This window comes from Pseudonocardia sp. MH-G8 (genome assembly GCF_002262885.1).
GTDB lineage: Bacteria > Actinomycetota > Actinomycetes > Mycobacteriales > Pseudonocardiaceae > Pseudonocardia.
Window position 1 is genome coordinate 168209 of record NZ_NKYF01000007.1, and the last position, 55467, is coordinate 223675.

60 protein-coding genes (2 of these 60 only partly in view) are annotated in these 55467 nt (G+C 70.9%); 43 read left to right on the forward strand and 17 right to left on the reverse strand.

The window, feature by feature from the left end; all coding sequences use genetic code 11:
• Positions 1–338, forward strand: partial view of a TetR/AcrR family transcriptional regulator gene (locus CFP66_RS18770; RefSeq protein ID WP_158228146.1) — the 3' portion only. 253 nt of this gene lie to the left of the window's left edge; 338 of the gene's 591 nt are visible here — the last part of the coding sequence; its start codon lies beyond the left edge, outside the window; its stop codon occupies positions 336–338.
• A 39-nt stretch (positions 339–377) separates the two neighbouring features.
• Here CFP66_RS18770 and CFP66_RS18775 read toward each other — a convergent pair whose 3' ends face one another.
• Positions 378–1292 (reverse strand): AraC family transcriptional regulator, encoded by a 915-nt coding sequence (locus tag CFP66_RS18775; RefSeq protein ID WP_094925948.1) that lies wholly within the window; start codon positions 1290–1292, stop codon positions 378–380.
• A 101-nt stretch (positions 1293–1393) separates the two neighbouring features.
• Here CFP66_RS18775 and CFP66_RS18780 point away from each other — a divergent pair, with 101 nt between their 5' ends.
• The 9 genes from CFP66_RS18780 to CFP66_RS18815 all read left to right on the forward strand — a co-directional run bounded on the left by CFP66_RS18780 (position 1394) and on the right by CFP66_RS18815 (position 7636).
• Positions 1394–2317, forward strand: a complete 924-nt coding sequence (locus tag CFP66_RS18780) for an MBL fold metallo-hydrolase (RefSeq protein WP_094925950.1) — start codon at positions 1394–1396, stop codon at positions 2315–2317.
• Positions 2310–2837 (forward strand): hypothetical protein, encoded by a 528-nt coding sequence (locus tag CFP66_RS48575; RefSeq protein ID WP_198961539.1) that lies wholly within the window; start codon positions 2310–2312, stop codon positions 2835–2837. Before CFP66_RS18780 ends, CFP66_RS48575 begins: the two co-directional genes overlap by 8 nt.
• The gene (locus tag CFP66_RS18790; RefSeq protein WP_094925952.1) at positions 2782–3183 is read left to right on the forward strand and encodes a hypothetical protein; all 402 of its coding nucleotides are present in this window, start codon (positions 2782–2784) and stop codon (positions 3181–3183) included. Before CFP66_RS48575 ends, CFP66_RS18790 begins: the two co-directional genes overlap by 56 nt.
• A gap of 79 nt (positions 3184–3262) precedes the next feature.
• Positions 3263–4192, forward strand: a complete 930-nt coding sequence (locus CFP66_RS18795; RefSeq protein ID WP_094925954.1) for a zinc-binding dehydrogenase — start codon at positions 3263–3265, stop codon at positions 4190–4192.
• 43 nt (positions 4193–4235) lie between these two features.
• Positions 4236–4367: a hypothetical protein gene (locus tag CFP66_RS49965; RefSeq protein ID WP_255413878.1), complete on the forward strand. Its 132-nt coding sequence runs from the start codon at positions 4236–4238 to the stop codon at positions 4365–4367.
• A 176-nt stretch (positions 4368–4543) separates the two neighbouring features.
• On the forward strand, positions 4544–5593 hold the full coding sequence (locus CFP66_RS18800; RefSeq protein ID WP_233159534.1) for an ABC transporter substrate-binding protein: 1050 nt from the start codon (positions 4544–4546) through the stop codon (positions 5591–5593).
• A complete protein-coding gene (locus CFP66_RS18805) occupies positions 5590–6627 on the forward strand; it encodes an iron ABC transporter permease (protein ID WP_233159535.1) in 1038 nt (345 codons plus the stop codon). Before CFP66_RS18800 ends, CFP66_RS18805 begins: the two co-directional genes overlap by 4 nt.
• Positions 6624–7409 carry an ABC transporter ATP-binding protein gene (locus CFP66_RS18810; RefSeq protein WP_094925956.1) on the forward strand — a complete coding sequence of 262 codons (786 nt, stop codon included), beginning with the start codon at positions 6624–6626 and terminating at the stop codon, positions 7407–7409. Before CFP66_RS18805 ends, CFP66_RS18810 begins: the two co-directional genes overlap by 4 nt.
• 35 nt (positions 7410–7444) lie before the next feature.
• A complete protein-coding gene (locus CFP66_RS18815) occupies positions 7445–7636 on the forward strand; it encodes a hypothetical protein (RefSeq protein ID WP_094925958.1) in 192 nt (63 codons plus the stop codon).
• Here the strand turns inward: CFP66_RS18815 and CFP66_RS50350 are convergent.
• Both CFP66_RS50350 and CFP66_RS18825 read right to left on the reverse strand, forming a co-directional pair.
• A complete protein-coding gene (locus tag CFP66_RS50350; protein ID WP_198961553.1) occupies positions 7621–7920 on the reverse strand; it encodes a LysR family transcriptional regulator in 300 nt (99 codons plus the stop codon). The two genes, CFP66_RS18815 and CFP66_RS50350, sit on opposite strands and share 16 nt — an antisense overlap.
• A 13-nt stretch (positions 7921–7933) precedes the next feature.
• A complete protein-coding gene (locus CFP66_RS18825; RefSeq protein WP_094925960.1) occupies positions 7934–9151 on the reverse strand; it encodes a MalY/PatB family protein in 1218 nt (405 codons plus the stop codon).
• 413 nt (positions 9152–9564) lie between these two features.
• On the opposite strand from CFP66_RS18825, the gene CFP66_RS18830 reads away from it, so the two are divergent.
• Positions 9565–9909 (forward strand): MmcQ/YjbR family DNA-binding protein, encoded by a 345-nt coding sequence (locus CFP66_RS18830; protein WP_198961540.1) that lies wholly within the window; start codon positions 9565–9567, stop codon positions 9907–9909.
• 14 nt (positions 9910–9923) lie between these two features.
• Entirely contained in the window at positions 9924–11252 is a 1329-nt protein-coding gene (locus CFP66_RS18835) for a replication-associated recombination protein A (protein ID WP_094925962.1), read from the forward strand.
• 48 nt (positions 11253–11300) lie between these two features.
• Here the strand turns inward: CFP66_RS18835 and CFP66_RS18840 are convergent, their stop codons facing one another.
• On the reverse strand, positions 11301–12245 hold the full coding sequence (locus CFP66_RS18840) for a fumarylacetoacetate hydrolase family protein (RefSeq protein ID WP_094925965.1): 945 nt from the start codon (positions 12243–12245) through the stop codon (positions 11301–11303).
• 133 nt (positions 12246–12378) lie between these two features.
• On the opposite strand from CFP66_RS18840, the gene CFP66_RS18845 reads away from it, so the two are divergent.
• The 6 genes from CFP66_RS18845 to CFP66_RS18870 all read left to right on the forward strand — a co-directional run bounded on the left by CFP66_RS18845 (position 12379) and on the right by CFP66_RS18870 (position 18461).
• Positions 12379–13284 (forward strand): LysR family transcriptional regulator, encoded by a 906-nt coding sequence (locus CFP66_RS18845; RefSeq protein ID WP_094925967.1) that lies wholly within the window; start codon positions 12379–12381, stop codon positions 13282–13284.
• Positions 13285–13357: 73 nt separating this feature from the next.
• Entirely contained in the window at positions 13358–14332 is a 975-nt protein-coding gene (locus tag CFP66_RS18850) for a fumarylacetoacetate hydrolase family protein (RefSeq protein ID WP_094925970.1), read from the forward strand.
• On the forward strand, positions 14329–15237 hold the full coding sequence (locus CFP66_RS18855; protein ID WP_094925973.1) for an MBL fold metallo-hydrolase: 909 nt from the start codon (positions 14329–14331) through the stop codon (positions 15235–15237). The genes CFP66_RS18850 and CFP66_RS18855 overlap by 4 nt, the downstream gene beginning before the upstream one ends.
• Before the next feature lie 31 nt (positions 15238–15268).
• Positions 15269–16306: a VOC family protein gene (locus tag CFP66_RS18860; protein WP_094925975.1), complete on the forward strand. Its 1038-nt coding sequence runs from the start codon at positions 15269–15271 to the stop codon at positions 16304–16306.
• Entirely contained in the window at positions 16303–17433 is a 1131-nt protein-coding gene (locus tag CFP66_RS18865) for an FAD-dependent monooxygenase (RefSeq protein ID WP_094925978.1), read from the forward strand. The genes CFP66_RS18860 and CFP66_RS18865 overlap by 4 nt, the downstream gene beginning before the upstream one ends.
• Positions 17430–18461, forward strand: a complete 1032-nt coding sequence (locus CFP66_RS18870; protein WP_233159536.1) for an amidohydrolase family protein — start codon at positions 17430–17432, stop codon at positions 18459–18461. The genes CFP66_RS18865 and CFP66_RS18870 overlap by 4 nt, the downstream gene beginning before the upstream one ends.
• 28 nt (positions 18462–18489) lie before the next feature.
• Here the strand turns inward: CFP66_RS18870 and CFP66_RS18875 are convergent, their stop codons facing one another.
• Positions 18490–19488 carry an iron-siderophore ABC transporter substrate-binding protein gene (locus tag CFP66_RS18875; protein WP_233159537.1) on the reverse strand — a complete coding sequence of 333 codons (999 nt, stop codon included), beginning with the start codon at positions 19486–19488 and terminating at the stop codon, positions 18490–18492.
• A 283-nt stretch (positions 19489–19771) separates the two neighbouring features.
• On the opposite strand from CFP66_RS18875, the gene CFP66_RS18880 reads away from it, so the two are divergent.
• The 3 genes from CFP66_RS18880 to CFP66_RS18890 all read left to right on the forward strand — a co-directional run bounded on the left by CFP66_RS18880 (position 19772) and on the right by CFP66_RS18890 (position 22223).
• A complete protein-coding gene (locus CFP66_RS18880; RefSeq protein ID WP_158228147.1) occupies positions 19772–20962 on the forward strand; it encodes a DUF1565 domain-containing protein in 1191 nt (396 codons plus the stop codon).
• A gap of 102 nt (positions 20963–21064) precedes the next feature.
• A complete protein-coding gene (locus CFP66_RS18885; RefSeq protein WP_094925984.1) occupies positions 21065–21655 on the forward strand; it encodes a hypothetical protein in 591 nt (196 codons plus the stop codon).
• Positions 21639–22223: an OmpA family protein gene (locus CFP66_RS18890; RefSeq protein WP_094925986.1), complete on the forward strand. Its 585-nt coding sequence runs from the start codon at positions 21639–21641 to the stop codon at positions 22221–22223. The genes CFP66_RS18885 and CFP66_RS18890 overlap by 17 nt, the downstream gene beginning before the upstream one ends.
• Positions 22224–22228: 5 nt before the next feature.
• Here the strand turns inward: CFP66_RS18890 and CFP66_RS18895 are convergent, their stop codons facing one another.
• Both CFP66_RS18895 and CFP66_RS18900 read right to left on the reverse strand, forming a co-directional pair.
• Positions 22229–23959 carry a hydantoinase B/oxoprolinase family protein gene (locus CFP66_RS18895; protein WP_094925989.1) on the reverse strand — a complete coding sequence of 577 codons (1731 nt, stop codon included), beginning with the start codon at positions 23957–23959 and terminating at the stop codon, positions 22229–22231.
• The gene (locus CFP66_RS18900; RefSeq protein WP_233159538.1) at positions 23956–26079 is read right to left on the reverse strand and encodes a hydantoinase/oxoprolinase family protein; all 2124 of its coding nucleotides are present in this window, start codon (positions 26077–26079) and stop codon (positions 23956–23958) included. Before CFP66_RS18900 ends, CFP66_RS18895 begins: the two co-directional genes overlap by 4 nt.
• 107 nt (positions 26080–26186) lie before the next feature.
• On the opposite strand from CFP66_RS18900, the gene CFP66_RS18905 reads away from it, so the two are divergent.
• The 7 genes from CFP66_RS18905 (at position 26187) to CFP66_RS18930 (ending at position 32161) form a co-directional block, all read left to right on the forward strand.
• Entirely contained in the window at positions 26187–26870 is a 684-nt protein-coding gene (locus tag CFP66_RS18905) for a GntR family transcriptional regulator (RefSeq protein ID WP_233159539.1), read from the forward strand.
• Positions 26871–26931: 61 nt separating this feature from the next.
• On the forward strand, positions 26932–28257 hold the full coding sequence (locus tag CFP66_RS18910; protein ID WP_094925994.1) for an MFS transporter: 1326 nt from the start codon (positions 26932–26934) through the stop codon (positions 28255–28257).
• Between the two features lie 26 nt (positions 28258–28283).
• On the forward strand, positions 28284–28952 hold the full coding sequence (locus CFP66_RS18915; RefSeq protein WP_233159554.1) for a DUF2848 domain-containing protein: 669 nt from the start codon (positions 28284–28286) through the stop codon (positions 28950–28952).
• 7 nt (positions 28953–28959) lie between these two features.
• Positions 28960–29085 carry a hypothetical protein gene (locus CFP66_RS49970; RefSeq protein WP_255413879.1) on the forward strand — a complete coding sequence of 42 codons (126 nt, stop codon included), beginning with the start codon at positions 28960–28962 and terminating at the stop codon, positions 29083–29085.
• Complete coding sequence (locus CFP66_RS18920; protein WP_094925998.1) at positions 29082–30536, forward strand: sodium:solute symporter; 1455 nt, start codon at positions 29082–29084, stop codon at positions 30534–30536. The genes CFP66_RS49970 and CFP66_RS18920 overlap by 4 nt, the downstream gene beginning before the upstream one ends.
• A gap of 11 nt (positions 30537–30547) precedes the next feature.
• Entirely contained in the window at positions 30548–31309 is a 762-nt protein-coding gene (locus CFP66_RS18925; protein ID WP_369805103.1) for a putative hydro-lyase, read from the forward strand.
• Positions 31310–31333: 24 nt separating this feature from the next.
• Entirely contained in the window at positions 31334–32161 is an 828-nt protein-coding gene (locus CFP66_RS18930) for a sugar nucleotide-binding protein (RefSeq protein ID WP_094926002.1), read from the forward strand.
• 55 nt (positions 32162–32216) lie between these two features.
• Here the strand turns inward: CFP66_RS18930 and CFP66_RS18935 are convergent, their stop codons facing one another.
• Positions 32217–33611: an MFS transporter gene (locus CFP66_RS18935; protein WP_094926004.1), complete on the reverse strand. Its 1395-nt coding sequence runs from the start codon at positions 33609–33611 to the stop codon at positions 32217–32219.
• 394 nt (positions 33612–34005) lie between these two features.
• Here CFP66_RS18935 and CFP66_RS18940 point away from each other — a divergent pair, with 394 nt between their 5' ends.
• On the forward strand, positions 34006–34638 hold the full coding sequence (locus CFP66_RS18940) for a helix-turn-helix domain-containing protein (RefSeq protein ID WP_158228148.1): 633 nt from the start codon (positions 34006–34008) through the stop codon (positions 34636–34638).
• 84 nt (positions 34639–34722) lie between these two features.
• On the forward strand, positions 34723–35274 hold the full coding sequence (locus CFP66_RS18945) for a dihydrofolate reductase family protein (protein ID WP_094926008.1): 552 nt from the start codon (positions 34723–34725) through the stop codon (positions 35272–35274).
• On the opposite strand, the gene CFP66_RS18950 is transcribed toward CFP66_RS18945, so the two are convergent.
• Positions 35194–36690 carry an MFS transporter gene (locus CFP66_RS18950; RefSeq protein ID WP_094926010.1) on the reverse strand — a complete coding sequence of 499 codons (1497 nt, stop codon included), beginning with the start codon at positions 36688–36690 and terminating at the stop codon, positions 35194–35196. The two genes, CFP66_RS18945 and CFP66_RS18950, sit on opposite strands and share 81 nt — an antisense overlap.
• On the opposite strand from CFP66_RS18950, the gene CFP66_RS18955 reads away from it, so the two are divergent.
• Positions 36678–37691 (forward strand): LysR family transcriptional regulator, encoded by a 1014-nt coding sequence (locus tag CFP66_RS18955; protein ID WP_143517300.1) that lies wholly within the window; start codon positions 36678–36680, stop codon positions 37689–37691. The two genes, CFP66_RS18950 and CFP66_RS18955, sit on opposite strands and share 13 nt — an antisense overlap.
• Positions 37692–37856: 165 nt before the next feature.
• On the opposite strand, the gene CFP66_RS18960 is transcribed toward CFP66_RS18955, so the two are convergent.
• A complete protein-coding gene (locus tag CFP66_RS18960) occupies positions 37857–38489 on the reverse strand; it encodes a hypothetical protein (protein WP_143517301.1) in 633 nt (210 codons plus the stop codon).
• A 112-nt stretch (positions 38490–38601) separates the two neighbouring features.
• On the reverse strand, positions 38602–39129 hold the full coding sequence (locus tag CFP66_RS18965; RefSeq protein ID WP_094926273.1) for a TetR/AcrR family transcriptional regulator: 528 nt from the start codon (positions 39127–39129) through the stop codon (positions 38602–38604).
• Between CFP66_RS18965 and CFP66_RS18970 the strand changes: the two genes are divergently transcribed.
• A complete protein-coding gene (locus CFP66_RS18970; protein WP_094926018.1) occupies positions 39108–40427 on the forward strand; it encodes an HNH endonuclease signature motif containing protein in 1320 nt (439 codons plus the stop codon). The two genes, CFP66_RS18965 and CFP66_RS18970, sit on opposite strands and share 22 nt — an antisense overlap.
• A gap of 218 nt (positions 40428–40645) precedes the next feature.
• Positions 40646–41338 (forward strand): pentapeptide repeat-containing protein, encoded by a 693-nt coding sequence (locus tag CFP66_RS18975; RefSeq protein WP_094926020.1) that lies wholly within the window; start codon positions 40646–40648, stop codon positions 41336–41338.
• 33 nt (positions 41339–41371) lie between these two features.
• Here the strand turns inward: CFP66_RS18975 and CFP66_RS18980 are convergent, their stop codons facing one another.
• The 4 genes from CFP66_RS18980 to CFP66_RS18995 all read right to left on the reverse strand — a co-directional run bounded on the left by CFP66_RS18980 (position 41372) and on the right by CFP66_RS18995 (position 44762).
• Positions 41372–41956, reverse strand: coding sequence for a helix-turn-helix transcriptional regulator (locus CFP66_RS18980; RefSeq protein WP_198961541.1), 585 nt, complete (start codon positions 41954–41956; stop codon positions 41372–41374).
• Between the two features lie 186 nt (positions 41957–42142).
• Positions 42143–42751 carry a TetR/AcrR family transcriptional regulator gene (locus tag CFP66_RS18985; RefSeq protein WP_094926274.1) on the reverse strand — a complete coding sequence of 203 codons (609 nt, stop codon included), beginning with the start codon at positions 42749–42751 and terminating at the stop codon, positions 42143–42145.
• A 208-nt stretch (positions 42752–42959) separates the two neighbouring features.
• On the reverse strand, positions 42960–43478 hold the full coding sequence (locus CFP66_RS18990) for a nuclear transport factor 2 family protein (protein ID WP_198961542.1): 519 nt from the start codon (positions 43476–43478) through the stop codon (positions 42960–42962).
• 87 nt (positions 43479–43565) lie between these two features.
• On the reverse strand, positions 43566–44762 hold the full coding sequence (locus CFP66_RS18995) for an acyl-CoA dehydrogenase family protein (protein WP_094926024.1): 1197 nt from the start codon (positions 44760–44762) through the stop codon (positions 43566–43568).
• A 141-nt stretch (positions 44763–44903) separates the two neighbouring features.
• On the opposite strand from CFP66_RS18995, the gene CFP66_RS19000 reads away from it, so the two are divergent.
• Both CFP66_RS19000 and CFP66_RS19005 read left to right on the forward strand, forming a co-directional pair.
• Positions 44904–45824 carry an AraC family transcriptional regulator gene (locus tag CFP66_RS19000; RefSeq protein ID WP_094926278.1) on the forward strand — a complete coding sequence of 307 codons (921 nt, stop codon included), beginning with the start codon at positions 44904–44906 and terminating at the stop codon, positions 45822–45824.
• A gap of 74 nt (positions 45825–45898) precedes the next feature.
• Positions 45899–47071 carry a hypothetical protein gene (locus tag CFP66_RS19005; protein WP_198961543.1) on the forward strand — a complete coding sequence of 391 codons (1173 nt, stop codon included), beginning with the start codon at positions 45899–45901 and terminating at the stop codon, positions 47069–47071.
• A gap of 108 nt (positions 47072–47179) precedes the next feature.
• Here the strand turns inward: CFP66_RS19005 and CFP66_RS19010 are convergent, their stop codons facing one another.
• On the reverse strand, positions 47180–48199 hold the full coding sequence (locus CFP66_RS19010; RefSeq protein ID WP_094926027.1) for an alpha/beta fold hydrolase: 1020 nt from the start codon (positions 48197–48199) through the stop codon (positions 47180–47182).
• 58 nt (positions 48200–48257) lie between these two features.
• On the opposite strand from CFP66_RS19010, the gene CFP66_RS19015 reads away from it, so the two are divergent.
• Complete coding sequence (locus tag CFP66_RS19015; RefSeq protein WP_094926030.1) at positions 48258–48848, forward strand: helix-turn-helix domain-containing protein; 591 nt, start codon at positions 48258–48260, stop codon at positions 48846–48848.
• Positions 48849–48857: 9 nt separating this feature from the next.
• Here CFP66_RS19015 and CFP66_RS19020 read toward each other — a convergent pair whose 3' ends face one another.
• Positions 48858–49583 carry an SDR family oxidoreductase gene (locus tag CFP66_RS19020; RefSeq protein WP_094926033.1) on the reverse strand — a complete coding sequence of 242 codons (726 nt, stop codon included), beginning with the start codon at positions 49581–49583 and terminating at the stop codon, positions 48858–48860.
• Positions 49584–49666: 83 nt separating this feature from the next.
• Here CFP66_RS19020 and CFP66_RS19025 point away from each other — a divergent pair, with 83 nt between their 5' ends.
• The 7 genes from CFP66_RS19025 to CFP66_RS19055 form a co-directional block, all read left to right on the forward strand.
• Entirely contained in the window at positions 49667–50542 is an 876-nt protein-coding gene (locus tag CFP66_RS19025; RefSeq protein WP_094926036.1) for a LysR family transcriptional regulator, read from the forward strand.
• 78 nt (positions 50543–50620) lie between these two features.
• Entirely contained in the window at positions 50621–51436 is an 816-nt protein-coding gene (locus CFP66_RS19030) for an SAM-dependent methyltransferase (RefSeq protein WP_198961544.1), read from the forward strand.
• Positions 51437–51541: 105 nt separating this feature from the next.
• Entirely contained in the window at positions 51542–52240 is a 699-nt protein-coding gene (locus CFP66_RS19035) for a GntR family transcriptional regulator (protein WP_094926039.1), read from the forward strand.
• Between the two features lie 90 nt (positions 52241–52330).
• Positions 52331–52897 carry an isochorismatase family protein gene (locus CFP66_RS19040; RefSeq protein WP_094926042.1) on the forward strand — a complete coding sequence of 189 codons (567 nt, stop codon included), beginning with the start codon at positions 52331–52333 and terminating at the stop codon, positions 52895–52897.
• Between the two features lie 5 nt (positions 52898–52902).
• The gene (locus CFP66_RS19045; RefSeq protein ID WP_094926284.1) at positions 52903–54141 is read left to right on the forward strand and encodes an aconitase/3-isopropylmalate dehydratase large subunit family protein; all 1239 of its coding nucleotides are present in this window, start codon (positions 52903–52905) and stop codon (positions 54139–54141) included.
• Between the two features lie 45 nt (positions 54142–54186).
• Complete coding sequence (locus CFP66_RS19050; protein WP_094926045.1) at positions 54187–54696, forward strand: hypothetical protein; 510 nt, start codon at positions 54187–54189, stop codon at positions 54694–54696.
• Positions 54689–55467, forward strand: the 5' portion of a protein-coding gene (locus CFP66_RS19055) for an oxaloacetate decarboxylase (RefSeq protein ID WP_094926048.1). The gene runs 94 nt beyond the window's last position; the window shows 779 of its 873 coding nt (coding positions 1–779); its start codon is at positions 54689–54691; its stop codon lies beyond the right edge, outside the window. Before CFP66_RS19050 ends, CFP66_RS19055 begins: the two co-directional genes overlap by 8 nt.

Below are 55467 nucleotides of genomic sequence, written 5' to 3' on the forward strand. Positions count from 1 at the left end.
GGTCCGCCCTGGAGGGCGTACGGCTGTTCCTGCTCGCCACCTTGCGCGATCGTGAGCGCTTCGTGCTGCCGTTGCACGGCGGTCCGGTGATCTTCACCCCGGCCACCCGCCAGCGCCAGGCGGACGTCCGCACCGTCTTGCGCACCCTCCTCGAACGCGGACAGGCTGCCGGAGAACTGCGAACGGACCTGACCCCCGAAGACCTGATCGTGGCGGCCTCTCTGCTCTCCCGGGCATTGCCGGGTGCCGGCAACTGGGACACCTTGGCTTGCCGGCAGATCGACCTGATGATCAATGGTCTCCGCCCCCAGCGGCTTCCGCCGGCCAACTGCTCCTGAGCCCGGATCGAGCCACAGCGCTCAGCACCCGCGAACCCTTTACGAGGGGAAGCCGGACCGACCCGCGGCCTCCACCCGGTACCGCCCGGGAGTGGTGCCGAACTCCCTCTCGAAGGCGTGCGAGAGCGCGTACGGGCTGCCGTAGCCGACCCGGCCGGCGATGCCGGCCAGGGTGTTCGGGGTGTCCCGGAGGAGGCCGGCGGCGAGGATCAGGCGCCACCACGTCAGGTAGGCCATCGGCGGACGGCCGACCAACGTGGTGAACCGGCGCGACAGCGTGGGGCGCGAGACGCCCGCCTCGGCAGCCAGGCGGTCGATGGTCCACGCGGCCGCCGGGTCCGAGTGGAGGGCCCGGAGTGCGGCGGCCGTGACGGGGTCGCCCAGTGCGCCCGGCCAGGATCCGCTGGTGGCCTCGGCCATCCAGGAACGGACCATGTAGACGAGCAGGAGGTCGAGCAGGTTCGGGAGCGCGACGCAGGAGCCGGGGCGCGCCTGGTCCAGCTCGCCGGACAGCAGGTCGATCGCCGCACGGAGTTCGAGGTGGCCGCCGACGCGGTGGGGCAGGTGGACGACGTCGGGGAGCTCCGCCATGAGCGGGTGCAGGCGACTGCAGTCGAGCCGGTACTTGCCGCAGAGCAGCTCCGTCTCGTCGCGCGGCCCCGTGTCGGCGAGCCACCGCTCGAACGGCACGGCCTTCTCCGCCGCCGACGCGTCGACCGGGGCGTCGGCGATCACGTGGCCGGTGCCGTGCGGCAGCAGTAGTGCGTCCCCGACACCGAGGGGCACCAGGGTGTCGCCGTCGGTCCGCAGCCAGCAGCTGCCCTTCAGGACGACGTAGAAGCCCGCGCCGGCGTACGGGTCCAGCCGCGCACACCAGCTCCCACCCGTGCGCACGCGCTGGGACGACGGGTGCCCGAGGTGCACGGCCGAGATCGCGTCGCTGACCACATCCACACCGTCAGAATATCCGCAGGGCTCGGCCATGAGCGGAACACGTATTTTTGCGAGCGGATCACGCATCGAGATGCTCGCCCCGGCGTCCTAGCGTCGAGGGCATGCTGAGTGAGCCCGAAAACCTGGTGCTGGGGGACGTCGAGGTCATCCGGATCGTCGAGTGGCACCAGCCGTTCCTGCCGGCATCCGACATGTTCCCGGGAGCGCCGGCCGCGGCGTGGGAGGAGAACGCGGGTTGGATGGCGCCGGACCACTGGGAGCCCGACACCGGCCGGACGGTCATCGCGTTGCAGTCCTGGGTGCTGCGCAGCGACGGGCGGACCGTCCTGGTCGACACAGGGGCGGGCGACGGGCGCGAGCGGCCGGGCATGGCGCCGTACTTCCACCAGCGCCAGGACGATCTCGTCGGTCGTCTGAGGGGGGCCGGTGTCCGCCCGGAGGACGTCGACGTCGTCGTCAACACCCATCTCCACGTCGACCACGTCGGGTGGAACACCTTCGACGCCGACGGCACGTGGGCGCCGACGTTCCCGAATGCCCAGTACCTCATCCCGGCAGCCGATGACGTCCACTTCGGCCCGCAGAACTCCTACGGAGGAGGCACGCAGGACGTCGAGCGCCTGATCTACGAGGACAGCCTCGCGCCCATCCACCAGGCCGGCCTTGCCGTGCTGTGGGACGGCGAGCACCGCATCGACGAGTACCTGACGCTGGAGTCGGCGCCGGGCCATACCCCCGGCTCCTCGGTCCTGCGGCTGGCGTCCGGCAGCGACCGGGCGGTCTTCGTCGGCGACCTGCTGCACAGCCCGCTGCAGATCGTCGAGCCCTGCTGCAACAGCAGCTCCTGTCTGGCGCCGGAGCAGGCCGTCGCGAGTCGTCGCCGCGTCCTGCAGCGGGCGGTCGACGAACGGGAGCTGCTGGTTCCCGGGCACTTCGGCGGTGCGGGCGCCTTGGAGATCCGGCAGGAGAACGGTCGGTTCGCGCTGGGTCCGTGGGCAACCGCCGGTCCGTCGCCCCGTGGCTGACGCGTTGGTCCGGAGTGCCGCGTCCGGTCGCCGACGCGGCAGGCTCTCGGCCCTCGTCCCGGCGCTCGCCTTCGTGGGCATCGTCGTCGCGGTGATGCAGACCCTGATCGTCCCGGTGATCAAGGACCTGCCCGGGCTGCTGGACACCGAGGCGAGCAACGCGACCTGGGTCGTCACGGCGACCCTGCTCTCCGGCGCGGTCGCCACACCCGATCCGATATCTCTGGTCGGTCCGTTCCTGGCCGAGGCCGAACGGTCCGGTGTGCGCAGAGTGGTCCTGCTCGGGTCGGCCATCGCGTTCCCGAACGCGCCGGGCAGGATCGAGCTGGAAGACCGCGTGCGACGGCAGCCGGGGTGGGTGGCGCTGCGCCCGTCCGGGTTCATGGAGAACTTCCTGCGCCCGCATCCCACGGCTCAGGGCATCCGTGAGCGGGGAGATTCGGACCTCGGCAGCGTCGGGCCGTGTGGGGTGGATCGACGCCCGCGACATCGCCGAGTCGGCCGCCGCGGTGCTGGTTGATCCCGAACGCGACTTCGACGACGAATACGTGTTGACCGGCCCTCAGGCGCTCAGTTACTCCGACGCTGCCGGCATCATCGCCGCAGAGACCGGTCGACCGGTGCGAGTGATCGATGTGGACGTGGACGAGGTGGCCGCCCACTTGCGGGAAGCGGGAATTCCGGCTTCGTTCGCGGGCAGTCTGGCCGGCGTCGAGATCAGCGTGAGAAAGAGTCACGCCGAGGGCGCCACCACCTCCGTGCAGGACCTCACCGGTCGCGGACCCCGAACGTTCACGGCCTTCGTCCACGAGCACGCCGACGAGTGGGCCGCTCCGAGCCGGAACGGTGATCCGCTGGGCTCGTAGACGACCCGGGATGGCCGCTGCCGGATGTGCCACCGATGCGCGTACGCTACTCAGTGGCACATCGGTGGAGGAGGATCTCATGCAGGCACTGGTCGTGGATCGCTCGGCGGCGGGCGGTCTCCGCCTCGGTGAGGCTCCCGACCCCTCGCCGGGGCCGGGCCAGGCGCTGGTCGCGGTCTCGGGGGTATCGATCAACTACGGCGACGTCCAGCACGACGTGAGCGGGGCACCGGACGGAAGCGTCCCCGGCTGGGAGGCGGCCGGCGTCGTCGCACAGGCTGCGGCCGACGGCAGCGGCCCGCCTGTCGGGACACCCGTCGTCTCGTTCGCCGCGGACGGCGGATGGGCACGGCTGCGCGCCGTCGACACGGCCTACCTCGGCGTGGTCCCTGCCGGGGCGGACCTGGCGGCCGTGGCGACCGTCCCGGTCGCGGGTGTCAGCGCGTTGGCGGCTCTCGACCGGATCGGGCCGCTGCTCGGGCGTCGGGTCCTGGTGACGGGGTCGACGGGCGGGGTCGGCCGCTACGCGGTGCAGTTGGGGCGGCTCGGTGGTGCCGAGGTGGTCGCGATGACCGGCGACCCGGCCCGGCACGGCGAGAGTCTGCGGGCGCTGGGCGCCGACGTGGTCGTCTCCTCGCCGGTCGAGGTCGAGGGGCTCTTCGACGGCGTGGTGGATGCGGTGGGTGGTCCGGTGCTGGTGGAGGCGTTCGGTCGGCTGGCGCGCAACGGGACACTCGTGTCGGTCGGACACGTCACCGACCAGCCGGAGGTGTTCCCGTTCGGCGCGCTGCTCAGCGGGCCGGGGCAGGACAACCGATCGATCGCCAGCTTCTTCATGCCCGACTCGACCGACTTCGCCCGCGGGCTGACGTGGCTCGCGGGCCGGGTCGCCGCGGGTGTCCTCGATCCGGGGATCGCATGGCGTGGCAGCTGGACGGCTGTCGCCGAGGCAGTCGAGTTGCTGCGGAGCCGACGCCTGGGCGGCAAGGCGGTATTGGACCTGACGTAGCCCGGATGGATACATCTCACGGCTGGGAAACCGCTCCTTCGCCGTGGACTACCCGTACGAGGACAGCTACGTCGCCGCCGAGTTCCTGGCCGGGGCCGACCTCGACGACGCGCAGCGCGCCCTGATCAGCCACCGCAACGCGGAGCGGCTCTTCCGCGTGCCTCCCGCGGTCTGACGCCCGTTCGGGCGGACGTGCCGGCTGTCGACGAAGAGTCGGGATCATGCGCCTCGCGTCAGGTGCGCGGGCGGCTGGATCCGCGACGAAGGACACAGGCCGACTCCTACGGATGTCAGGTTAGCCTCACCACAGCTTGCCGTCCTGGAACGCGTCCTCCCGAAGGAATCTGCACCTTGACCTTCCACGCCCCCCGTCGTCTCGGCCACGTCGCGGCCGCGACGCTCGCCGCCTGCATGCTGGTCGGCTGCGGTGCATCCGAGCCCGTCACGACCTCCGGTCCGGCAGCAGGCGGGGAGGGGGGCACGACCTACCCGCTCACGATCGACAACTGCGGCCGGGGCCAGACGTTCGACGTGGCCCCTGGTCGCGTGGTCTCCCTCGATCAGGGATCCACCGAGATCCTGCTCTCGCTCGGTCTGGCCGACCGGGTGGTCGGGACGGCGTCCTGGACCGATCCGGTGCGGGAGAACCTGGCCGAGGCCAATGCGCGTGTGCCCCGGTTGGCGGACAACGCCCCGTCGTACGAGGCGGTACTCGGTACGGACCCCGACTTCGTGACGGCGTCGTTCGGGCGCCACTTCAAGGACGAAGGTGGCGTCGCGCCGCGCGACCGGTTCGCCGAGACCGGCATTGCGACCTACCTCTCGCCCACGGACTGCGAGGACGGCCGCAGCATCAACGGCGGCGGCAAGCGGACCAGGCCACTGACCATCGACTCGCTGTACCAGGAGATCACCGAGCTCGCGATGGTCTTCGATGTGCCGTCGCGGGGCGCCGCCCTCGTCGAGGAGCTGAAGTCGCGGACGGCGGCGGCCACCGCGCAGGCGGACGCCTCCGGGACGACGCTGGCGTTCTGGTTCGCCGACACCAGGAGCCCCTACGTCGCCGGCGGTTCCGGTTCTGCCGAGCTCCTCGCGCGGACCGTCGGTGCTCGCAACGTCTTCGCCGACGTCGCGGACGAATGGCCGGCCACCACCTGGGAGGCGGTGGTCGACCGCAACCCCTCAGTGCTGGTTCTGGGCGACCTCGCCCGCGACCGGTTCCCCGGTGACCGGCTCGGGGACAAGGAGTCGTTCCTGAGCTCCGACCCGGTCGCCGGTTCGATGGCTGCAGCCCGGGACAAGAGGTATGTGCCTCTGCGGGGCGCGGAGATGAACCCGTCCATCCGGCTCGTCGACGGTGTCGAGAAGCTCGCCGCCGGTCTGTCCGCCCTGCCGCGGTGACCGTTGCCCGCACGGGCCACGCCCGTGGCGTCGCCGTCTCGACCGTCGTCGCAGGCGGTGCGGTCCTCGTCCTGTCGGTGATGATCGCCATCACCCTCGGCACGGCCGACATCTCGCTGGTCAACGTCCGGGACATCGTGGGGAACCACCTCGGTGTGGTCACGATCCCGGTGCGCGAGGTGGAGGACGCCATCGTGTGGGAGGACCGGCTACCGCGATCGCTGGTGGCCGCCGCCTGCGGTGCGGGCCTGGCCGTGTGCGGCGTGATCCTGCAGTCGCTGCTTCGCAACCCGCTCGCCGATCCGTTCCTGCTCGGCGTCTCCTCCGGCGCCTCGACCGGCGCGGTGGTCATCGGGATCCTGGGTGTGGGCGGCGGGGCATTGGGCTTGTCCGGCGGCGCCTTCGTCGGCGCCCTGCTCGCGTTCGGCATGGTGCTGCTCCTCGCGCGGCTGTCGGGAGGGAGCAACGACCGCGTCATCCTGGCCGGGGTTGCGATGACCCAGCTGTTCTCGGCGCTGACGTCGTTCGTCATCTTCGCCTTCGCCGACTCCGACGAGACGCGCGGCGTGATGTTCTGGCTGCTCGGCTCGCTGGAAGGCGTCCGGTGGGACGACGTGCGGCTCACCGCCGCCGTCGCCGCCGCCGGGATCGTCGTGTGCTGGGCTCTCGCCTACGTCCTCGACGCCTTCACCTTCGGCGACGAGGTGGCCGCGTCGCTGGGAATGCCGGTCGGTGCGATCCGCGCCGGGCTCATGACTCTCACCGCGCTGGTGACCGCGGCCCTCGTGAGCGTGGCAGGCGCCATCGGGTTCGTCGGACTGGTCCTGCCGCACGCCGCGCGATTCCTCGTGGGCCCCGCCCACAGCCGGCTCGTCCCGATCAGCGCCCTGCTGGGAGCCGTCTTCATGGTGTGGGTCGACGCGTTCACCCGGGTCGCGTTCGCGCCGACACCGTTGCCGATCGGCGTGGCCACGGCCCTGGTCGGTGTCCCCGCGTTCGTGCTGATCATGTTCCGCCGGAAGGGGACGACGTGACACTGCACGCCGACGCGGTGACGTGGAACCGCGGTGGGGCGATCGTGGTCGACTCCGTGAGCGTGCGGCCCGAGCCCGGCGACACGGTCGGTCTGCTCGGCCCGAACGGCTCCGGCAAGTCCTCCCTGCTACGCCTGCTCGCCGGCCTGGCGCAGCCCACCGTCGGCACCGTGAGCCTCGACGGCACCGACCTGCGCCGGCTGCGGAGGCAGCACGTCGCCCGCTCCGTCGCCGTCGTCGGCCAGCACGCCGACACCGATGTCGACGTCACCGTGCGCGCCGTCGTCGCGCTCGGCCGCATACCGCACCGCGGGTTTCTGGGACCCGATCACGAGGCCGATGCCGCCGCGGTCGACCGCGCGCTGGAGCAGACCGGGTTGACGGCGCTGGCGGATCGGCTCTGGCGCCGGCTGTCCGGTGGGGAGCGCCAGCGCACGCAGATCGCCCGCGCGCTGGCGCAGCAGCCACGTGAGCTGTTGCTGGACGAGCCGACCAACCACCTCGACATCCGCCACCAGCTCGAGGTGCTGTCCCTGGTGTCGCGGCTGCCGGTGACGTCGGTGGTCGCGCTCCACGATCTCAACCTCGCGGCGCTGTTCTGCGACCACCTCATGGTGCTGTCTGCAGGACGTGTGGTCGCCGCCGGCGCGGCGCGCGACGTCCTCACGCCGGAACTGATCGCCGAGGTCTACCAGGTCCGCGCCGAGGTGATCGACGACGCGTCCGGCCGGCTGACCGTCCGCTTCCACCCTGAGCCACGACCCGACGCCCTCGTCTCGTGACCCGTGCCATCGACGCCCGAGGTGGGCGATCAGCGGTGCGCGTCGTATGCCTCCCGGGCGGCGAGTACCTCGGCGAGGCGCAGGACGGCATCGACCTGTTGCGGATCGAGGGCGATCGGATCGCGGAGGCGTGGCTGTTCTCCTCCGACCCCCGGTCTGAGGACGCCTTCTGGGCGCCGGCTGACCGGTTCCTGCTCGTGGTTGCGGTTGGTCAACACCCGTGGTGACCGGAGGACGACGGCTTTGGTGGGCGGATCAGAGGCGTAGGAAGTTCTCGTTGAGTGGAGCAGGACGTCGGGGTAGCGGGTGCGCGTCGCGACGAGCAGCGGGAAGCCGAGGCGCGGGCCCGCGCTGAGCGGTGCCAGCCCGACCGAGACGCGCCCGGCGGGAAAGCGGGCCGAGCCTCGGTGGGCACGACCCCGCGCTTGCTCCGGATGAGCAGCTGCCGGCCGAACTGCGATTCCAGTCCGGAGACCTGCTGGCTCAGCGCGGGCTGGGCGATGTGCAGGATGGCGTCGGCGCCGTCAGGCGCGCTGTACCGTGCCCATCCGGGTGATGGCCTCGGTGAGGACGACGTTCGAGGCGGCGAAGTTCAACCGGACGTGACCGGCTCCGCCGGAGCCGAAGACGTGCCCGGAGCTGAGTGCCACGCGCGCCTCATCGAGGAAGGCCCGCGCCGGGCCGGCGAGTTCGGAGACGACGCCGGGGCCGTCCGTGCCGCCGGGCTCGTCCAGACCGAGTGCGCGGCAGTCGAGCCAGGCCAGGTACGTGCCTTCAGGCGGCGTATAACGGGCGAGGGGCAGGTGTTCGGCGATGAGCCGTCCGAGCAGGTCGCGGTTCGCGGCGAGGCCGGCCAGTAGCGCATCGAGCCACGCCTCGCCCTCGTTCAGCGCGACCGTGTGCGCGAGCACGCCGAGATGGCTGGGGCCGTGGCTGACTTCCTCCGGCATCCGCGCGAGGTCGTCTGCCGCTTCGGGTCCGGCGATCACGAGCGCCGCTTTGAGCCCCGCGAGGTTCCACGCCTTGGACGCCGAGGTGACGGCGAAGGCGTCTTGTGCGCCTTCGACGCTCAGGTACGGGGTGAAGCTGGCTCCGGCCAGCACCAGCGGGGCGTGGATCTCGTCCGAGACGACCCGCACCCCGTGCTCGCGCGCGAGCGCGGCGATGCCTGTCAGCTCGTCGCCGGAGTGCACCGCGCCGGTCGGGTTGTGCGGATTGCTCAACAGGTAGGCCACGCGGTCGCTCGTCCTGCGGGCGGACGCGAACGCGGCGCCGAGGGCCTCCAGGTCGACTCGTCCGGTCGCCCCCAGCCGCGCCTCGACGATCCGGCGGTCGGCGTGCGTGACGAATGCGTAGAACGGCGGGTAGACCGGCGCGTTGACAACGATCGCGTCGCCGGGCTCGGTGACCAGCTTCACGACTTCGACGATGCCGAGCATGACGTCCGGCACGATCGCCGTGCGCTCCACGTCCAGCCCGTCCCAGCCCCACCGGCGCGCGGCGAACCCGGCCAGCGCCTCGCCATAGGCGCCCCCACCGGACGGGTAGCCGGTGTCGCCCCGGGCGACGGCCACGTTCAGGGCGTCGGCGATCGGCCCGGCGAGGGGCACATCCATCTCCGCCACCCACAGCGGCAACACATCGTCGGGATGCGTCCGCCACTTCATGCTCGTGCGCAGGCGCAGTTGCTCCACCGTCAACTGCTCCAACGGGTTGGGGACGTCGGCACCCGACAGAGCCATCCTCGTCCTTCCGCCATCGCCTCATCCGGCCGTCTTGGATTCATCTTGTCACCTGGGCTGAAGGCCAGCGGCCCCTCGACAACCCCTCCGCGAGGAGCGCGAGGCCCGGCGCCGCCGATTCGTCACCAATCGTGCTCGTGGTCCTCGCCGACGCCGGGGCACGTGTCCCAGCTCCGCCCAGTGATCGACAGGCCCGTGCCCGCTCCTCACCTCCGACACTCGGAACGCAGATGGCCGAGCGCTTCACCGCGGTCCCGGGCGAAGAGGTGGTCCACGTGCCGGTGCCCTTCGAGGCGCTGCGGTCGCAGTCGTTCCCCGGGCGGTCGAAACGGGGAACATGTTCCAGTTCTACGCGGAAGTGCCGCAGTTCAACCCCGTTCGCCGTCCCCGTTGCGGGTAGCGTGCGAGAGGGAATGGAGATGCTGACGGGGGAGCGACTGCAGTCGATCGCCCGCGAGACGGCGAGGTCGCTGCCCGGCGTGAGCCACGGGCGGCCGTTCGTGGAGAAGCTGGATGTGTACAAGGTCGGCGCGAAGGTGTTCCTGATCGTCACCGACGACCCGGACGAGCAGATCATCACGGTGAAGGCCGACCCGGGGCGAGGGCACTTGTTGCGTGATCAGTACGCGTCTGTGACCGCCGGCCGCTATCTCGACAAGAGACATTGGGTGTCGGTGGGTGCGGGCGAAGGGGTCACCGAGGAGCTGGTGACCGAACTGGTGCGGGACTCGTTCGACCTGGTCGGGGCCGGCCGGTGAGTGATGGTCCCCCCATGGCGTTGTTCGACGACGACGCCGGCCGTCCATTGGCCGACCGGCTGCGTCCGCGCGTGCTCAGGGATGTCGTAGGCCAGGACCACCTGCTGGCCGAGGACGCCGCGATCGGGCGGATGGTCGCCCAGCACCGTCTCGTGTCGATGATCCTGTGGGGGCCTCCCGGCTGCGGGAAGACCACGATCGCGAGGCTGCTGGCCGAGCAGACGAACCTCGTCTTCGAGTCGCTGTCGGCCACCTTCTCGGGCGTCGCCGACCTGCGCAAGGTGTTCCAGACGGCCGTGAAGCGCCGGCAGGCGGGGCAGGGCACGCTGCTGTTCGTCGACGAGATCCACCGCTTCAACCGGGCCCAGCAGGACAGCTTCCTGCCCTACGTCGAGGACGGGACGATCGTGCTGGTCGGTGCGACCACCGAGAACCCGAGCTTCGAGCTCAACGGGGCGCTGTTGTCCCGCTGCCAGGTGTTCGTCCTCCAGCGGCTCGACGAGCACGCCCTGGCCCTGTTGGTCGAGCGCGCCGAGGAGCTGGCGGGCCGGCCGCTGCCGGTCACGGCGGAGGCCCGCGAGGCGCTGATCGCGCTGGCGGACGGCGACGGCCGTTACGTGCTCAACATGGCCGAACAGCTCATGGCCCTGCCTGATCCGGCCGGCCCGTTGGACGTGGCCGGCTTGGCGAGCCAGGTGCAGAAGCGGGTGCCCCTGTACGACAAGGCGCAGGAAGGGCATTACAACCTGATCTCGGCGTTGCACAAGTCGATGCGGGGGTCGGACCCGGACGCCGCGCTGTACTGGCTGGCCCGGATGCTCGACGGTGGCGAGGACCCCCTCTTCATCGCCCGCCGGATCGTGCGCTTCGCGAGCGAGGATGTGGGCATCGCCGACCCGCACGCGGTCCAGCAGGCCCTCGCAGCCTGGGACGTCTACGAACGGCTGGGCTCGCCCGAGGGAGAGCTGGCGATCGCACAAGCCGTCGTCTACCTCGCGACCGCCCCCAAATCGATCGCGGTCTACCGCGGGCTGAGCGCCGCGACGCGCGCCGCCCGCGAGACCGGGTCGCTGATGCCGCCTGCGCACATCCTGAACGCGCCGACCCGGTTGATGAAGGACCTCGGCTACGGACGGGAATACCGGTACGACCCCGATGTGGAGGACGGCTTCTCCGGAGCGGACTACTTCCCGGAGGGCATGGAGCGCACCACGTTCTACCGTCCGACCGGAAACGGGTACGAACAGCAGGTCCGGCAGCGGTTGCGGCGATGGGCGCAGATGCGGGCCGAGCGGCGGCGGGTCGCGGACCAGCACCAGGAGAGTGGTGAACGCGAGCGATGAGCGGCGCCGCCGCCCGCCGGATGCCTCGAGAGGCCGCCGGCACCCGCTTCACGACAACCGGCCGGGACGGATCTCGTGGGGTGCCACTCCCGGCACGATCCGGTTGCGGGTTCCGCCGAGCAGCTCCACGGTGGTCGTGACGACGTCGCCCGGCCGCAGTGGCGGGAGGAAGTCCGCGCCGTGTCGGCCCCACAGTTCGGCCAGGCAGCCGCCCTGGCAGGTGCCGGAGCCGAGCAGGTCGCCGGGACGGATCCAGGTGCCCCGCGAGGCGTAGGCGGCCAGCGCGGGGAAGGACCAGGCCATGTTGTCCAGCCGGTCGGCGCCGATCGCCTCGTCGTTGACCCGGACCTCCATCGCCAGGTCGTAGGACGTGCCCGAGCGCCGGTGTGACAGCTCGTCCGCGGTGACGAACACGGTGCCGAGCGCCGTGGCGGTGTCCTTTCCCTTGGCCGGTCCCAGGCGCAGGCGCATCTCGTGGAACTGCACGTCCCGCGCGGAGAAGTCGTTGAGCACCACGAACCCGGCGATGTGGTCGGCTGCCTGGTCGACGGTGAGGTCCTGGCCGGCCCGGCCGACGACGGCGGCGACCTCCAGCTCGAAGTCGAACCGGTCGCAGCCGGGCGGCACCGGCACGTCGTCGTGCGGGCCGACCGTGGCGTAGGGGTTGGAGAAGTAGAACGCCGGGATCTCCCAGAACTCCTCCGGGACCCGGGCGTCCGGGTCCACGTTCCGGGCGATGCCGGCGGTGTGCTCGGGGAAGGTGGAGAAATCCCGCACCGTCGGCGGGTCGAGCGGAGCCATCAGAGCCGCCTCGGCCAGGGGCGTCCCGTGGGCCGCGGTCCTCAGCGCACGGTTCGCGGCCTCGGCCAGGCGGCCGTCCTCGGCGAGCAGGGCGGGCAGGTCGAGCCCGCGGGGAAGGTCGATCAGGACGTCCTCGTCGTCGAGCACGGCGAGGGCGGGGCCCTGATCCGTCCGGTGCCGGACGAATCGCATGCATGCCTCCTCGGTGATCTGCGTCGGGACACTATCCACGCCGCCGCGCCGACGGAAATGCACAGAGCTGCTGCCTGGTATCCGTTCCGTGAATGCGTCCCTAGGATCGACGCGCGACGACGAGGCGGTGCGGATGAACCTGGGACAGCTCGACCTCAACCTGCTGGTCGTCCTGGACGCGCTGCTGCGGGAGCAGAACGTCACCCGCGCCGCCGAACGGCTGCACATGTCCCAGCCGGCGACGAGCACCGCCCTCGCGCGGTTGCGGAAGGTGCTCGGCGACCCGCTGCTCGTCAAGCACGGCCGGTACCTGCAGCTGACCCCGCGCGCCGAGGCGCTCATCGCGCCGGTGCGGGAGGTGCTCGCCACGATCGAGCAGACCATCGTGACGCCGCCCGGCTTCGACCCGGCGCACGACCGGCGGACCTTCGGGGTGGTCGCCAGCGACTACGTCGGCGTGGTGCTGATCCGCCCGCTGCTGGCGCGCATCGCCGGCCTGGCCCCGAACCTGAGGCTGGAGCTGGGCGGCTTGTCCGCCCACACCCTGCCCATGGCCGGACGCGACGAGATCGACCTCGTGATCCTGCCGGAGGTGCTGGCCCAGGCGGGCCCGCTCGCCGGCTGCTCGAGCGCCCCGGTGCTGCGCGACCGGTACGTGGGCGCGGTGTGGTCGCAACACCCGCTGGCCGGGCAGCCGCTCGCCCCCGCGGCGCTGGCCGAGTACCCGTACCTGGCTTTCGCTCCGGCGGGTGGCTGCAGCCTCATGGACGAGGACCTCGACAGGGCCGGGATCACCACCCGGGTCGAGGCCACCTCGGTCAACTTCATCGCGTTGCCGTTCCTGCTCGCCGGCACCGACCTGGTGACGATCATCCCGGAACGGCTGGGCAGACAGATCGCCCCCGCGGCGGACATCACGTTGCTCGAACCGGAGTTCGCGCTGCGACCGGTGCGCGAGTCCGCGTTCTGGCATTCCCGCCGCGATGCCGACCCCGGGCACCGCTGGCTGCGCGAGCAACTGCTGGGCGTGGCGGGATAGCTGGTATCCACAGCAGGTATTTCCGCGTCACCTGCACACCGCCCTAGCGTCGACCGCGTCGAAGGAGGACGCGATGACGCGATGGGTCGACGGGTACGCCCTCGGCACCTTCTCGGACGGGGCCGCCGGTTTCGCCGGGCTGGTGTCCGGGGACCGGGTACTGCGCCTGGACGATCTGGGGCCGGCCGGGGTACCGGTGACGGTCCGGAGCCTGCTGGAGGACTGGGCGGGCGTGCGGCCCCGGCTGGCGGAGCTGGCCGCGACACTCCACGGGGAACGCGGTGAGCCGCTGGCCGGGTTGACGGTGCTCGCGCCGGTGGAACCCCGACAGATCCTGCAGGCGGGCGCGAACTACCGGGACCACGTCGCCGAGATCGTCGTCTCCGGCCGCGAACCCGGCGACACCCGGTCCGACGAGGAGTTGCGCCGTGCCGCCGGGAAGATGATGGACGACAAGGTCGCCACCGGCAGTCCCTTCCTCTTCAGCGGCCTGCCCGCCGCGATCTGCGGCCCCGACGACGACGTGCTGCTGCCCGCCGAGTCGGACCAGGTCGACTGGGAGGTCGAACTGGCCGTCGTGATCGGCGCGACCGCCCACCGGGTGCCGCGCGAGCGGGCGATGGAGCACGTGGCGGGCTACACCGTCTGCAACGACATCAGCGCCCGCGACCTCCAGTTCCCGCCGGAGCACCGGCCGCTGGGCGGTGACTGGGTGCGAGCCAAGAACCGCCCCACGTTCCTGCCGACCGGCCCGTTCCTCGTCCCGGCCGACCTGGTGCCGGACTACCGGGCACTGGAGCTGACTCTCGACCTGGGCGGCGAACGCAAGCAGTCCGACGTCGCGGCGAACCTGCTCTTCGACGTCGAGGCGCTGGTGGCCGCCGCCTCGGCGGCCACCAGGCTGTACCCCGGCGACCTGGTTCTCACGGGGAGCCCGGCGGGCAACGGCGGGGCCTGGCAACGGTGGCTGCGGCCCGGCGACGTCCTCGAGGCGGCCATCTCCGGCATCGGCGCCCAGCGCAACACCTGCGTGGCGGAGCCCCGATGACACGGCCGCCGTCCGGGCGCGCCGAGGAGATCGCCGACGGCGTGTACGCGTTCGTCCAGCCCGACGGCAGCTGGATGATCAACAACAGCGGGTTCGTCGTCGGCCGCTCCGGTGTCCTGTGCATCGACACGTGTGCGACCGAGCGCCGCACGCGGCACCTGCTGGCGGCCGTCGCGGACGTGACCGCGGCGCCGGTGCGCACGCTCGTCAACACCCACCACCACCCCGACCACACGGCGGGCAACGGCTTCTTCCCGACCGCGACGATCGTCGCGCACGAGCAGGCCCGTCCCGAGATGCGTGCGCTCGGCCTGCCCGGCAACGACGGCATCTGGTCGGAGGTGGACTACGGCGAGCCCGAGCTCGCGCCGCCGTTCCTGACCTTCACCGACCGGATCACCGTGTGGGCCGACGACCTGCGCTGCGAGGTGATCCACCCCGGCCGGACGGCGCACACCACCAACGACGTCGTGGTGTGGATCCCGGACCGGTCCGTGCTCTTCGCCGGTGACCTGCTGTTCCACGGCGGCACCCCGTTCCTGCTGTCCGGGTCGGTGCGCGGGTCCATCGCCGTGCTGGAGCAGTTCCTGGCCCCGCTCGGCGCCACCACCATCGTGCCGGGGCACGGGCCGGTGTGCGGTCCGGAGGTCGTCGACGAGGTGCTGGCCTACCTGCGGTTCGTCCTCGCCGTCGCGGCCGAGGGGCGGGCCGAAGGGCTGTCACCGCTCGACCTGGCCCGGCGGACCGACCTCGGCCGGTTCGCCGCCTGGACCGACGCCGAGCGCATCGTCGGCAACCTGCACCGGGCCTACGCCGAGGAATCCGGTGCCCCGCTGGATCCCGCAGCGGCTTTCGCGGACATGGTCGCCTACAACGGCGGCCGGCCCCTGCGCTGCCTGGCCTGACCCCGTTTCGTGTGAGAGCGAGGAGGCTTTCGTGTCCGAGATCCTGTTGTCCCAGCTCGCCCACGTCGAGCTGTTCAGCCCCAGGCCCGACGAGACCGTCCGGTGGATGAAGGACGTGTTCGGACTGGAGGAGACCACCCGCGAGGGCCGGTCGGTGTACCTGCGCGGCTGGGCCGAGTGGCTGCACTCCAGCCTCATCGTCACCGAGGCCGAGGAGCCCGGCGTGGGCCGGATCGGGTGGCGTACCTACGGTCCCGGCGACCCGGAGGCCGTGGCGAAGCGGCTGGCCGGAACGGAGGAGGCCGTCGGCTGGGTCGACGACTGGACCGGCCACGGCGCCACCTACCGGTACCGCGCGCCGCACGGGCGGCACCTGCACGAGGTGTTCTGGGAGGTCGACCGCCACCAGGCGCCGCCGCAGGAGCGGGACCCGGCGTTGCCCAACCGGCCGCAGCGCTACTCCGGACGAGGCATCGGCGCCCGCTACCTCGACCACGTCACCATGCCCACGGCGAACATGCGCGGGGACATCGACTTCTACAAGCAGCTCGGGGCGCGCCACACCGCCCAGACCGAGGTCGAGCCCGGATTCGCCGTGTTCTCCACGCTGACCTGCAACGGCATCCGCTCCACCCACGACCTCGCGCTCGTGCCCGACTTCAGCGGCGCGACGGGCCGGGCCCACCACATCGCGTTCCGCGTCGACCAGCGCCAGGACGTCGAACGTGCCGCGGAGATCTTCCTCGCGAACGGCACCCCGATCGAGTTCGGTCCGGGCATCCACGGCATCGACGAGATCACCTACCTCTACGTCCGCGAGCCGGGCGGGTTCCGGATGGAGATCAACGCCGGCGGCTGGGTCAACACCATGCCCGACTGGGAGGCCACCACCTACCAGGCCGCCGGCGGCAACGCCGGGCAGAGCATCTACCGCAACGTCGAGGCCCCGGACGGCTTCTTCGAGGCGTGGCCGCTGCCCGCCGAGGACGCGGCGGAGAAGGAACGGGCCGCCGTCGCGGGCGAGGGCCTCCGCGACTTCTTCGGCGAACAGGCGGGCAGCGGGCGATGACCGCGGTGCGGCGGGTCCTCGTCGTCGGCGGTGGCATCGGCGGTCTGTCGGCGACCATCGCGCTGCGGCGCACCGGTGTGGACGTCGATCTCGTCGAGAAGAACCCGGAATGGACGGTCCACGGCGTCGGGATCATCCAGCCCGGAAACGCGTTGCGCGCGCTGCACGAGCTCGGTCTCGCCGAGGAGTGCGTCGCCGAAGGACACCCCATCCTGGGGATGCGCAGCCGGCTCGCCGACGGCACCACGCTCCTGCACGACGACACGTTCCCGCCCGCCGTTCCCGGGCTGCCGCCGACCAACGGCATCACCCGCCGCAGGCTGCACGACATCCTGGTGGCGGCGGCGACGCGCTCCGGCGCGGACATCCGCACCGGGGTGACGGTGTCCACGCTCGACGAGCGGCCCGGCGAGGTGGGAGTCGCCTTCTCCGACGGCGCACACCGGTCCTACGACCTCGTCGTGGGGGCGGACGGGCTCTACTCCACGATGCGCGAGACCCTGTTCGGCGCCGGGGTGAAGGCGAGGTTCACCGGCCAGGTCGCCTGGCGCATCAACCTGCCCCGGATCCCGGAGCTCGACCGGATGTGGATGTTCCGCGGCTCCCGGGGCTCCGCGGGGTTCGTCCCGCTTGCCCCGGACCTGATGTACATGCTGACGATCGAGAAGGTGCCCGAGGGCGCACCGGTGCGGCTGCCCCGGGAAGGGCTGGCCGCGGTGTACCGGGAACGGCTGGCGGAGTACGGCGGACCGGTCGCCGAGCACCGCGAGCTGGTCCGCGACGACGACGAGGTCGTCTACCGTCCGGTCGAGAACGTCCTGGTCCCGCCGCCCTGGCACCGCGGCCGCGTGCTGCTGATCGGCGACGCCGCGCACGGCACCTCGCCGCACTGCGGCCAGGGCGGTGCGCAGGCGATCGAGGACGGCGTCGTGCTCGCCGACGAGGTCGGAAAAGGCCTCCCGGTGGAGCAGGTCCTCGACGGCTTCATGGGGCGCCGCTACGCGCGCTGCAAGACGATCGTCGAGGGCTCCGAGCGCATCGGACGCTGGGAGCAGGACCATTCCCTCGACATCGACCCCGACGCCGCGGCATTCGAGGTCACGATGGCCGCGATGGCCCCGCTGTGAGGGGCGAGCGGCGGCTGCCGACCGTCGACGTGCACGCCCATCTGGGCATCCCCGCGGTCGACGAGCTGATCGCGGACGAACCGGGCCTGGCCCGGCAGCGGGCGACCGACGCCGCCAGCCTCGGTCCTGCCTCCGCGGCCTACAACGTCGAGCAGATCCGGGCACTGGCGGTCCGCCTGACCGATGTGGACACCCGCCTCGACGCGATGGACCGCGCCGGGGTGGACGTCCAGGCCGTGAGCGCGGTGCCGCTGCCGCACAACTGGGCCGGACGCGACCTCGCCGAACGCATCGCGGCACTCACCAACGAGGCGATCGCCGGGTTCTGCGCCGTGCGACCGGACCGGTTCGTCGGCATCGGCACCGTGTCCTTGCAGCACCCGGACCTCGCGGTGCGTCAGCTCCGGACCGCGCTCGCCGACCTGCACCTGAGAGGCGTGCAGATCTCCACCGCGGCCGCGCCCGGCGTCGAACTCGACGACCCGTCGCTGGCGGAGTTCTGGGCGGTGGCGCAGGAGTCGGGCGCTGCCGTGCTCATCCACCCGTGGGGTTGTTCGCTGGGGGAGCGGCTCAACGCCTACTACCTGTTCAACACCGTCGGCAATCCGGTGGAGACGGCGCTCGCCTTGTCGCGCATCGCGTTCTCCGGGCTGCTGGAGCGCCATCCGCGCCTGAAGATCTGGGCCGCCCACGGCGGCGGCTACCTGCCGACCTACCTCGGCCGTGCCGACCACGCCTGGGCGGTGCGCGGCGACGCCCGCACCACCGCGCAACCACCCAGCGCCCAGCTGCGACGCGTCTTCGTCGACTCGCTGGTCTACACCCCGCAGGCTCTCCGGCACCTGGTGGAGAACCTGGGTGCCTCGCAGGTCACGCTGGGCAGCGACTACCCCTTCGACATGGGGGTCGAGGACCCCGTCGAGCGACTGCTGGCAGCGGGATTCGACGACGCCACCGTCGCGGCGATCCGCGGCGGCAACGCCGAGCGGCTGCTGGGCCCGCTACCCCACGTCCGGGATCCGCGGTGAGGAGCGACCCGCGCGGTGGCGGATCCGGTCACGGTGCCTTCGCCGCGGCCTCGGCGAGGTGGGGCAACGTGTGGTCCAGCGCGTAGGTCCAGCCCTGCACCGACGCCGCGGAGAACGCCTGCGAGACGTCCCGGTCCGACAGCAGCACCCCACGCCCGGCTGCGACCGACGGGACCAACCGCCACAACGGGTCGCTCTCGATCTCCGTTGCGTCCTTGCCGATCGACTGCATGACGGTGACGTCCGCGTCGAGCAGGCCCATCAGCTCCCGGGAGATCGGCGTCGAGAAGCCCTCGGCGGGCAGTTCGGCGACCTGGGGGGCCAGGACCATCCCGAGCTCGTTCATGAACTGCATCCGGCCCGATCCCTGGACGTAGGCCCCGTACTCGCCGAGGTTGTTGCGTGCGCCGGTGACGACCGTGGCCCCCTCCAGCTGCGGGTTCTGCGCACGGGCGTCGGCGAACCGCTGCTCGAGGCCGGCCACGAGCCGGGCGGCCTGTTCGTCGCGGCCCAGGGCAGCACCGACCAGCCGGAGCTGGTCGCGCCACGTCGTCAGGTAGTCCTCGCCACCGGCCGGGATGCCGACGACGGGGACGCCGAGCTGGGTGAGCCGGTCGTGGCGCTCGCGCGTGCCGACCGAGCGGGTGTCCAGGATCAGGTCCGGCTCCAGAGCGGCGACCGCCTCCAGGTCCACCTCGAGGGTGCCCAGGATCGTCGGTGCGACGGTGTAGGACTGCGGTACCCAGGCGCCGAGCCCGTCACCGCCGACGGCCAGCCAGTCCGCGGCACCGACCGGTTCGACGCCCAGCGCGAGGGCGGTCTCCGCGTCGCTCCAGCCCAGCGCGACCACGCGCTCGGGTGGCTCGGGGATCGTGACGTCCCCGAACGCGGTCGCAACGGTCACGGCGAGCGCGTTGTCCGGTGCGGGGGCGCCGCCGTCGCCGGCGGTGGGCTCGCTGCCACAACCGGCGAGCAGGGCGAGCGCCGCGATCACCGCGGCGAGGCGGGGGAACATCCGACGGGGCAAGGCGAACCTCTCCTGTGCTGAAGTAGCCCTCACCTAAGCACTCCCGTGGGGGATCGAGAAGTGGTCCGTGACCGTCACCTCGCCTGCGGTCGGGCGGGACGCCCCGGACGAGTGGCATGGTCATTACCCCGGTCCGACCGGTAAGTGGCGATACGGTGGTGGTTCCCAGGTGCATCGCGCCCGATAGGGCTGAGTTCTCGCGGCCACCCGGCAGAACGTCGGAGTCGCAGCTACGACGTGGAGGTCGACTCAGTTGAAGCGTGTCTTCCCAGGAGCGATCGTCGTGGTTGTCGTGGGGGTGCTCGCAGTGGCCGTCGTCTGGTGGCTGGCCGGCACGTCCGAGCAGTCGCCGCCGGCCCCGACGCCTACGGCTCATCTCTACGTCGCCCCCACCGGCAACGACACCGGCGACGGCTCCGAGCGCGCTCCTCTGCGGACCATCCAGACCGCGCTCGACAGGGCCACGCCCGGGACGCAGATCAACCTCGCGCCCGGCGACTACCACGAGAAGCTGCAGACGAAGGTCGACGGCGTGCCCGACGCGCCGATCTGGATCAAGGGTCCGGAGTCGGGCAAGGACAAGAGCGGCCGGTACGTGGCCACGCTGTACGGCACCGGGCGGATCCTCAGCATCGACCACAGCCACTACGTTCTCGATGGTTTCACCATCGACGGGCAGGAGAAGCTGCCCCTCACCACCGAGCTCCCGACGGACGTCGCCGCCATCGACGTGTTCAAGGACAGCGTCAAGGAGCTGGTCCAGGACAGCAAGCTGATCTACATCGGGGCCGGCGAGGCCGTCCGTGACGTCACCGGTGTCACGATCTCCAACATGTTCCTCGCCCGCGCCGGAACCGAGTGTGTGCGGCTACGGAACAACGCACACGACAACATAATCATGGACTCGGTCATCGAGTACTGCGGGATGTTCGGCAAGAAGAAGGACGACGGGGTGGAGCGGGCCGTCTACCACAACGGCGAGGGCGTCTACATCGGTACCAGCCCGAAGTCCGACTCACAGCCGATGCATGCGAACGATGGAAGCTCGCGCAACGTCGTCACCCGCAACACCATCCGCACGTTCGGGTCCGAGTGCTTCAACGTCAAGGAGAATGCGCACGACAACGTGTTCGAGGACAACATCTGCTCGGACAACGCCGAGTCGAGCGAGTTCCAAGGTAGCAACATCGAGCTGCGCGGCCACTCCAACATCATCCGCAACAACGAGATCTCCCACAGCGCCGGGGTGAGTGTGAAGATCAAGAGCGACGAGCAGGAGTACGACAAGGGCGGCAACACCGTCCAGGGCAACCGGATGTCCGGCGCGCCCGCCGCCCTGCAGTTCAACTCGACGGCGCCCCCGGGGCCGATGTGCGGGAACGTGATGGCGACGGATTCGATGGTCTTCGTCAACAGCAGCGGAGATCACGGCGACGGCGCGCCGTCGCCGGACATCACCGCGCCATGCGGGTGATCGGGCCAGACGACTCAGGTGTCGCGCCCGAGCACGACCGGTGGGATCGCGCGGCGGGAACCTGCTGTGGGGTGGGCGTTCCCGACCACGCAGGATGTCCGAGTGAGACCCCCATGGAAGTTCACGAGGATTGCACTGCTGATCGCCGCGACGGCGCTCGCCGCCGCGTGCAGCCAGGAATCCGATGGCGCTGCCGTACCTGCGGGCAACGACGAGCGGGCCGCGATGGCGACAGAGACGGCGAGCGGCGGCCGGCCGGAGCCGGGACCGGCCGCGCCACGACCCGAGCTGGCCAGCCAGGACGTCACGCTCGAGGGCGTTGACCTGCACGTCGCCGTCCACGAGCTCGCCCGTCGCGGCAGGCTCGCCGAGCTCACCTTCTCGGTGACCCGCACCGACGACAAGAAGGAAAACTGGCAGGTGGGGCAGACGTTCGGCGGCAGCACCCAGTCGAAGTCGTCACTCAGTGTCAGCGGGGTCGAGCTGCTGGACACCGTCAACGGGAAGCTGCACACCGTCGCCCTCGATCAGGAGGACAACTGTGTGTGCACCGCGGGTACCGAGAGCGTCTTCCTCGACGCCGGTGACGTGATCCTGTTCAGCGCCACCTACGCGGCGCCGCCGGAGAACGTGCCGGTCATGGGCGTGCGGATTCCGAAGGTGGGGACCTTCAACGATGTACCGCTCAGCTGACCGGGCCCGGATCCCGGCCGCCGTCGGCGCGGCGCTGGCCGGCGCGCTGCTGCTCGGGGTGGCTCCGGCGATCGCACAGGAGGAGCAGGAGCCCAGGAGCGTCAGCGAGGCACCCGTCCATGACCTGAAGCTGCCGATCCACGACCTCACGATGAGCGTGAGCAGCCTGGACGGCTCCCTCACCGACTCGGAGAACGCCGAAGAACGGACGGTCACGCTGGCCGCCGACGTGCTCTTCGAGTTCGACCGGGCCGACCTGGGGCCCCAGTCGCAGCCCTCGCTGGACGAGGCTGCCGAGATCGTGCGGCAGGCCGCCGCCGGGAAGCGCGTGAACGTCGACGGCTACACCGACTCCAAGGGGGACGACACCTACAACCAGCAGCTCTCGGAGGCACGTGCCCGCATGGTGGAGGCGGCACTGGCCCCCCTCGTCCAGGCTGCCGACGTCACCTTCGTGGTCGCGGGCCACGGGGAGGCCGACCCCGCCGCACCCAACGAGATCGACGGTGTGGACAACCCGGACGGGCGTGCCGAGAACCGTCGGGTCGAGATCCGCTTCGCCCGTTGACGGTGCTACGCCTCCCGGCGCAGCTCCGCCGTGCGGTCGTGATCGATGCGATAGGTGTGGGGTGGCCGCACCAGCGCGTCCGCCGGTCCGACGTAGTCGATCGCAACGCCGTAGGCCGCTCGTGCGGTCTCGATCCTGAGGTAGCCGTTCACCACGTCGGACAGCACAGCGTCGACCGGGCGCTGCGTCGGTGGTCCCTGGCCGCCGCCTCCGGGGAAGCACAGCCGCACGCGGGAGTCGGCGTCGAGGCGCACCAGCCGCTTGCGCGGGAGGTCCGCGCCGGTACGGGCGTCGACGAACGCGCCGCGCGCTCCGGGCAGCCCCCCGGCCGCGCCCGGCGCCTCGTGCAGTACCCGGTCGATGTTCGCGTTCACGGTCCACGCGCGGTCGTCTCGCCGTCGTACCTCCACGACCTGCCCGAGGCCGCCTCGCCACCGTCCGGCACCGCCGGAGTCGGCACGGATCTCCCGGCGTAGGTGGACCAGCGGTGTCAGCGTCTCGAGGACCTCGGTCGGGGCGGCGCGCACGCCGGTGGGGAAGCCGGTGGTGGTCAGGCCATCCTTGTCCGGGCGAGCGCCGGTGCCACCGGCACCGAACACGGTGAGCGTGAACGGCGCGGTCTCCTCGGGGCCGCCGCCGCGCCACACCGTCATCCAGAGCGCGTCCGCGCTGGCCGCCGGCAGCCGGTCGGGAAGGGCCGGGCGCAGGGCCTCGAACAACAAGCTCGGCAGGAAGTGCCCCACGAGGTGCCGGGAGGCCACCGGCGCGGGGTCGACGCAGTTGAGCACCGACCCCCGCGGAGCCGTGACCGCCACCGGGCGGAACGATCCGGCGTTGTGCGGCACCTCGGGTGCCAGCGCAGCCTTGATCGCGAACGAGGTGTAGGCGCGGGTGTAGTTCAGCACCACGTTCACGCCGTAGGGCGACTGGGGCGAGGAGCCTGCGTAGTCCACCGCGATCCCGTCGCCGTCGACCGTCACCGCCACCTGCAGTTCGAGCGAGTGGTCGCCGAAACCGTCGGTCGCCATCGCCGCGGAGTACCGGCCGTCGGGCAGCCGGGCGAGGGCCGACCGCAGCGCGGCCTCGGAGCGGTCCATGATCTGCGCGGCGACCGCGTCGATGTCGGGGAGGTCGAACTCGTCCAGGAGGCGCGCCAGGCTGCGAGCCCCGACCTGGTTGCCCGAGACCTGCGCATAGATGTCGCCGATGGTCTCGTCCGGCGTACGCACGTTGCTGCGGATGATCCGCTCGAGGACCTCGTCGGGGCGGCCGGCGTGCAGCAGCTTGAGGATCGGGAGCCGCAGCCCCTCCTCGTAGACCTCGGTGGCCGCGGCCGACAGGATGCGGCCCCCGATGTCGGGGGAGTGGCAGCAGCTGGCGAACCAGGCGACGAGCCGGCCCGCGCGGAACACCGGGGTGGCCACGGTGAGGTCGTTGATCTGGCCCGCCGTCATCCACGGGTCGTTGGTGATCAGGACGTCCCCGTCCGCCAGCGTCTCGGGGGAGTACGCGGCGACGATGTGCGCCATGCCGGTCGCCATCGCGTTGATGTGGCCGGGAGTGCCCCCGGTGGACTGTCCGATCATCCGTCCCGCGGAGTCGAAAACACCGCAGGCGAGGTCGAGCGACTCGCGGACGACCGGGCTGAACGCCGTGCTGACCAGCGCCGTCTGCTGCTCCTGGAGCAGCGAGTACAGGCGGTTGGCGACCAGCCCGACGACGATCGGGTCGGTCATCGGGCACCCCCTCCGGCCTGCAGGTGGACCAGGATGCTCCCGTCCGGGAGCACCTCGCCCCGCATGCCGGGCGCGACGACCAGCGTGGACTCGTGCTCCTGCACCAGGGCCGGCCCGGTCAGCACCTCGCCTGCCTGCAGGCGGTACCGGTCGTACACGGCGGTCTTCACGTAGCCGCCCGCCTGCGGGAAGTAGGCATCCCGGGTGCCGACGCGCGCGGCCGCCGTGCCCGTGGGAGGTGGCAGCCGCAGCCGGGCGTCCGGCTCGGGACCGCGCGAGGTCAGCCGCCAGGTCAGGATCTCGACCTCCACCCCGTGCGGCAGCACCGCACCGAACCGCTCCTCGTACTGCGCGGCGAAGCGGCGGCGCACCGCGTCGTGCCACCCGTCGCCCACCGGCGGCACCGGTACCTCGATCTCACTGCCCTGTCCGATGAATCGCATGTCGAGGCTGCGGACGTGCTCGACCGCGTCGCGGGCGACCCCGGACTCGTCCAGCACCTGCTCGCCCTGGCTCTCCAGGGCGGCGAAGGACTTGGCCGCCCCGTCGAGCGTCATCGCGTCGAGCTCGGTGTGCCACGAGTGCACGAAGTCGATCGACAGCGGCGCGGACAGGAACCCCAGCGCGCTGAGCACGCCGGCCGCAGGCGGGGCGAGCACCGTGGCGCACCCGAGTGCCTGCGCCACCCCCGGCCCGTGCAGGGGGCCGTTGCCGCCCATCACGAACATCGGCAACCGGGCCGGGTCCTGCCCGCGCTCGACGGAGTGGACGCGGGCCGCGTTGGCCATGTTCTCGTTCACGGTCGCGTGGATCCCCCACGCCGCCTCGGCGAGGGTGAGCCCCATCGGGCCGGCGACCTGCTCGCTGATCGCCCGCTTCGCGGCGTCGGCGTCGAGCGGCATCGTCCCGCCGAGGAAGTCGTCGGGGCCGAGGTAGCCGAGCACCACATCGGCGTCGGTGACGGTGCACGCGGTGCCGCCGCGCCCGTAGCTGACCGGTCCGGGCTCGGAGCCTGCCGAGTCCGGGCCCACCGTGAGCAGGCCGAGCGGGTCGATCCGGGCGATCGAGCCGCCGCCGGCGCCGATCTCGATCATGTCGATCACCGGTGCCCGCACGGGAAGGCCCGACCCCGGCTTGAGGCGGTAGACCCGATCGACCTCGAACGTGTGGCTGACGAGGGGCTGGGAGTTCTCGATGATGCAGACCTTGGCGGTCGTGCCACCCATGTCGAAGGCGAGCTGGTCGGGCCGGCCGGTCTTGCGGCCGAACGCGACCGCTCCCAGGGCTCCGCCTGCCGGCCCGGACTCCAGCATGCGGATCGGGAAGCGCCGGGCCGTGTCGATCGTGGCCACCCCTCCGTTCGAGAGCATGATCCGCGGGGCCGGCGTGACGCCCAGCCCCTGCAGCCGGCCGCGCAGGTCGGAGAGGTAGTCCGCGACGAGCGCCTGCACGTAGACGTTGGCCAGGGTCGTCGAGCTCCGTTCGTACTCCCGCAGCTCGGGGTTGACCTCGCTCGACAGCGCCACCTGCAGCGCGGGCGCAGCCTCGTTGATCACCTGCCGGGCCAGCCGTTCGTGCTCGGGGTTCGTGTGGCTGTGAAGGAAGCACACGGCAACGGCCTCGACGCCCGCGTCGCCGAGCTCGACGGCCACCCGGGCGAGCCGATCGGTGTCCAGCGGGGTGTCGACGCTCCCGTCGGCCAGCACCCGTTCGGGGACCTCGAGGCGCAGCCACCGGGGCACGAGGGGCCTGGGCAGCTCGAGCCCGAGGTCGTACAGCTCGTAGCGGTGCTCGCGGCCCATCTCCACGACGTCGCGGAAACCCTCGGTGGTGATCAGCGCGGTCCGGGCCCCACGCCGCTCGATCAGGGCGTTGGTGACGAGCGTGGTCCCGTGCACGACGGCACGGATGCTGCCGGGATCGAGGCGGTGCTCGCGCAACGTCTCGCGCAGCACCAACTCGACGCCTGCCGCGGGTTCGCGGTGTGTGGTGAGGGTCTTGCGCACGGCCACGATCCCGTCGCGGTCGAGCAGGCACAGGTCGGTGAAGGTCCCGCCGATGTCGATACCGGCCTGCAGCTGCCGCCCAGCGGGCACCGGCGCTCCGTCCGTCGAGTTCACGATGGGATCAAACGTACCGATCGTCAGACGATAGGCAAGGGCGTGGCGCTAATCTTGCGGCCAGGACAGCGGCGCTCGCGCCGACGCGACCGGGAGGGAGCCCCATCGTGGTCGACAGCGGCCCCCAGGACAGCACCGCGAGCCGGGTGGCCGACACGGTGCGCGCACGCATCATCGACGGCGAGCTGCTGCCCGGGGCGAAGCTGTCCCAGGAGCGGGTGCAGGAGGCGCTCGGGGTCTCCAGGAGCACCCTGCGGGAGGCGCTCCAGATGCTGATCCACGAGCGGCTGCTCGTCCACCAGCTGGGCCGGGGCGTCTTCGTCCGGCAGCTGAGCATGGCCGACATCTCCGATCTCTACCGGGTGCGCCGGATCGTCGAATGCGCGGCGCTGCAACGCATCGAGGTCATCCGGCCGACGGGCCTACGCGCGTTGCACATCGCGATCGAGGACGGCCAGGGCGCTGCCGCCGAGCAGCGATGGGGGCACGTGGCGGCGGCCAGCATCCGCTTCCACAAGGCGCTCGTCGCGCTGGCCGGCAGCCGGCGGCTCGACGACCTGATCAGCGAGGTGCTCGCCGAGTTCCGGCTCGCTTACGCGTTCATGCACGACACGCAGGCCTTCCACGCCCGCTTCCTGCAGCGGCACACCGGCATCGCCGACGCCGTCGGATCCGGGGATCTCGAGCTGGCCGCATCCCTGCTCGACAGCTACCTCGCCGACGCCGAGCGCGAGGTGCTGGCGAGCTACCGGCCCCAACCCTCGCGGCGGCGGCGGTCCCGCGCCGGCTAGCCGTTGCCAGATCGTCAGATGATCCCTAGGGTCCGCTGTGGCTCCCGCCACAGGAGGACCCATGGTCGGAAACTCCAGCCGGACGTCGTCGCTCGCCGTCGGCGACGTCCCGCCCGCGACCTTGCGCCGCGCGACCATCGGCGCGACGGTCGGCAGCGTCGTCGAGTGGTTCGACGTCGCGGTCTACGCGTACCTCGCGGCCGTGCTCGGCGGAGTGTTCTTCCCGAGCGAGGACCCCGCGGTGTCCCTGCTGAGCTCGTTCGCGGTCTTCGGCGCGGCCTTCGTGGTGCGGCCGCTCGGCGGGATCTTCTTCGGAGCGCTCGGCGACCGCATCGGCCGGCAGCGGACGCTGGCCTGGGTGATCATCCTGGTCTCGGCGGCGACGCTGGGGATCGGGCTCCTGCCCGGGTACGCGTCCATCGGCGTGGCCGCTCCCGCCCTGCTCGTCCTCCTGCGGCTGCTGCAGGGCTTCTCCGCCGGGGGCGAGATGGGCGGCGCGTCGGCCTTCGTCGCGGAGTACTCGCCACCGCGTCGGCGCGGTTACCTGGTGGCCTGGGTGGAGATGGGGTGCATCCTCGGGTTCCTTCTCGGCTCGCTGGTCGTCCTGCTGCTCAACCTCGTGCTCACCCCCGAGCAGGTCGCGTCGTGGGGCTGGCGCGTCCCGTTCCTGCTGGCCGCGCCGCTGGGCATCGTCGGTCTCTACATCAGGACGCGCCTGGAGGAGACCCCCGAGTTCGCCGCCCTGCGCAGCGCGGGCAACGTGGCGAGGAACCCGTTGCTGGAGGGCATCCGCGACCACTGGTCCGCGATCCTGCGCACGGCCGGCTACGCCCTGTTCCAGAACGCGGCGCTCTACATCATCCTGACGTTCGTCCCGAGCTACCAGACCGAGACCCTCGGCTACACCGCCCTGGTCGCCTCGGTCTCCTCCGTGGCCAGCATGGCGGTGATCTGCCTGCTGATCCCCGCGCTCGGTGCGCTGTCGGACCGGCTCGGACGCAGACCCGTGTTGGGCGGGTCATGCGTCCTCGCGCTCGCGTTGTCCTACCCGCTGTTCGTCCTGATGGGGCAGGACAGCCCGGTGCTGGCCGTGACGGCGCACCTCGGCCTCGGCGTGATCCTGGCGATCTTCCTCGGCCCGACCCTGGCGGCCATGAACGAGATGTTCGTGACGAGGGTGCGCTACGGCGGCTTCTCCCTCGGCTACAACCTGTCCGTCTCGGCCTTCGGGGGAACGGCGCCGTTCCTCGTCACCTGGCTGGTCAGCCGGACCGGGAACACCACCTCGCCCGCCTTCTACGTCATGGCCGCCGCCACGATCACGCTGGTCGTGGTCCTGACAGCGCGCGAGACCGCGCCGAACCGCGGGCGCGAGATCCGGAGCTGATGATGACAGTTCATCCCGTGCGATTCATGATGCCCGACGGCTCGCGGCGCGAGGTGGGCGTGCAGTACGTGCTGAACGCCGGGTTCACCGGCCGCGACACGGCGCAGGTCCAACACCACGTCGACGAGCTGGCAGCGCTGGGCGTGCCCGCGCCGGCGCGGATCCCCACTTTGTACCCGCTGCCCCGGCACCTGGTCGCGCAGGGGGACGAGATCCAGGTCGGCCACGCCCGCACCTCCGGTGAGGCCGAGTGGGCGCTCGTGGTCGGGGACGGCCCGGACGACGTGATGATCACTGCCGCCTGCGACCACACGGACCGCGATCTGGAGGTCCACGGGATCGGGTGGAGCAAGCAGACCTCGCCCGACATCCTGGGGGACCAGGCGTGGTACCTGGCTGACGTCGTCGACGAGATCGACCGGTTCACCCTGCGCGCGTGGGTCACCCACGGGTCCACGGAGTCGCTCATCCAGGACGGCAGCCCCGCGCAGTTGCTGGCGCCCTCCGATTGGCTCGAGCGGCTGGGGGCGGGGTCGCTCCTGCGTCCCGGCACCGTGCTGCTCGGGGGGACCGTGCCGATGGCGCCCGGTGTCGACCAGTTCGCCGACGCATGGCGGGTCGAGCTGACCGACCCCCACGGGCGCAGCAGCCGGCTCGCGTATCGGGTGGACCAACTACCTGCGGCATGGGAATGAGGGGCTCGTGAACCAGTTCTGGTGGGCGCTGATCCTGTTCGTCCTCATCGGCCTGACTCCGCTGGTCATCGCGACGACGATGAACCGCAGACAACGCCGGTCGGAGGGCGCGCGAGAGACGCCGGCGCGATGAACCACGGATACCTGGCGGTCTTCATCGGCTATCTCGTCATCGTCCTGGGAGTCGGGGTCTGGGGCTTCCGACGCGAGACCTACAACGGCTACGTCGTCGCCGAGCGCAACGTGAACCTGCCGTTGTCGGTCGGCAGCTTCTTCGCCACGTACATCTCCTCGGCCACGGTGGTCGGTTTCGTCGGCTACACCACGCTGAACGGCGCGGCGATCTTCCCCACCTACTTCTGGGGATTCGCGCTCGGCTGGGTCACCCTGACGCTGGCCGCGGCACGGATGCGCCGTCTCGGACTCCGGACGGTGCCCTCGTTGTTCGAGGCCCGGCACAAGAGCCCGCGGCTGCGGGCGTTCTCCGCTGCCGTCATCGTCGTCGCGTTCGTGTTCAGCGTCATGACCCAGCTCGTGGCCGGCAGCATCGTCCTGCACGTGGTGGTCGGCATCCCGCAGGTCGCCGCGCTGGTGCTCCTCGCGGTCGTCCTGACCATCTACACCGTCATGGGCGGCCTGGTCGCGGTCATCCGCACCGACTTCCTGCAAGGGGCACTGATACTCCTCGGCGTGCTGTCCGCCTTCGCCGTCCTGCTCGCGAACGTCGGCGGCGACCTGTTCCGGATCGAGGTCGAGCAGACGAACCTGTTCCAGGGATCGATCACCTCGACCACCGACATCCTCGCCTTCCTCCTGATCGCCTGGGGCGGAGTGGCGGCCCAGCCCTACTACCTGCATCGGTTCTTCGCGGCCCGGGACGCGTTCACCGCCCGCCAGATGATCGGGATCGGCGCCCTGCTGGCCACGGTCGTCTACCTCGCGATCATGTTCATCGGCATTGCCCTGCCCCGGCTGCTGCCCGCTGACCAGCTGGGTGACTCGGCGATCGTGTACTTCGGGCTCTCCCAGGGCGGGGTGCTCGGCTCCCTGCTCCTGGTGGGCATCGTGTGTGCGGTGCAGTCGACGGTGGACTCCGCGCTGCATCTCGCCGGTGTCTACACCACCGAGGACATCCTGGTCCGGATGCGACCGGAGATGACCGAGCGGACGCGGCTGGTGCTCGCGCGCACGGTGACGGCGGTCCTCGGTGCGTTGTGCATGACCGGCGCCATCTACTTCGTGGTCAGCGGCGGCGAGTTCATCGTGACGCTGCTGAACATCTGGCTGGGAACGCTGTCCTCCGCCCTGCTCGTTCCGTTGTACGGATCGTTGCTCTGGCGGCGGGCAACCGCGTGGGGAGCGGCGAGCAGCAGCGTGGGGGGCTTCCTCGGCTACTTCCTGACGCTGGCCATGGCCGAGTACGGGGGCGTGGAGGCGCCGGGCCACCCGATCTTCTACGGCTTCGGCATCTCACTCGTGGCCATGCTGGTCGTTTCCCTGCTCACGAGTCCGGTCCCGGACCCGGAGGTGCACCGCAGGTTCTTCGGCACCGACGCCGAGCCCGAGGAGGTGAGGTCGCCGTGACCGCAGCGAACCTGGAACCGCGGGAGGTACGCGGACGAATCCGCTCGGGCGCCTGGCGGGACGTCACCACAGGGGCGTGCCTAGGACACGTGCAGGCCAATCTCGTGGTACTGCCGCAGGACATGGCCGACGAGTTCGCAGCGCTGTGCGCGGCGAACCCACAGCCACTCCCGCTGCTGGAGCGCACGGCTCTCGGGGCGCCCGCCGGACTGCGGGTCGCTCCCGGCGCGGACCTACGCACGGACCTCCCGCGCTACCACGTGCTGCGCCACGGTGTCCTCGACGCCGAGGTCGAGTCCTTGGAGGAGGTGTGGCGGGACGATTTCGTCGCCTTCCTGCTCGGATGCAGCTTCTCGGCCGAGAACCAGCTGTTGCGGGCGGGGGTCCGGTTGCGGCACCTGGAGCTCGGGCAGGGCGTGCCGATGTTCGTCACCTCGCTGGAGTGCGTCCCCGCGGGCCGGTTCCACGGTCCGGTCGTCGTGTCCATGCGCCCCGTCCGCGTCGACCAGCTCGACCGCGCCGTCGAGGTGACGGCCCGCCTTCCGCTCGCGCACGGCGCGCCGCTGCACGTCGGTGATCCCGCGGCGATCGGCATCACCGACTTGACCGCGCCCGACTGGGGCGACGCGATCGAGGTCGGACCCGCCGAGGTCCCGGTCTTCTGGGCGTGCGGGGTGACCCCTCAAGCTGTGCTCCGCCGCGTGCGGCCGGAGATCGCGGTGACGCACGCGCCCGGGCACATGTTCGTCACCGACCTCGTCGACGCGGCGTAGCACGCCGGCCAGGGGTGGCGGATCATGAACATCCTCCTCGTAGGTGGCAGTGGCTTCCTCGGCCGGGAGCTGGCTCAGAAGGCTTCGGCAATCGGGCACGGCGTCACGGCGACCTTCGCGACCCGTCCCGTCGACATCCCGGGGATCCGCTGGCTGCCCATGGACCTACGCCGCAGCGAGGAGATCACATCTACGCTCGGGGAGGCCCAGCCGGACGTCGTCATCAACGCGGCCTACCGCAAGGCCGACTGGGCGACTACGGCCGACGGCGCAATCGACCTGGCGATGGCCGCCACCCAGCACGGATCCCGGCTGGTACACGTGTCCAGTGACGCCGTCTTCTCGGGCGCGGACGTTCGCTACGACGAATCCGCCATGCCGGATCCGGTCACTCCGTACGGGGCTGCGAAGGCCGCGGCCGAGACGGCCATCCGTCAGTTTGCCCCGACTGCCGTCATCGCTCGTACCTCACTGATCATCGGTAGGGGTGACTCCGTGCACGAGGTATTGACCCACGATCTGGTGAGCGGGCGAGAAAACGGCGTGCTGTTCACCGATGTCGTCCGGTGTCCTGTTCATGTCGCCGACCTCGCCCGAGCCATTCTCGAGCTGACTACCTCCGACCATGCAGGTGTGTGCCACCTCGCGGGGCCGGATGCGGTCAGCCGCCACGAACTCGGGGTCCTGATCGCCGGCCGTGATGGATCGGACGCGTCCACGCTGGCCGTCGGCCGCCACGCCGACACCCGTTCCCCGGGGGCGCTTGACGTCCGCTTGGACAGCACTCGAACGCAACGCACGTTGCGCACTGAACTGCGGGGCGCCCGCGACTTCCTCCAACGCGCGCGCTGACTCGTGCCCCAGGAGGTCGCGACCGTGTCCGGCGGGTACCTCGACGGGGGAGCCGTCACGGCACCGACGTGGCGCGGCCGGGCACGGCAGCCGGATCGTTGCGCACCGCTGCCGGGTTGGTCTCCTCGAGGAAGAACGCACTCGCCAGCGTGATCGCAGCCATGACGATCAGGAAGAGCGCGACCCCGACGGTCGACCGCGTCTGCGCGATGATCGCCGTCATGATCAGCGGGGTGAAGCCGCTGACCCCCACCGCCGCGAGCTGGTAGGCCAGCGATGCCCCCGAGTACCGGACGCGGGCCTCGAACAGCTCGCCCATGAACGCGGCCAGCGGACCGTAGGTGAGCGCCTGGCCCGTGCTGCTGATCAGCATCGCCACGAACAACAGCGGACCGCTCGTCGTCTCGGCCAACCAGAAGAACGGGAACGCCCACGCCATCAGCAGTCCCGCGCCGACGAGGATCAGCGGCCGCCGGCCCAACCGGTCGGACATCCGCCCCGCCCACAGGATGACCAGTGGCATGAGGATCGAGGTCGCCATGATGCTGGCGAGGATCACGTCCTGGCTCATCCCCAGCCCGCCGGCCGTTCGATCCAGCGTGCCGTAGCTGACGAAGCCGGCGATTCCGACGTAGAACGCGGAGTTCGTGGCCGCCAGTAGGCCTGCGCCCAACAGGATCCGGCCCCAGTGCTTGCGAACGGCCTCGCTCAGCGGGGCCTGGGCGACGGTGGCCGGGCCTCCGCGCTTCTCCTGCACCTCGGTCTGCAGGTTCCTGAACTCGGGGGAGTCCTCAACCTTGTTGTGGATGTAGACGACGAGCGGGAACAGGACGATCGAGAACCAGAACGGCACGCGCCAGCCCCAGCTCTCGAAGGCCCGGTCGGACATCGTCAGGCTCGCGAGGATCATCATCAGGTTGCCCAGCAACAGGCCGAGGGGCACCCCCATCTGCCCGAACGTGCCGGCGAACCCGCGCCGCTTCGGCCCGGCCGACTCGGTGAGCAACAGGACGATGCCGCCCCACTGGCCACCGCACGCGAGCCCCTGCAGGAATCGCAGTGTCACCAGCAGGATCGGCGCGGCGACGCCGATGGTCCCGGCGGAGGGCAGACAGCCGATCGCGAAGGTGGCGACGCCCATCAGGAGCAGGCAGACGACGACCATCGGCTTGCGTCCGATCTTGTCGCCGTAATGGCCGGCGAGGATGCCGCCGAGCGGGCGAGCGATGAAGCCGACCGCAAAGGTGCTGAAGGCGAGCAGGGTTGCGGTGAACGGCGTCGCGTCCGGGAAGAACACGACGGGGAACACGAGCGCCGCCGCAGTGCCGTAGACGAAGAAGTCGTACCACTCGATCGAACTGCCGAACAGCCCCGCTGCCAGCAGCTTTCGGTGGGCCCGGCGTCGCTCGGGAGTGTCGACGGCGGCCGGCCCGGAGGCGGAAGCGTGCATGCGATGTCCTCCCGGTGACATACGCGATGGCGTCGTTGCCGGAAGGGATGGTTCTTGACGGGAACGTCAATGTCAATCAGTGTGTGGAGTTGGCCGGCAAGCGCTCGCCACCTCGCTGGAATGCTCGGGGCCGGTCCGTCGCACATCGACGGAGGTTCGTCCTGATCGAACCCCACTGAGACAGGTCGATTCGAGGAGAAGCTCCGATGATCGCGAGCAGGCCCCCGCGAGCCTCGGCCTTCGCTGCTGCGGTGAGCGCGCCGGCGGTCGACCCGGCGACATGACCAGTAGTGGTTCGGGCGCAGCGCGACGATCGGCAGCCGCCACGTCGCGCGGGACGGGTCTGAGCAGCAGGGTCGTCAGCGGCTCCGGCGGCCCGATCGAGCGGGTGTGGATGGCGGAGTGCGACCGCGCGACCGCATTCAGCTCGCTGGCCTCCATCCGGTCGGGCATCGGGTTCGCACGTATCGGTGGCACCACGGTGGTGCACCTGCGGGGCCCGGCGGGAAAGGCCACCGAGCTGTCGTGCCCTCGCGACTCCGAGTACTTCGGTGTGGACTTCCGGGTCGGCACCTACCTGCCGGCGTTCCCGCCGGGCAGGTTGTCGAACCTGCGCGATGCTGTGCTCCCGGTTCTGGAAGGCGGCCGGATCCTGCTCGATGGGCAGGCGTGGGAGATGCCGACGCCACAGAACCTCGACGTGTTCCTCGACCGCCTTCGACGCGCCGGCCTGCTGGTCGTGGATCCACTCGTCCACGAGATGTGGCACGGCAGCGCCTCCCGCAAGGTTCCCGCGCGCACAGCGCAGAGCCGCTTCGTGCGCGCTGCAGGGCTCCCCCGCCGCACCCTGCTGACGATCGAGCGAGCCCGCGCGGCCGCCGGGCTGCTGCGCGCCGGCGCGGCGATCGGCGACGTCGTCATTGCCGCGGGCTACCACGACCAGCCGCACTTGACCCGTTCGTTGCGTCGCATGATCGGTTACACCCCGGGCGAGTTGGCGCGGGGCGAGGTGTTCCTCGCGTTGTGACCTGCGGTTCGGTACAAGACTCCGCCCCTCGGTGACGGGTACGTTCTCCCGCGCACCAAGGTGATCGAACAAGGGAAGAGTCTCATGCGTCGGATCGTGAACTCCACTTACGTCACCCTCGATGGCGTCATCGAGAGCCCGCAGGACTGGCCATCGACCGGCGGGTTCAGCGAGGACGGCAACGCCGTGCAAGCCGAATTGCTGAAGGCCTGCGATGCGGTACTGATGGGTCGACGCACGTACCACGTGTTCGCACCGGTGTGGATGTCGCTCGCCGGTGATCCGTTCGCCGATCGGATGAATGCGATGCCCAAGTATGTCGTTTCATCGACCCTGAAGGATCCGGAGTGGCAGAACACGGTCATCGTCGACAGCGATCCTGTTGCGGCAATCGCCGAGCTGAAGACGCAGCCGGGTGCCGATATCGTGCAGTACGGCTTCGGGCCCCTCGCGCACGCGCTGATGGACGCCGGCCTGCTCGACGAGCTGCATCTGTGGGTGCACCCGTTCTTCATCGGAGCCCGCTCGTCGGACGATCTCCTGAACCGCGCAGGTTCAACCGGTCGGTTCGCGCTCACCGAGACGCTGTCGCTCAAGAACGGAATCGTCATCCTGAGGTACCGTTCCGCGGCTTGACCGTCCCGGGACTCCGAGCCACGCCACGAGACCGCCGAGCAGGAACATGCCGGCGCAGATCAGCATGGCCAGGTCGAAGCCCCGGTCGAGGGCGGCCGGGTTGTCGGCGGCGTCCTGCGGCAACCCGGCGAACAGCGGCAGCGCGGCGACCACGACCAGACCGGCGGCTCGGGCCACCCCGTTGTTGACCGCGCTGGCGATGCCCGCGCGCGTGTCGGGAACGGCGCTGAGCACCGTGGTGGTGATGGGCGGGGTGATCAGCGGGATGCCGATGCCGGTGAGGGCGACGACGGGGAGCACGTCCGTCGGATAGGACGATTGCATGCCGACCCGAGTGGCGAGCAGCAGTGCCACGGCACAACACAGCGAGCCGGCCGCCAGAGGCACGCGCGGACCGATGCGAGCGGTGAGCGCACCGGCCCGCGCCGAGAGGGCCAACGTGAGCACGGTCAGCGGGAGAAGGGCGAGCCCGGTCGCCAGTGGGGAGTAGCCGACGGTGAGCTGCAACTGGATCGGCAGGAAGAAGATGAACCCGGCCAACGCGCCGTACAGGAAGAAGCTCGCGAGATTGGCGGCGCTGAACTGCCGTGACGTGAACAGCCCCAGCGGGAGCATCGGGGCCTGGCTTCGGCGCTCGACCCGGACGAAGCCGGCGAAGGCGAGCAGTCCCACCGCTGCGGCGACACCGCCGCTACTGGAGGGCTGGATCAGTGCATAGGTCATGCCACCGAGCCCCACCGCCGCCAGTAGCGCGCCCGCCACGTCGAACCGGTGAGCGGGGCGCTCGTCCCGGCTTTCGGGCACGTGACGGGCCAGCAGTGCTGCGATGACGACGGCGATCGGCACGTTGATCAGGAACACCCACTGCCAGCCCGCCGCGTCCACCAGCGCGCCACCGACCAGCGGGCCGGCAGCGCCGGCAGTCCCGCTCAGCCCCGACCACCAGCCCACGGCACGGGCCCGATCGTCGGTATGGAACGAGGCCTGGATCAGGGCCAGGGAACCCGGGACGATCAGCGCTCCGCCGATGCCTTGCAACACCCGCCCCGCGATCAGCCAGGCCGCGCTGGGCGCGAGACCGCACAGCAGCGACGCGGCCGCGAACCACACCACGCCGACCAGGTAGACCCGACGCCGCCCGAAGCGGTCGCCGAGCCCGCCGCCCAAGAGGATCAGTGCGGACAGGACCAAGGTGAACGCATTGACCGTCCATTGCAACTCGGCCAGGGACGAGGCCAGGTCGCGCTCCAGCGCGGGTAGGGCCACGTTCACCACGGTCGTCTCCAGCAGCACCAACCCGGAGCCGAGGGCGGTCACGCCCAGTACCCACCTGCCGGCCGGTTCGGACAGCCGGACGCTCGTCGAATGCGGCTCCGGAGCCCGGCGGGCCGGTCGGTGGGAGCGTGGGTCGGCCATGCGCCGATGGTTCGCTGCCGCTTCGATCCGATCAACGGGCGACTTCGCAACAATCGATTCGTCGGGCGAATCAATCAGGGCCGGTCATGGAGCTTGAGCAGATACGCATCGCGCTGGTGCTCAGTGAGGAGTTGCACTTCGGCCGCACGGCGAGCCGGCTCCGCATCTCCCAGCCGCGGGTATCACAGCGGCTGGCCGCGCTGGAACGCGAGCTCGGCGGCATGCTGTTCGACCGGACCAGCCGTCGGGTTCGGCTGACACCGCTGGGCATGCGTTTCCGCGACGAGGTCGGCGCTGCCTACGAGCAGTTGCTCGCCGCCGGTCGATCCGTGAGCGACGCCGGCCGGCGGCTCGCCGGCGAGATCCGGATCGGCTTCACCCCGACGACAGCCGGCAGTGCACTTGCCGACTTCGTCCGGGCTTTCGGGCGCCGGCATCCCGATATTTCCGTGATCCATCGGGAAGTCAGCTTTGCGCGGCCTTACGACGGCTTGCGGACCGGTGAGATCGACGTCCTCCTGATGTGGCGGACCGGGGCCCCGGGCGGCGACCTCACCGAGGGGCCGTCGATCGACCGGCAGGAACGCGTGGCCGTGATGGCGGTCGACCACCCGCTGGCCGGACGCCGAACGATCTCGACGCTGGAGGTCGACCGCTGGGTACTGATGATCAACTTCGCACCGGCCCAGGTCCTCGATGTCATTCTGCCGCCGACGAACGTCGAAGGAACACCGATCCCGCGGGTGCGGGTGGAGAGCTCGATCAGCACGATGGCCGAGTACGTCGCGCACGTCGCGAAGGGCTCCTCCGTGCATCCCACGGTGCGCTCGCTGTCCGAGCTGGTGAATCGCGACGATCTGACCTACGTCCCGCTCGACGACCTTCCACCGGTGGACCTGTGCCTGGTCTGGTGCACGTCCCACGAGAGCGCCACCATCCGCGCTGCAGCGGCGGTCGCGGAGACGATCGATCTGCCTCCCGTAGGGGGTGGAGGTTGCTGACCGACCACGTGGTGTGGCTGTTACCCGACGCCGTGGGCGGCCAGGTCGTGGATCACCGTTGATCGCCACCCGGAGTACGCGTACGTCATCTTCCGCGACGCCGGCTCGGGAGCCGAGGCGTATCGTCTGCGCTCCTACGATCGCGTAGGGCTACGGGCGTCTTGCTCAGCGCGAGCGACGGATGCACGCAACGGCCACCGCCACCGCCACCGCAGCCGCGCTCACCGCGGCGGCCACCCCCATCCGGCGGCCCGGGCGCCGCATGCACGCCAGTACGGCAGCCGGCGTCAGCCGCAATGCGGGCTCGCCGGTCAGGATGCCCATGATGCTGGAGCGTGACGTCGGGTCGAGCACCGCCAGGCGACCGCGAGGTCCGTGTGCCTCGACACGCAGATCGGCGTCGGCCATCGCCCGCAGGACCTCCGCCGTATCCGGCCACGGGGGCAACGCGTCCAGGAAGACCTGGGGACGGTCGACGTCGAGACGCAGACCCGCGGCGCCGCTGGTCACCTTTGCGCGGGCGCCGTCGCCGGCATCGACGCTCAGGGCGAGATCGGCGACGAGGGCCATGTGGCGGGGCGGATCGGGCCCGCCGATCCGCTTCACGCGGTATGCGCCTCGAACGATGCCGTCGAGCCGCCAGGTGGCGGTCGGTGAGCCCGGACCTGGGGAAGCTACCGCGACGGTCGTGTTCTCGAAGGCGTGATCGAGCACGAGCTCGTTCCGGGCGAGGAACTCCCGGAGGTCATGGCCGAACTGGCGCATCTCGGTCCAGCCACTGGTCGTGGGTTTCGTCATCGTCCACCTCGCATCTGCTCGCCACCTGCGCCGATCAGGCCGAACGCCGTGTGCGCGGCGACGGCGGGCCACAGCGAGCACGCTCGGGGATGGCACACGAGGACAGTGTCGCTCAGCGGCCGCTGAGGGTGCGGGCCCAGGGTTCGTCGATGTCGGGGAGGCCGAGTGCGGTGACGACGTTGGCCAGCATGCCGGCACCGAACCACTGGCAGACGGCCTCCTCGTCGTTGCCCAGGAGCTCGCGGACGAGCTCGGTCTGCCGCGCGTAGCACGATCGCGCGGCGTCGCCGACGAGCGGCTCGTCGGCGGCGCAGTTGGCCTGCATGAGGAACATCAGGATGTCCCGGTCCTCGATCAGGCCGGTATAGGCCGTGCGCGCCACGTGCAGGGCTTCTGCGGGGGAGCGCGGTGGTTGCGCCGCGTGGGCGACCTGGGCGGCCAGGGTGGTCGCGATCAGCTCGGAGACGTGGTGGATAACGCTGGCGAACAGTGCCTGCTTGTTGGTGAAGAGGCGGTAGAGGTAGGGCTGTGAGATGCCGGCTCGTTCGGCGATCTCCTGGGTCGATGGCCACCCGAACAGACCATGTCTTCGAACACATGTTCGACTAAACTGGAGGCATGCCCGCAGTCTCCACCGCATACGAACGCCTCCACGAGGCGATCGAGGATTTGCGGACGGCTGCGGAATCCGCTCTGGCCTCCGACGGTGAACTACTCTCGGTGTTGTCGGTGACCGAAGGCGTGTCACGGCAACTGGATTACCTCACCGTCTCCACCACCGCCGCCCTGCAACGGCGCGGCACCTTCACCGAACGCGGCTACCGCAAACCCGAAAGCGCCCTCACCGACCTTCTCGGCTGCGACTCCTACGAAGCCCGCCGCCGGGTGGTGGCCGCGGAGCAGGCGTGTGAGCAGATCGGGCTCGACGGCACCGTGCTGCCCGCCCGCCTCCCCGCCACCGGGAAGGCGTTCGCCGCCGGACAGGCCGGGCTGCGTCACGTCGAAGTCATCGCCGCCCTTCTCAACACTGCGGAGGCTGGGCGGATCACCGACTGGCAGCGGGCGGGGTTGGAAGAGCAGCTGGCCGGTATGGCCGGCGAGTACTCGCCCGGGCAGCTGCGCAAGATCGGCACCCAGCTCCTGGAAGCCCTGGACGGCGACGGTCCCGAGCCTGATGACAATCCGCCGGAGCCGGTCAACCGGCTGCAGGTGCGTAAGCGTCGCGACGGGTCGGGCGGGACGATCAGCGGGCAGTTCGACGACGCGGCGATGTTCGATGCGATCGCCACTGTGATCGATGCCAAGGCGAAGCCTCTCGGCCGGGATGATCAGCGATCGACGGGGCAGCGTCAGGCCGAAGCCCTCGCGGATGCGTGTGGGTTCGTCCTCGCTCATGCCGATCACGCCACCCTCCCCGATGCCGGTGGGCGACGGCCGCACCTGAACGTGCTGATCCGGCTCGAGGACCTCGAAACCCGCGCCCGGTCAGCCGTGCTCGACTTCGGCGGCCGCATGAGCCCCGCCTCGGTGCGGATGCTGGCCTGTGACGCCGCCGTCGTGCCGATCGTCATGAACGGCGCCGGGCAACCCCTCGACGTGGGGCGTTCCACCCGGGTGATCCCCGACGGGTTGCGCAGGGCAGTCACCGCCCGCGACCGTGGATGCGCGCACCCGGGCTGCGACCGGACACCTTCTTGGTGCGAAATTCACCACATCTGGGAGTGGGAGCACGGCGGCCCCACCGAACTGGGCAACCTGGTGAGTTTGTGCAAGGTCCACCACCGCTTGATCCACGATTCCGGGTGGGTGGTCCGGATCCGCGACGGGTTACCGGAGTTCATCCCGCCGAAATGGATTGACCCGGAGCAATTGCCCCGCCGGTCGGCCTCGTCCGTGATGACCTCCTGGTCGTCGTCCATGTCGTCCATGTCGTCGTGATACGAGTGGGAGTCAGGACGTCGACCGCGGCGCGAGCACGGCGTCGGCGAGCGCGGTGGTCGGTGGCCCGAGCTGTCGGGCTCGTCGTCGATGCCGGTGACCAGCACCGCGTCGGCGGTGCGGCGGTGCGGCGTGCATGGCGGGCGGATCGGCGGCTCGGATCGTCTGCGACAGCCGGGTCCCGACGCGCAGCTCTCGGATGCTGCACGATCGGGTTCATGGCACGCCGCACCACGCGTCGAAGGAACCGGCCGGACCCACCCCTGGAGCCGGAGGGGTACGACCCCGCGCCGGCCACCGTGACGCAGGGCGCGGTGTGGGATTGTGTCGCGGCGGACGATCAGACCGCCGTCGAGTCGCACGTGACGGACTGGAAGATCCAGGAAAGCCGGCTGACCGGGGTCGATCTCGCCGGCCGCGATCTCCGCGGGTTCCGTTGCCGCGACACCCGCTTCGTCCGGTGCGATCTGTCGGGCGCAGTACTCGAAGGTGCAGAACTCGAACGCGTGGTGTTCGAGGAGTGCCGCCTGCGCGGGACCGTGCTGGACCGCGCGCACCTCGTCGACGTCCACCTCGCGGAGTGCTCAGCAGACCTGATCAATCTGCGTACGGCGCGGGCGTACCGCTTGCTGGTCGAGGACTCCCGGATGCGCGCTGCGGACCTCACGAATCTCACGCTGGCCCAGGGCGCCGTCCTGCGGTGCGACCTGAGCGAGGCGATCCTCTACGAGGCGAAGCTCGGTCGGGCCCGGCTGCACGGCTCCGACCTTTCCGACATCCGCAATGCGCTCGCTCTGACCGGCTGCGTGATCGGTCCCGAACAACAGGATGCAGTGGGCGAGCTCTTGCTCGCTGCGCTCGACATCACCATCACCGACGACACCATCACCGACGACGGTGCTGCACCGTGACGCCCGGCAGCCGGTGACCGCTGCTGCCCGCGGTCACCGGGGTGGTGGGTCGGCGGTCAGGTCGTCCCGGTGTCCTCGGCGGGCTTCGCGGTCGAACAGGCCCAGGATCTCGCAGGGCCCACCCTCGGCGCCGATCGCGTGCGGCAGCATCGTGGGGAACTCGGCGGCCTGGTTGGTCTCCACGCGGATGCGGCTGGAGCCCAGGAGCAGGACCGCGGCGCCGGAGAGGACGACGAACCATTCGCGGCCCGGGTGTGCGCGCAGCCGGGCCGGGCTCTCCGGGGGTGGGTCGGTGATGCGCCGGCGCACAACGGTCATGCCGGGTTCGGCCTTGATCGACCAGCGCCGCACCTCGTGGGAGCCGGAGGTCGTCGGGTTGGACACGACGTTGTCGGTGCCGGCCTCCACCAGTTGGTCCAGTGAGGTGTCCAGCGCCTTGGCCAGGATGACGAGCTGGTCCAGGGCCAGTCTGCGCTGGCCGTTCTCGATCCGGCTCAGGGAGGACTGGCTGATGTTCGCCCGTGCCGCCAACTCCTCCAACGACCAGCCCTGGGCCACGCGCAGGGCGCGGAGGCGGTTGCGCACGAGACTGTCCATGTCGTCGGTCGTTTGCGCCATGAGCAAGATTGTATGACGTGGGGGCATGAGACGTGTAATCGTCGATGAAGTCTGCGAGCAGGTCGGGAGATCGGGCTCGGGGTCGCCACGATGCGGTCCAGCGCGGAGCCCGTCGATCCCCGTTTTCGGCAACGGTGGGTGGTGCCTCGGCGTTCGTGGCCGGTTTCGCCCTGCTGCCGGGTCTCGTCAGGCGGGCGGCCAAGCCTGTAGCGCGGCGTCGGCGACCCGGTGCAGCTCCTCGCGGCCGGCGCTACTCGCGGCCTGGACGGCGATCCCGCCCGACACGGTCATGAGGAACCGGGCGAGCAGCCCCGGGTCGGACGTCGCTGGCAGGTCCCCCTCGTCCCGGGCTCGCTGGAACCTGTCCTCGAGGCGGGAGCAGGCGTCGTTGCGCCAGTCGGACAGGAAATCCTGGACGGCTCGGTCTGCGGGCGCCGCGGCCAGGGCTCCCTGCACGCCGAGGCATCCGGACGGCTGCTCGGGGTGGGTGGTGGTCTCGACCGCGCCGTGCAGGAACGCCGTGGCCACCGCCCGGGCGGTCGGTTCCTCCAGTGCGCGTGTCGCGTAGGCGGCCGGTCCGGCGGAGTAGCGCTGCACGGCCTTGCGGAACAGGTCCTCCTTGTTGCCGAAGGCCGCGTACATGCTCGTGCGGGTGATGCCCATCGCCGCGGTCAGGTCGGTGAGGCTGGCCCCTTCATATCCCTGCGCCCAGAACACCCGCATCGCGCGCTCGAGCGCCTCGTCCACGTCGAACTCCCGCGGCCGGCCGATCGTCGCCCTCCGGGTGCCTGCCATGACACCGAGCATAGTCTCGCCCTCGGTCGGCGCCCGCTGTGCCAGGTCCGTTCAGTACCGAGCAGCGCAGATGAGTCGGGTGGTCAGAGGCGCGATGGGACAGTTCGGTGGCCCGGTCCGATCGAGACTCCACTCCGCACGGGCGCTAGCCGTGATCGCAGCCATCCAGGCGGCGCCTGCGGGTCCGGCACGGCGCGCCCGGGGCGGGTCAGCCTCCCGTCGGGGGCGGCACCGGGCTCAGGTAGAAGCGCGTCCAATCGATCCGTCCCTCGCGGGTGGTCATGATGACGGGTCCGCGCATCAGCGCGGGAGCGCCGTCCGGTCCGCTGCCCACCATCTCCCACTCCGACCAGAGTTCCGGGCCGGCGGCGGCGCGGCGCAACACGTCGGCTCGCAGGTCGGGGAGGCGGGCGAAGATCGCGGTCCAGTTCGCGAGGACGCGGTCGGAACCGGTGAACCCCTCGGTGGGGCGGTGCGGCGTTTCGGATCGGTAGTCCGCTGTGAAGCAGTCGGCGACCCGCTGCGGGTCGTGCGAGTTGATCGCGTCCCGGAGGCGCTCGATCGGGTCGGGCCGGGGCATCGTCATCGTCTCCTTGTCGTTCTGCACCGAGGTCCGCCCCTCCGAGGTCTGTTGATCCACGTCGGGTGCCCGACAGGAAGTCACGACGCCGGGGACGGCGAGGACTGCCACGAGCCCGGAGAGCAGGTCGCGGCGGCTGGAGCCCATCGGACACACCGTGATCGGTCTCCTGTGGAGTGGGGGCGCACGTTCGGTCACCACTATAAAACGAGCGCTCGCTCTACATGGGGTCGATCATGTCACATCTCGCTCGTCCTTCGTCGTGGTGTCATCGCGGTCCTCGGTAAGGACGCGGCCGTGGTCGTCGGCGGCCACCCAGGCGCTGATCGCGGCGTGGCGGGTGCCGACGCTGAGGTCGCGCCAGAACCGGCCCAGCGGGTTCCCGGCGGCGAACGCGCTGGAACCGTGCAGGTCGAGGAGCTTGTCCACCGCGAGGCGGCAGTCCTGCATCGCGGCGATGAGATGCATCCGCGCGTGGGCGAGTTCGGTGGGCGAGAGGGTGTGGCCGCGCTCGGCGGCGTCCAGCAGGTCGGCGACGCCCACGGTGCGTTGCTCGGCGGTGTGGACGAGATGGGAGGCCTCGGCGAAGAAGTGCCGTGCCGACGGTGACTCGGCCCGGCGCCGGTAGGCGGTGCCGAACACCGGACGCTCGGTCGTCATCAGCGGCCCGGTCACGTCGAGCGCCCCCTTCGCCGCGCCGAGCAAGGGGGAGACGGTGTGCAGCGCAACCTGCATCCGGCGCGCATCAGAAGGGGGGACCGGTGCGCCGTCGGGTCCCTGGGGCGGGGCCATCAGGAAGGTGTCCGGCACGAACACGTCGTCGGCCACGAGGGTGTGGCTGCCGGTGCCCTGCAACCCGGCCACCCCGTCCCAGCTGCGCTCGACCGTCAACTCGTCGGTGGGCAGCAGTACGTAGCGGGGGAGGCCGGTCGGCATGTCGCCGTCGAGTTCGGGTGCTCCCAGCATCGCCCATGGAGCGTCCAGGCAACCCGAGGCGTAGGGCCAACGTCCGGTGACCCGGGTCCCGCCGGGCACCGTCCGGGCGTGTCCGGACGGTCTGGCGGTGCCGCAGATCGACACGTGCGGGTCGGCGTAGAAGGCCTTCTGCGCGTCGGCGGTCATCCAGTCGGTGAACATCGACTTGGCGGTCGCCGACACGGCCGCGAGCCACGACGTCGACGGACACCCGGCGCCCAGTTCGGCGAAGACCCGCACCATCGTGCGGTTGTCGGCGTCGAGACCGCCGAAACGGGCCGGAGTGGTCACGGCGAAGGCACCGACCTCGCGCGCCGCGGCGAGGCTCTCCGGCGTCGGTCTGCCCCGCTCCTGCGTGGCCGCCGCGTTCGCGGCGAGGAGCGCACGAGCACCCCGCGCACGCTCCCACGGGTCAGCGGTATCCGCGGTGTGGGCGACGTCCAGGTCAGTTGACACGATTCTCCCTCGGGCTGAGCGGGACCATGATCACGACCTCGACCCAAGCAGCGATCACGGGCGCAGGACCATGCGCGGGCTGCGCCGGTTCATACGAGCCCGTGCACCGGAGCCCGCGCGGCTGTGTGGAAGCCTGACTTCGTGGACCTGGTGAGCGAGGTCATTCGTACGGTCAGGGTCGGCAGCGCCAACGGCCGGCTGATCAGGCAGTCGAGCTCCGAGGGGCTACGGCTCCCCGCCATCTCGGGCGCCGGGTTCCACGTCGTCGTGCGCGGCACCTGTTGGCTGATCAAGGAGGGCGAGGAGCCGGTCGCGCTGGAGCCGGGTGACGTCGTGCTCAGCTCGTCCGGTGGTGAGCACGGCCTCAGCCACGTCCCACGGGCGCTCGACGACTTGCCGCCCGTGGTGATGGGTCCGCTGCCGCCGACACCGGAGCCCGTCGCCTTCGAGTTCCTGACCTGCTGCTACGTGCTGGAGCGTGGCTGCGTACCGCAATACCTGCGCGCGCTGCCCGACCTCATCGTGGTGTCGATGGACTACGAGCGCCATCCGGAGATGCGGACTCTGGTCGACCTCCTCGGTGCGAATGTGTCCGACACGGTGATGGGCACCGGCGTGACCTTGCCGGCGCTGCTGGACCTGATCCTGGTCCACGTGCTGCGTCGGTGGCACGAGCAGGGCGGCGAGCAGGGGTGGCCGTCGATCGACGATCCGACGATCGCCGCCGCTCTGCGGAAGATCCACGAAGACCCGCGGCGGCGGTGGACGGTCGGCGGGTTGAGCGAGGCCGTGGGCATGTCCCGCACCGCGTTCACTCGGCGCTTCACCGCGGTGGTCGGTCAGTCGCCGATGAGTTACGTGATCAGCTGGCGGTTGGGCCTGGCCGCCCGGCTCCTGCGGGCGACCGGGGCCCCGCTGGCCACGATCGCACGCGAGGTCGGCTACTCGACCGAGTTCGCCTTCTCGGATGCGTTCCGCCGCGAGTACGGGCTGCCGCCGGGCCGCTTCCGCCGCGAATCGGCAGCCGAAGGCGGCACGACGGAACGCCGACCAGCTTCCTGATCGATGGAGGGGCTCTCCGATATGACCGGGGGAGCGAGGGCGCAGTGAGCCCCGCAGGGACGGAGCGATCGCCCGTGACCTCCCGACGCCGGCTGCTGGGCTGGGCCGGGCTGGGCCTGCTGGCGGGATGTGGCACGGGCACGGTTCCGGTTCCCCGGCCGGGGCCGCGGGGCAGTGCTCCACCGGCGGACGGTGCACTCGGGATGAACGTCAACGGGGATCCGGGCTCACTCACCCTGGCCGAGATGGACGCCGTTTCGGCGAGCTGGCTCCGGGCGTTCCTCCCCATGACCGGCGCGGACGGGGCTCTCGCCGACCAGTCGTCGCTGCGGATGATCCTCGCGGCCGCCGATCAGGGCCGCCGCACGGTGCTCTCCCTGCAGTACCCCTACGCCCGCAGGCCGGTGCCGGTTCCCGGCAGCGATGCATTCGAACGCGAGGTGCAGCGGCTGGACGGGCTCCTGGCCCGGGTGCTGGGAGAGATCGACATCCTCGTCGTCGGCAACGAGCCGTTCCTCGAGACCCGCGAGGAGGACAGGGACAGCGGTCGCATGAACACCTTCTACGAAGCGCTTGCCCGGCACGTCATCGCCGACCGCGACGCGCGGCTCGGCCCCGCCGGCCGCACTCGTCTCTACCTGGGTGCGCTGAACCATCTCGACCGACCTGGCGGTCGATCCGCCGCCGCGGACCGGTGGATGACCTTCACGCGTGACACGCCCGGCCTCGACGGGATAGACGTCCATCCGCACCTCGGGTCACCGCAGGACGGTCGGCACTTCCTGGACTACGTCCTGCCCCGGCTGCGCACCGACCAGAAGTTCATGGTCACGGAGTTCTCGCTGGTCCACCTCTGGAAGCGGCACCTCGGCGACCGGGTGGCCCCGCAGTTCGCCGACCGGTACGGGGTCCCCCGGGGCGCGAGGGTGTGGGAGGTCGTCCGGAGCGCCGTCGACCGGCCGTTCCCGCAACAGCAGTGGGACGACTTCCTCCGGTCGAACCCGTGGTTCGCCCGGAACGGGGACTACCTCCGGCGGCAGGTCGAAGCGTTCCGCGGTACCGGCAGGCTCGCCGTGGCGACATACGCGGCGGTGCAGGGCGCGGCGGCCGCGCGGGAATTCGGACCGGACTCGATGCCGTGGTTGCTGAACAGCCTGTTCTGCCCCTTGACCGTGCAACCCGACGCCGACGGCTTGCTCGGGCGCAACACCACCTGGACCGACGCCTTCCGCGCACTCCAACTGTGAACGGGGCCCGCGGGCGGGCAAATGGGCGATGATCGACGGAATGTTCGCAGCCACTGGTGGACACCAGGTCCCGATCCTGAGCGTAGGCGGCGGAGTTCGACACGAGGCTCACCCGGCGAGGAAGGCCAGGAGCTCGGCGGTAACGAAATCCGGGTTCTCCTCCGGTAACCAGTGGCCCGCGCCGGGCACCTCGACAGCGCGCACGATGTTCGCCATCCGCGGTTCGGTCTGGGCCCGTACAGACGCGAGCGTGCCCTCGGCGGTCATGAGCATCGTCGGCACGGTGATCGGTGCGGCAGCGGAGTTGTCGCGCTCGTCCTCGTCGAGCGTGCGGTAGAGCTCGAACCCGCCGGTCAGGACCTGTGGGCGGCTGTAGGTACGCGCGAATTCGTCGATCTGCGCCTCGGTGAACGGCGAATCGGTCCTGGTCCCGCCGAAACTCGCCCCGCCGTGGGCGACCTGCGGGAAGAAGAGTTCGAGGTACTCGCGCACGTCGTCGGCGACGACGGCCTCCGGGACCCGTTCCTGCTCGTGGAAGGCGAGGTGCCAGCTGAACGTGCGGAACTCGGTGGCCGACAGCGCGGGCCCCGGCAGCGGGTAGTCGAGGTGGGCGTACCGGGCGACCTCGTCGGGGAACTGCGCGGCGTACTGGAATCCGACACCTGCGCCGAGGTCGTGCGCGACGAGGTTGATGCCACGTAGGCCGAGCTCGTCTCCGATCAGGCCGTGCACGTAGCGGGCGAGGGTCGCCTTGTCGTAGCTGGGCGGCGCCCCCTCGCTGTCGCCGAGGCCCGGCAGGTCCACCGCGTACACCGTGTACCGCTGGGCGAGCGCCGGCATGATGCCGCGCCACTCGTACCAGGACTGCGGCCACCCGTGCAGCAGGACGAGAGGTGGACCGCTGCCGCCCGTGACGTAGTGCATGCCCACGCCGTCGACGTCGGCGAACTCGTGGCGGAACTGCCGGTTGAACTCGGTGTCGTGGCGGGTGGCGGAGTCGAAGCCGGCGGGAACGGTCTCGGTGACCGGTGCGCGCGGCGGCTCGGCGCCGGGGGCGCATCCGACGGTCACGGCGGCGACCGCGACGGCCGCTGCGACCCGGCATGCCCATCTGAGAGGTAGCTGCATGGGAACGACCCTCGGCCCGCAGTGTGCCGACTTGCAAGAAGCGTTGCGGATCTGCACGATGGATCGCGTGGACAAGACTCCGAGGGACGTGCTCGCCGGTGTCGGACCGCGCCTTCGGGCGCTGCGCCGCGCACGCGGCGCCACCTTGGCCGACCTGGCCGACGAGACCGGGCTCACGTCGAGCACGCTGTCGCGGCTGGAGACCGGGAGGCTCCGTCCGACCCTGGAGCAGCTGCTCCCGCTCGCCCGAGCGCACAAGGTGCCGCTGGACGACCTGGTCGAGGCGCCGCAGACCGGCGACCCGCGCGTCCACCTGAAGCCGGTGCGACGTTACGGGCTGGTCTTCGTGCCGTTGACCAAGCGGGCCGGCGGGATCCAGGGCTACAAGGTGATCCACCCGCCCGCGCGCACCGAGCGCATGGCCGATCCGAAGTCCCACGAGGGCTACGAGTGGTTCTACGTCCTCAACGGCCGGGTCCGGCTCGTGCTCGGCGATCAGGACCTGGTGCTCGGCCCAGGGGAGGCGGCGGAGTTCGACACCAGGACACCGCACTGGATCACCAATGCCGACACCGATCAACCTGCCGAGCTGCTCATGCTCTTCGGCGCCCAGGGTGAACGGGCGCACCTCTCCGTGGCCGCGGGCTGAGCGGCTCGATCACCAGGCGACGACACCCTCGTCGTCGAAGAAGCCGCCGCGCGGTCCGTCGTCGGACAGGGTGGCGAGCCGGAGTGCGATCGCGGCGCCCTGCTCGGGTGTCCGTTGCGCGTTGTGGCCGGTGAAGTCGGTGGCGACGTAGCCGGGGCAGGCGGCGTTCACGATGACGTTCGTGTCCGCGAGCCGGCGGGCGTACTGGGCGGTGAGGCTGTTGAGCATCGACTTCGACGGCGCGTACGCGGCCAGGGGCGGGCCGGTCTGCAGGGTCAGCGAGCCCATGTTGCTCGACATGTTGACGATGCGCGGCGAGTCCGCGCGGCGCAGCAGCGGGAGCATCGCGTTCGTCACCCGCACGACCCCGAACACGTTCGTCTCGATGACGGTCCGGACGACGTCGAGGTCGAGCGTCGTCGGGTCCTGCGCGCCACCGTCTGTCCGGCCGCCGATGCCCGCGTTGTTGACGAGCACGTCGAGCCGTCCCGCCGTCTGCTCGATGATCTTCGCTGCGGTGGCGACGCTGTCGTCGGAGGTGACGTCGAGGGCGACCCCGAACGCGTCGACGCCCGCGGCGCGCAGTCGCTCGACGGCCTCGTCGCGCCTGGCATCGTCGCGGGCGCCCACGGCGACCGTGAAGCCGAGCGCTCCGAGCCCCTGCGCGATGGCGAAGCCGATTCCCTTGTTCGCGCCGGTGACCAGCGCGGTCTTCGTGTCCTTCACGTCATCCATGCTCGGCGGGCCACCGCTCGCTGTCCAAGATCGATCCGGTGCGCTGTGATACCCGCCGAGTATCAGGAGCGTAGGCTCGGCCCGTGCACGATCTCGAGACCCGCGAGCTGCGGTACTTCGTCGCCGTCGCCGAGGAGCTGCACTTCGGGCGCGCCGCCCTCCGGCTCGGGATGGCACAGCCGCCGCTCTCGCGTGCGATCCGGCAGCTGGAGCGGCGGATCGGCGTCCGGCTCCTGGACCGGGACCGTCGTGGAGTGGTGCTCACCGACGCCGGTCGGGTGCTGCTCCGCGAGGCCGGAACGGCCCTCGACGCGGTGGCGGCCGCTGCGCGCCGGACGCGGCGTGCCGGGGATCCGGAGCGGCCGCTGGTGCTCGTGACGAAGGCCGGGGCGTCCCACGAGCTGCTGCAACGGCTCCTCGACGCGGTGGCGGGCGAACCCGGCGCGGCGCCGGTCGAAGTCCTCCTGTGCGAGGTCGGCGAGCAGGCGCGACTGCTGCGCGACGGGCGCGCCGACGTGGGCCTCATGCACCGGCCGTACGACGACCTCGCCGGATTCGACACCGAGGACCTCCACACCGAGGGGCAGGTCGCGATCCTCCCCGCGGGACACCCCCTCGCCTCCGCTGACCGGCTCACGCTCGCGGACGTTCGGGAAGTGCCGGACCTGCCGATCGCCCGTTGGCCCCAGCTCGACGGGTCCTACCCGGACGGGCCCGGCCCGGAGGTGCACACCCAGTCGCAGCTCGCGCAGCTCGTGGCGCTCGGCCGGACGCTGCTGGTCATCCCCGCCTCGAGCCGCGCCTGGCAGTGGCCCGAACACGTTGCGGTGCCGGTCGTCGACGCGCCGGACGTCACCACGGTGATGGCCTGGCCGTCGAACAGCCACTCGCCGGCGGTCGCCTCGCTCGTCCGGTCGGCGACGGGGTTGCGCGCCGCCGTACCGACGACGGTGAGCTGAGGGCGCGCCGGCGAGTGGGCGGATGGGTTGGGTCAGTAGTGTGCGTCTCACTCGTTCAGGTGTGAGGAGTGACCGCCGGTGACCGAACCTGTTTCGCAACACGGACTGCAGACCGACATCGACACGACCGTCCCGCACACCGCGCGGGTGTGGAACTACTGGCTGGGCGGCAAGGACAACTATGCCGTCGATCGGGCGGTCGGCGACGAGGTGATGACGGCGATGCCGGACGTCCCGGAAGCCGCACGTCAGGACCGGGCGTTCATGAACCGCGCCATCGGCTACCTGGCCGCCCAGGCCGACGGTGTGCGGCAGTTCCTGGACATCGGCACGGGACTGCCCACGGCGAACAACACCCACGAGGTCGCGCAGGCCGTGGCGCCGGAGTCGGCGATCGTCTACGTCGACAACGATCCGCTGATCATGACGCACGCCCGGGCGCTACTGACCAGCTCACCGGAGGGGCGTACCGCCTACGTCCACGCCGACCTGCGTGCACCCGACACCATCCTCGCGGCTGCCCGGAAGACCCTGGACCTCGACCGGCCGATCGTGATCAGCATGCTCGGTGTGCTGAACCACATCCTCGGTGACGAGGCCTACGACATCGTGGGTCAGCTCACCGCGGCCGTGCCGACCGGCAGCTACCTCGTGATCTCCCACCCGACCGCTGAGGTGCGCGGAGACGAGGTCGAGGAGGCGATGCGCCGCTGGAACGAGCAGGGCGCCACGCCGATCCGGACCCGCACGCCCGCGGAGATCGCCCGGTTCTTCCACGGGTTCGAGCTGCTGGAGCCGGGTCTGGTGTCGCTGTCGCTGTGGCGGCCCAACCTGACCGAGGTCGGTCAGCCCCAACCCGTACACGGCTTCGGCGCGGTCGGGCGCAAACTCTGAGGTCTGGACGCCGCTCCGCGGGTTCTTCAGGATCGCTCGCAGATCAGCCGCAGTTGTAGGGCAGGACGGTTGGGAGATCCTGCCCGACGCTGCGATGATCGCGCGATGAGCACGTCACCCGGAACAGGTTCTGTGGTCGACCGCATCGCCGGCGAGCTGCGACGGCGGATCCGTCGGGGCGAGCTCGTCGGCGGGCAGCGGTTGATCGAGGCCGACTGGACCCAGGAGCTCGGGGTCAGTCGCGGCCCGGTGCGCGAAGCGCTCGGCCGGTTGGCGAGCGAAGGTCTCGTGGTCATCGAGGCGAAGCGCGGTGCCGTGGTGCGGCGGTTGCTCGCCAAGGACATCGACGACCTGTACGAGGCGCGAGCGGCCATCGAGGGGCAGGCCGCTGCGGCGGCCGCTCGACGCATCGACGAAGGCGGCCACCGGGCCGATCTCGAGAAGCTCCTGGCCGAGCACGAAGAGTTCGCCGGTGGTGGCGAGTTCGGGCAGTACCTGGCGGCGAGCGTGCGCTTCCACGAGCTGGTGCTGGAGATCGCGGACAACGAGATCCTCTCGCGGCTCGGCGGTCAGCTCCACGTCATGGCCTACCACCTGCAGACGACGCGGGTGGCCAGGGCGACCGGACCGGTCTCGCACCTGACCGTGTCGGGTTCCGTGCGGTGCCACCGCGACATCGGCGCGGCCATCCTGCGGGGTGACGCCGAGGCTGCGGAGCGCCTGATGCGTGAACACCAGATGGCGACGCGCGACGGCATCCTCGCCGTCGACCGTGACAGCGGCGCGGAGATCAACCGGCTCTGACGAGCTGTTCCCTCGTTGACGGGATCAGTGCCGGACTCTATTGTCCTACAACATGGTAAGGCAAACAGCGTCGTTCGTCCGGGGTGCTCGATGACCCTCGCCCTCGATCCTTCGCATTCGGTACTCGTGCTGGTCGACCTCCAGAACGGGGTCGTGGGGATGCCTGTCGCTCCGCTGTCCGGCGAGCAGGTCGTCGCCGCCGCGACCACGCTCGCCGCCCGGTTCCGCGGCCTCGGTGCGCCGGTCGTCACCGTCACCGTCGCGTACCCCACCGGCGACGCACCGCCGGTCGATGCGCCGCTCCCGCCGATGCCGGCGAGCATGCCGCCGGGCTGGGACGAGATCGTCGACGGGCTCGCCGAGCCCGAGACCGACATCCGGGTCACCAAGCGCGGGTGGGGGGCTTTCGCCGGCACCGGCCTCGCCGAGACCCTGCGTGCGCGCGGGGTCGACACCGTGGTGGTCGCCGGGATCGCCACGAACTTCGGTGTCGAGCAGACCGTGCGCGAGGCCGTCTCCCACGGGTTCGCCGTCCTGGTGGCGTCCGACGCGACGTCGAGCGTGTCCGCCGAGCACCACGAGTTCTCGCTCACCCGGGTCCTGCCGATGTTGAGTCGCGTTCGCGGTGTCGACGAGCTCGTCAAGGCGTTCCCGTGACCGGCATGACCATGACCGAGAAGATCCTCGCCGCCCACTCCGGACGCGACTCGGTTCGTCCGGGCGACATCGTGGTGCCCTCGGTCGACATCGTCGTGCCGCTCGACATGAACTTCTACGACTCGATGTGGGCCGAACCGACACGGGTCTTCGACCCGGACCGGATCGTCGTGATCTTCGATCACGTGGTGCCCGCCCCGAGCCGGCAGGTGGGCGAGGCGCTGGAGCGGGGCCGGGCTTTCGCCGCGAAGCACGGGATAACCCGGGTGCACGACGTCGGTCCGAACCAGGGAATCTGCCACCAGCTCATCGCCGACGTCCCGTACGCGATGCCGGGCGAACTCCTGGTGTGCGTGGACAGCCACACCTGCAGCGGTGGGGCGCTCAACTGCGCGGCGCGGGGGATCGGCGCCCCGGAGCTGATCTACACGATGGCGAAGGGATACACCTGGTTCCAGGTCGGGGAGACGGTCCGTTACGAGCTGACCGGGGCGCTCGCCCCGCACGTGGCGGCCAAGGACCTGTTCCTGCACCTCGCCGACCGCTACGGCGCACACGTCGGGCAGAACATGGAGTTCGGAGGCCCGTCGCTGGCGAACCTGACCCTCGACCAGCGTCGCACCCTGACCACGATGTGCGCAGAGGTGAGCGCGGAGTTCGCGATCGCCGAGCCGGACGAGGTGTTGCGGGAGCACCTCGAGTCACGTGGCCGCACGATGGACGGCGCCGTCCGCCCGGACGCGGACGCGACCTACGCCGCGGTCCGCACCATCGACCTGGCGGATGTGGAACCCACGGTCGGGCTTCCCGGATCGGTCGTGCACAACACGGCAGGAGTCACCAGCGTCCGTGGCACGCGGGTCAACCGCGCCTTCATCGGCTCGTGTGCCAACGGCACGATCGCCGACCTGCGCGAGGCCGCCGCGGTGCTCTCGGGCCGGAAGGTCTCGCCCGACGTGACGCTGTTCGTCACACCCGGGTCGCAGGCCATCTACCGGCAGGCCGTGCACGAGGGCCTCGTCGCCACGCTCGCCGACGCCGGCGCCGTCGTCACGGTGTCGTCGTGCGGCATGTGCGCCGGGTTCCAGAACTCGCTGGGACCGACGGACGTGTGCATCGCCTCGAGCACCCGCAACTTCGCGGGGCGCATGGGCCATCCGGACGCGCAGATCTACCTGGCGTCCTCCGGCACGGTCGCCGCCTCCGCGGTGGCCGGGTCGATCGCCGACATCCGCGACTTCTAGAGCGACTTCCAGAGCGACTCCCAGAGCGATTTCCAGGAGGGCCCCATGCACGCCACGGGACGGGTCTGGCGCTTCGGCCACGACATCAACACCGACCTCATCCAGCCGATGCACACCGTGTTCAAGCCGCTGACCGAACAGCACCGCTACGTCTTCGAGGCGAACCGCCCCGGTTGGGTCGACCTCGTCGAGCCGGGCGACGTGATCGTCGCGGGCCGCAACTTCGGCACCGGTTCCAGCCGGCCGGCGGCCAAGCTCCTGGTCGACCTGGGGATCGGCGCGCTCATCGCCGACTCGATCAACTGGCTGTTCTTCCGCAACTGCGTGAACTTCGCGCTGCCGGCACTGAGCTGCCCCGGAGCGAGCGCGATGTTCACCGAGGGACAGCACGCCCGGCTGGACCTCGCTGCCGGCCGGGTCGAGAACACCGATACCGGGCAGACGCGGCACGGAACGCCGTGGACTCCCGAGCTGCTCGACATCGTGGCGGCGGGAGGGCTGCTGAAGCAGCTCGAACGCGACGGGCTGCTCGTCGCCGGGCGCTCCGATGGGTGACCCGGCCACTGCGCTCCGGGCGCTCGTCGAGCAGGGCCCGGTCCTCGTGCCGGCCTGCTACGACGGCATCTCGGCCGCGGTACTGGAGCAGGCGGGCTTCTCGGCGCTGGGGGTCTCGGGTGCAGGGCTGGCAATGAGCCGGCTCGGCGTCCCCGATCTCGGGCTGCTGACGCTGACCGAGCTGGTCGAATCCGTCCGCCCGATCGTCCGGCGTGCCGGCGTGCCGGTCCTGGTGGATGCGGACACCGGATTCGGCGGGGCGCTCAACGTGCTGCGCACCGTGGAGGAGCTCGTCGGGGCCGGGGTAGCGGCCATCCAGCTGGAGGACCAGGTCGCGCCCAAGCGGTGCGGCCACCTCGGGGGCAAAGCCGTCGTGGGGGCCGAGGAGTTCGTCGAGCGGATCGCCGCCGCGGTCCTCGGCCGCGGGAGCTCCGACTCGATGATCGTCGCTCGGACCGACGCGCTGGCCGTGCACGGGATCGACGACGCGCTCGAGCGGGGACGGCAGGCCGTTGCCGCCGGGGCCGACCTCGTGTTCGTCGAGGCACCCACGTCACTCGAGGAGGTCGAGCGGATCGGCGCGGAGTTCCGCGGCCACGCGCTCTACAACCTCGCCACGGGCGGCCGCAGCCCGGCCCTCCCGGTGGATCGCCTCGGCGAGCTGGGCTACGGGCTGGTGGTCTGTCCGACCGTTGCCCTCTACCCCACGGTCCACGCGCTGCGCGCCGCCGCGGCCGAACTGCGCCGCACGGGCACCGACGCCCACCTGCA

Bases quoted from the DNA above. Each gene is read 5' to 3' on its own strand.
- CFP66_RS18795 (WP_094925954.1), top strand. From the start codon at position 3,263: ATGCAGGCACTGGTCGTGGATCGCTCGGCGGCGGGCGGTCTCCGCCTC.
- CFP66_RS18895 (WP_094925989.1), bottom strand. From the start codon at position 23,959: ATGACCGACCCGATCGTCGTCGGGCTGGTCGCCAACCGCCTGTACTCG.
- CFP66_RS18980 (WP_198961541.1), bottom strand. From the start codon at position 41,956: ATGGCGCAAACGACCGACGACATGGACAGTCTCGTGCGCAACCGCCTC.
- CFP66_RS18985 (WP_094926274.1), bottom strand. From the start codon at position 42,751: ATGGCAGGCACCCGGAGGGCGACGATCGGCCGGCCGCGGGAGTTCGAC.
- CFP66_RS18850 (WP_094925970.1), top strand. From the start codon at position 13,358: ATGACGCGATGGGTCGACGGGTACGCCCTCGGCACCTTCTCGGACGGG.
- CFP66_RS19050 (WP_094926045.1), top strand. From the start codon at position 54,187: ATGCACGCCACGGGACGGGTCTGGCGCTTCGGCCACGACATCAACACC.
- CFP66_RS19010 (WP_094926027.1), bottom strand. From the start codon at position 48,199: ATGCAGCTACCTCTCAGATGGGCATGCCGGGTCGCAGCGGCCGTCGCG.
- CFP66_RS18990 (WP_198961542.1), bottom strand. From the start codon at position 43,478: ATGGGCTCCAGCCGCCGCGACCTGCTCTCCGGGCTCGTGGCAGTCCTC.
- CFP66_RS18830 (WP_198961540.1), top strand. From the start codon at position 9,565: ATGGAGATGCTGACGGGGGAGCGACTGCAGTCGATCGCCCGCGAGACG.
- CFP66_RS18835 (WP_094925962.1), top strand. From the start codon at position 9,924: ATGGCGTTGTTCGACGACGACGCCGGCCGTCCATTGGCCGACCGGCTG.
- CFP66_RS18975 (WP_094926020.1), top strand. From the start codon at position 40,646: ATGGCACGCCGCACCACGCGTCGAAGGAACCGGCCGGACCCACCCCTG.
- CFP66_RS18945 (WP_094926008.1), top strand. From the start codon at position 34,723: ATGCGTCGGATCGTGAACTCCACTTACGTCACCCTCGATGGCGTCATC.
- CFP66_RS18910 (WP_094925994.1), top strand. From the start codon at position 26,932: ATGGTCGGAAACTCCAGCCGGACGTCGTCGCTCGCCGTCGGCGACGTC.
- CFP66_RS18940 (WP_158228148.1), top strand. From the start codon at position 34,006: ATGGCGGAGTGCGACCGCGCGACCGCATTCAGCTCGCTGGCCTCCATC.
- CFP66_RS18845 (WP_094925967.1), top strand. From the start codon at position 12,379: ATGAACCTGGGACAGCTCGACCTCAACCTGCTGGTCGTCCTGGACGCG.
- CFP66_RS18840 (WP_094925965.1), bottom strand. From the start codon at position 12,245: ATGCGATTCGTCCGGCACCGGACGGATCAGGGCCCCGCCCTCGCCGTG.
- CFP66_RS18855 (WP_094925973.1), top strand. From the start codon at position 14,329: ATGACACGGCCGCCGTCCGGGCGCGCCGAGGAGATCGCCGACGGCGTG.
- CFP66_RS18780 (WP_094925950.1), top strand. From the start codon at position 1,394: ATGCTGAGTGAGCCCGAAAACCTGGTGCTGGGGGACGTCGAGGTCATC.
- CFP66_RS18970 (WP_094926018.1), top strand. From the start codon at position 39,108: ATGCCCGCAGTCTCCACCGCATACGAACGCCTCCACGAGGCGATCGAG.
- CFP66_RS18825 (WP_094925960.1), bottom strand. From the start codon at position 9,151: ATGGCTCTGTCGGGTGCCGACGTCCCCAACCCGTTGGAGCAGTTGACG.
- CFP66_RS19035 (WP_094926039.1), top strand. From the start codon at position 51,542: ATGAGCACGTCACCCGGAACAGGTTCTGTGGTCGACCGCATCGCCGGC.
- CFP66_RS18960 (WP_143517301.1), bottom strand. From the start codon at position 38,489: ATGACGAAACCCACGACCAGTGGCTGGACCGAGATGCGCCAGTTCGGC.
- CFP66_RS18965 (WP_094926273.1), bottom strand. From the start codon at position 39,129: ATGCGGTGGAGACTGCGGGCATGCCTCCAGTTTAGTCGAACATGTGTT.
- CFP66_RS19020 (WP_094926033.1), bottom strand. From the start codon at position 49,583: ATGGATGACGTGAAGGACACGAAGACCGCGCTGGTCACCGGCGCGAAC.
- CFP66_RS18935 (WP_094926004.1), bottom strand. From the start codon at position 33,611: ATGCACGCTTCCGCCTCCGGGCCGGCCGCCGTCGACACTCCCGAGCGA.
- CFP66_RS18890 (WP_094925986.1), top strand. From the start codon at position 21,639: ATGTACCGCTCAGCTGACCGGGCCCGGATCCCGGCCGCCGTCGGCGCG.
- CFP66_RS19015 (WP_094926030.1), top strand. From the start codon at position 48,258: ATGGATCGCGTGGACAAGACTCCGAGGGACGTGCTCGCCGGTGTCGGA.
- CFP66_RS19040 (WP_094926042.1), top strand. From the start codon at position 52,331: ATGACCCTCGCCCTCGATCCTTCGCATTCGGTACTCGTGCTGGTCGAC.
- CFP66_RS18865 (WP_094925978.1), top strand. From the start codon at position 16,303: ATGACCGCGGTGCGGCGGGTCCTCGTCGTCGGCGGTGGCATCGGCGGT.
- CFP66_RS18915 (WP_233159554.1), top strand. From the start codon at position 28,284: ATGATGCCCGACGGCTCGCGGCGCGAGGTGGGCGTGCAGTACGTGCTG.
- CFP66_RS18920 (WP_094925998.1), top strand. From the start codon at position 29,082: ATGAACCACGGATACCTGGCGGTCTTCATCGGCTATCTCGTCATCGTC.
- CFP66_RS18950 (WP_094926010.1), bottom strand. From the start codon at position 36,690: ATGGCCGACCCACGCTCCCACCGACCGGCCCGCCGGGCTCCGGAGCCG.
- CFP66_RS18930 (WP_094926002.1), top strand. From the start codon at position 31,334: ATGAACATCCTCCTCGTAGGTGGCAGTGGCTTCCTCGGCCGGGAGCTG.
- CFP66_RS19045 (WP_094926284.1), top strand. From the start codon at position 52,903: ATGACCATGACCGAGAAGATCCTCGCCGCCCACTCCGGACGCGACTCG.